The organism is Halobacillus sp. 12SKB, assembly GCF_052941655.1.
Window position 1 is genome coordinate 1 of record NZ_JBRFWR010000001.1, and the last position, 57,671, is coordinate 57,671.

At 43.1% G+C, this 57,671-nt stretch carries 45 protein-coding genes, 1 tRNA gene and 1 riboswitch (1 of these 47 running past the window's edge); of the genes, 7 read left to right on the top strand and 39 right to left on the bottom strand.

The window, feature by feature from the left end; translation table 11 throughout:
* Positions 1-542 precede the first annotated feature (542 nt).
* Together ACQ4XT_RS00005 and ACQ4XT_RS00010 are read right to left on the bottom strand one after the other, a co-directional pair.
* A complete protein-coding gene (locus ACQ4XT_RS00005) occupies positions 543-1,655 on the bottom strand; it encodes an IS110 family RNA-guided transposase (protein ID WP_446851960.1) in 1,113 nt (370 codons plus the stop codon).
* A 574-nt stretch (positions 1,656-2,229) separates the two neighbouring features.
* Positions 2,230-3,249, bottom strand: a complete 1,020-nt coding sequence (locus ACQ4XT_RS00010; RefSeq protein WP_446851961.1) for a TIGR00341 family protein — start codon at positions 3,247-3,249, stop codon at positions 2,230-2,232.
* A 190-nt stretch (positions 3,250-3,439) separates the two neighbouring features.
* Between ACQ4XT_RS00010 and ACQ4XT_RS00015 the strand changes: the two genes are divergently transcribed.
* The 3 genes from ACQ4XT_RS00015 to ACQ4XT_RS00025 are packed head-to-tail and all read left to right on the top strand — an operon-like array spanning position 3,440 to position 7,151.
* Entirely contained in the window at positions 3,440-4,921 is a 1,482-nt protein-coding gene (locus ACQ4XT_RS00015; RefSeq protein ID WP_446851962.1) for a spore germination protein, read from the top strand.
* Positions 4,918-6,024 carry a GerAB/ArcD/ProY family transporter gene (locus ACQ4XT_RS00020; RefSeq protein ID WP_446851963.1) on the top strand — a complete coding sequence of 369 codons (1,107 nt, stop codon included), beginning with the start codon at positions 4,918-4,920 and terminating at the stop codon, positions 6,022-6,024. Before ACQ4XT_RS00015 ends, ACQ4XT_RS00020 begins: the two co-directional genes overlap by 4 nt.
* Positions 6,021-7,151 (top strand): Ger(x)C family spore germination protein, encoded by a 1,131-nt coding sequence (locus tag ACQ4XT_RS00025; protein ID WP_446851964.1) that lies wholly within the window; start codon positions 6,021-6,023, stop codon positions 7,149-7,151. Before ACQ4XT_RS00020 ends, ACQ4XT_RS00025 begins: the two co-directional genes overlap by 4 nt.
* A gap of 116 nt (positions 7,152-7,267) precedes the next feature.
* Here the strand turns inward: ACQ4XT_RS00025 and helD are convergent, their stop codons facing one another.
* The 4 genes from helD to murG form a co-directional block, all read right to left on the bottom strand.
* A complete protein-coding gene (gene helD / locus ACQ4XT_RS00030; RefSeq protein ID WP_446851965.1) occupies positions 7,268-9,547 on the bottom strand; it encodes an RNA polymerase recycling motor HelD in 2,280 nt (759 codons plus the stop codon).
* 262 nt (positions 9,548-9,809) lie between these two features.
* On the bottom strand, positions 9,810-10,163 hold the full coding sequence (locus tag ACQ4XT_RS00035; protein ID WP_446851966.1) for a hypothetical protein: 354 nt from the start codon (positions 10,161-10,163) through the stop codon (positions 9,810-9,812).
* Positions 10,164-10,168: 5 nt separating this feature from the next.
* On the bottom strand, positions 10,169-10,591 hold the full coding sequence (locus ACQ4XT_RS00040) for an ATP-binding protein (protein ID WP_446851967.1): 423 nt from the start codon (positions 10,589-10,591) through the stop codon (positions 10,169-10,171).
* A gap of 208 nt (positions 10,592-10,799) precedes the next feature.
* Complete coding sequence (gene murG, locus ACQ4XT_RS00045) at positions 10,800-11,876, bottom strand: undecaprenyldiphospho-muramoylpentapeptide beta-N-acetylglucosaminyltransferase (protein ID WP_446851968.1); 1,077 nt, start codon at positions 11,874-11,876, stop codon at positions 10,800-10,802.
* A gap of 110 nt (positions 11,877-11,986) precedes the next feature.
* Here murG and ACQ4XT_RS00050 point away from each other — a divergent pair, with 110 nt between their 5' ends.
* Positions 11,987-13,348: an MATE family efflux transporter gene (locus tag ACQ4XT_RS00050; protein WP_446851969.1), complete on the top strand. Its 1,362-nt coding sequence runs from the start codon at positions 11,987-11,989 to the stop codon at positions 13,346-13,348.
* 213 nt (positions 13,349-13,561) lie between these two features.
* Here the strand turns inward: ACQ4XT_RS00050 and ACQ4XT_RS00055 are convergent, their stop codons facing one another.
* From ACQ4XT_RS00055 to ACQ4XT_RS00160, 22 genes are all read right to left on the bottom strand, one after another.
* Entirely contained in the window at positions 13,562-14,986 is a 1,425-nt protein-coding gene (locus ACQ4XT_RS00055; protein ID WP_446851970.1) for an aldehyde dehydrogenase family protein, read from the bottom strand.
* A 130-nt stretch (positions 14,987-15,116) separates the two neighbouring features.
* Entirely contained in the window at positions 15,117-16,304 is a 1,188-nt protein-coding gene (locus ACQ4XT_RS00060) for a NupC/NupG family nucleoside CNT transporter (protein WP_160915352.1), read from the bottom strand.
* A gap of 267 nt (positions 16,305-16,571) precedes the next feature.
* On the bottom strand, positions 16,572-17,564 hold the full coding sequence (locus ACQ4XT_RS00065) for a FecCD family ABC transporter permease (RefSeq protein ID WP_446851971.1): 993 nt from the start codon (positions 17,562-17,564) through the stop codon (positions 16,572-16,574).
* Entirely contained in the window at positions 17,561-18,538 is a 978-nt protein-coding gene (locus ACQ4XT_RS00070; RefSeq protein ID WP_446855525.1) for a FecCD family ABC transporter permease, read from the bottom strand. The genes ACQ4XT_RS00065 and ACQ4XT_RS00070 overlap by 4 nt, the downstream gene beginning before the upstream one ends.
* A 148-nt stretch (positions 18,539-18,686) precedes the next feature.
* Entirely contained in the window at positions 18,687-19,643 is a 957-nt protein-coding gene (locus ACQ4XT_RS00075; protein ID WP_446851972.1) for an ABC transporter substrate-binding protein, read from the bottom strand.
* 126 nt (positions 19,644-19,769) lie between these two features.
* Complete coding sequence (safA, locus tag ACQ4XT_RS00080) at positions 19,770-20,393, bottom strand: SafA/ExsA family spore coat assembly protein (protein ID WP_446851973.1); 624 nt, start codon at positions 20,391-20,393, stop codon at positions 19,770-19,772.
* A 143-nt stretch (positions 20,394-20,536) separates the two neighbouring features.
* Positions 20,537-21,034, bottom strand: a complete 498-nt coding sequence (locus ACQ4XT_RS00085; RefSeq protein ID WP_446851974.1) for a hypothetical protein — start codon at positions 21,032-21,034, stop codon at positions 20,537-20,539.
* Between the two features lie 80 nt (positions 21,035-21,114).
* Positions 21,115-22,236: a Ger(x)C family spore germination protein gene (locus tag ACQ4XT_RS00090; RefSeq protein ID WP_446851975.1), complete on the bottom strand. Its 1,122-nt coding sequence runs from the start codon at positions 22,234-22,236 to the stop codon at positions 21,115-21,117.
* Entirely contained in the window at positions 22,233-23,393 is a 1,161-nt protein-coding gene (locus ACQ4XT_RS00095; protein ID WP_446851976.1) for a GerAB/ArcD/ProY family transporter, read from the bottom strand. Before ACQ4XT_RS00095 ends, ACQ4XT_RS00090 begins: the two co-directional genes overlap by 4 nt.
* Entirely contained in the window at positions 23,323-24,852 is a 1,530-nt protein-coding gene (locus ACQ4XT_RS00100; protein WP_446855527.1) for a spore germination protein, read from the bottom strand. The genes ACQ4XT_RS00095 and ACQ4XT_RS00100 overlap by 71 nt, the downstream gene beginning before the upstream one ends.
* Positions 24,853-25,599: 747 nt before the next feature.
* Positions 25,600-26,895 (bottom strand): NCS2 family permease, encoded by a 1,296-nt coding sequence (locus tag ACQ4XT_RS00105; RefSeq protein WP_446851977.1) that lies wholly within the window; start codon positions 26,893-26,895, stop codon positions 25,600-25,602.
* A 128-nt stretch (positions 26,896-27,023) separates the two neighbouring features.
* The gene (locus ACQ4XT_RS00110) at positions 27,024-28,520 is read right to left on the bottom strand and encodes a PH domain-containing protein (RefSeq protein ID WP_446851978.1); all 1,497 of its coding nucleotides are present in this window, start codon (positions 28,518-28,520) and stop codon (positions 27,024-27,026) included.
* Positions 28,513-28,992 (bottom strand): PH domain-containing protein, encoded by a 480-nt coding sequence (locus ACQ4XT_RS00115; protein ID WP_446851979.1) that lies wholly within the window; start codon positions 28,990-28,992, stop codon positions 28,513-28,515. Before ACQ4XT_RS00115 ends, ACQ4XT_RS00110 begins: the two co-directional genes overlap by 8 nt.
* Positions 28,993-29,081: 89 nt before the next feature.
* Positions 29,082-29,897 (bottom strand): pyrroline-5-carboxylate reductase, encoded by an 816-nt coding sequence (gene proC / locus ACQ4XT_RS00120; RefSeq protein ID WP_446851980.1) that lies wholly within the window; start codon positions 29,895-29,897, stop codon positions 29,082-29,084.
* A gap of 214 nt (positions 29,898-30,111) precedes the next feature.
* Entirely contained in the window at positions 30,112-31,617 is a 1,506-nt protein-coding gene (locus ACQ4XT_RS00125) for a potassium/proton antiporter (RefSeq protein WP_446851981.1), read from the bottom strand.
* Positions 31,618-31,754: 137 nt separating this feature from the next.
* Entirely contained in the window at positions 31,755-32,918 is a 1,164-nt protein-coding gene (yhbH, locus tag ACQ4XT_RS00130; protein ID WP_089653080.1) for a sporulation protein YhbH, read from the bottom strand.
* Between the two features lie 637 nt (positions 32,919-33,555).
* Positions 33,556-34,878, bottom strand: coding sequence for a 2-oxoglutarate dehydrogenase complex dihydrolipoyllysine-residue succinyltransferase (gene odhB / locus ACQ4XT_RS00135; RefSeq protein WP_446851982.1), 1,323 nt, complete (start codon positions 34,876-34,878; stop codon positions 33,556-33,558).
* A complete protein-coding gene (locus ACQ4XT_RS00140; RefSeq protein ID WP_446851983.1) occupies positions 34,865-37,732 on the bottom strand; it encodes a 2-oxoglutarate dehydrogenase E1 component in 2,868 nt (955 codons plus the stop codon). Before ACQ4XT_RS00140 ends, odhB begins: the two co-directional genes overlap by 14 nt.
* 206 nt (positions 37,733-37,938) lie before the next feature.
* Positions 37,939-40,038, bottom strand: coding sequence for an RNA degradosome polyphosphate kinase (locus ACQ4XT_RS00145; protein WP_446851984.1), 2,100 nt, complete (start codon positions 40,036-40,038; stop codon positions 37,939-37,941).
* Between the two features lie 155 nt (positions 40,039-40,193).
* On the bottom strand, positions 40,194-41,729 hold the full coding sequence (gene ppx, locus ACQ4XT_RS00150) for an exopolyphosphatase (protein WP_446855529.1): 1,536 nt from the start codon (positions 41,727-41,729) through the stop codon (positions 40,194-40,196).
* A 78-nt stretch (positions 41,730-41,807) separates the two neighbouring features.
* Positions 41,808-43,703, bottom strand: coding sequence for an ATP-dependent protease PrkA (gene prkA / locus ACQ4XT_RS00155; RefSeq protein ID WP_446851985.1), 1,896 nt, complete (start codon positions 43,701-43,703; stop codon positions 41,808-41,810).
* A gap of 363 nt (positions 43,704-44,066) precedes the next feature.
* Positions 44,067-44,246, bottom strand: a complete 180-nt coding sequence (locus ACQ4XT_RS00160; RefSeq protein WP_446851986.1) for a hypothetical protein — start codon at positions 44,244-44,246, stop codon at positions 44,067-44,069.
* 192 nt (positions 44,247-44,438) lie between these two features.
* Between ACQ4XT_RS00160 and lipM the strand changes: the two genes are divergently transcribed.
* Positions 44,439-45,254, top strand: a complete 816-nt coding sequence (gene lipM / locus ACQ4XT_RS00165; RefSeq protein WP_446851987.1) for an octanoyltransferase LipM — start codon at positions 44,439-44,441, stop codon at positions 45,252-45,254.
* A 19-nt stretch (positions 45,255-45,273) separates the two neighbouring features.
* Positions 45,274-46,218, top strand: a complete 945-nt coding sequence (gene lipA / locus ACQ4XT_RS00170) for a lipoyl synthase (RefSeq protein WP_446851988.1) — start codon at positions 45,274-45,276, stop codon at positions 46,216-46,218.
* Positions 46,219-46,259: 41 nt separating this feature from the next.
* Here the strand turns inward: lipA and ACQ4XT_RS00175 are convergent, their stop codons facing one another.
* The 10 genes from ACQ4XT_RS00175 to ACQ4XT_RS00220 all read right to left on the bottom strand — a co-directional run bounded on the left by ACQ4XT_RS00175 (position 46,260) and on the right by ACQ4XT_RS00220 (position 55,387).
* Positions 46,260-46,514, bottom strand: coding sequence for a hypothetical protein (locus ACQ4XT_RS00175; protein WP_146818585.1), 255 nt, complete (start codon positions 46,512-46,514; stop codon positions 46,260-46,262).
* A 405-nt stretch (positions 46,515-46,919) separates the two neighbouring features.
* Positions 46,920-47,396 (bottom strand): tRNA (uridine(34)/cytosine(34)/5-carboxymethylaminomethyluridine(34)-2'-O)-methyltransferase TrmL, encoded by a 477-nt coding sequence (trmL, locus tag ACQ4XT_RS00180; RefSeq protein ID WP_446851989.1) that lies wholly within the window; start codon positions 47,394-47,396, stop codon positions 46,920-46,922.
* A gap of 51 nt (positions 47,397-47,447) precedes the next feature.
* Positions 47,448-48,317, bottom strand: coding sequence for an amidase domain-containing protein (locus ACQ4XT_RS00185; RefSeq protein ID WP_446851990.1), 870 nt, complete (start codon positions 48,315-48,317; stop codon positions 47,448-47,450).
* Positions 48,318-48,401: 84 nt separating this feature from the next.
* Positions 48,402-48,950, bottom strand: coding sequence for a methylated-DNA--[protein]-cysteine S-methyltransferase (locus ACQ4XT_RS00190; protein ID WP_446851991.1), 549 nt, complete (start codon positions 48,948-48,950; stop codon positions 48,402-48,404).
* A 71-nt stretch (positions 48,951-49,021) separates the two neighbouring features.
* Entirely contained in the window at positions 49,022-50,155 is a 1,134-nt protein-coding gene (gene queG / locus ACQ4XT_RS00195; protein WP_446851992.1) for a tRNA epoxyqueuosine(34) reductase QueG, read from the bottom strand.
* 17 nt (positions 50,156-50,172) lie between these two features.
* Positions 50,173-51,882 (bottom strand): ABC-ATPase domain-containing protein, encoded by a 1,710-nt coding sequence (locus tag ACQ4XT_RS00200; RefSeq protein WP_446851993.1) that lies wholly within the window; start codon positions 51,880-51,882, stop codon positions 50,173-50,175.
* A 131-nt stretch (positions 51,883-52,013) separates the two neighbouring features.
* Positions 52,014-52,087, bottom strand: a tRNA-Gly gene (locus ACQ4XT_RS00205).
* Positions 52,088-52,870: 783 nt separating this feature from the next.
* Entirely contained in the window at positions 52,871-53,323 is a 453-nt protein-coding gene (locus ACQ4XT_RS00210) for a hypothetical protein (protein ID WP_446851994.1), read from the bottom strand.
* A gap of 227 nt (positions 53,324-53,550) precedes the next feature.
* A complete protein-coding gene (locus ACQ4XT_RS00215; RefSeq protein ID WP_446851995.1) occupies positions 53,551-54,075 on the bottom strand; it encodes a hypothetical protein in 525 nt (174 codons plus the stop codon).
* Between the two features lie 139 nt (positions 54,076-54,214).
* Complete coding sequence (locus ACQ4XT_RS00220) at positions 54,215-55,387, bottom strand: TraB/GumN family protein (protein WP_226594711.1); 1,173 nt, start codon at positions 55,385-55,387, stop codon at positions 54,215-54,217.
* Between the two features lie 136 nt (positions 55,388-55,523).
* A riboswitch (purine riboswitch) is annotated at positions 55,524-55,625 on the top strand.
* A 52-nt stretch (positions 55,626-55,677) separates the two neighbouring features.
* Between ACQ4XT_RS00220 and ade the strand changes: the two genes are divergently transcribed.
* Positions 55,678-57,411, top strand: a complete 1,734-nt coding sequence (gene ade / locus ACQ4XT_RS00225) for an adenine deaminase (RefSeq protein ID WP_446851996.1) — start codon at positions 55,678-55,680, stop codon at positions 57,409-57,411.
* Positions 57,412-57,455: 44 nt separating this feature from the next.
* Here ade and ACQ4XT_RS00230 read toward each other — a convergent pair whose 3' ends face one another.
* On the bottom strand, positions 57,456-57,671 hold the 3' end of the coding sequence (locus tag ACQ4XT_RS00230) for a DUF559 domain-containing protein (protein WP_446851997.1). Its footprint extends 219 nt past the window's final position; 216 of the gene's 435 nt are visible here — the last part of the coding sequence; the start codon falls outside the window, past its right edge; the stop codon is at positions 57,456-57,458.

The window sequence follows — 57,671 nt, forward strand, 5'->3', positions numbered from 1 at the left end:
ATAGCTCGCTTTCCGCGGGAGTGCGGTGAGCCTCCTGATATGAACGAAACTGTCAAGATACCCCTACTACATTTATCGTTGGATTAAAATAAGACGCTTTAAAGAAGAGAAGCTGTTTTTAGCTTCTTTATCAATGGTGGATTTTTGTCTTGATAAGACACAGTGGGTCCTTCTTTAGCTTACTGATTCCTTCTCATCCCTTGGAGTGGCTGTCAAGTGCTTTCCTTGACTGTCACTCCAAGGGATGAGACTCTATTTTCAAGCTTAAGAAGATACTTTCCTCCTTTTCGTTAGACGATGAGGGCACGGCACGAAGGCAAAAACTCAGCTGCGGTTAGCATTCTGATATTCGTGGGTTTTCACATTTTATCTTTCCGTATAAAGGACGTTTCCACTAACTCGGAACGTGCGTTAATCTGAGTAGATATAGCACAAAGGAGGCACGTGGGTTTTCCTTTCCGGTGTTCTTCTTTGCCTTCGAGCCCTAATCTCATAAATCTATGGGTAAGAGACTTACGTTTCATCTTTTTATATCTCAGTGCTTAATGGCAGATTTCTTCATCTAATTCTTGAGTCACAGCCCAAATAAATCCTGCCAATTCTCTGGCTACGGCGGTGATTGTTTTCCCCTGTTCTTTTCCTCTAGATAATAAACGAAAGTATTTATTGTGAAGTCTGTGTTGGGCTTTCCAAGAGATCGACAGAATATTGGCCGGCTGTCCTTTTTGTCGTTTTTTCAAATCTCCTTTTACAGCCGGTTGGTGTCGATAACTCCAAGAAGACTCAATCAATAAACGCCTCACATGACGATTTCCTGTTTTCGTGATACTTCCTTGTTTACGATTTTCCCCACTCGACGATTCGCTCGGAATCAACCCTACATACCCCATGAAATGTTTAGCGGTTGAAAAGCGTTTAAAGGAACCAATCTCAGCGACAAGACTTACAGCCGTAATCTGAGCTATTCCCCTTAAGGATTGGAGAGCTTGAATCGTAGGTGCATGAATGCCTTCCGCCGCTTGGATATGAATTTCTTCTTCAAAGCGTTTAATACGCTGTTCAATTTCTTGAAGATGGTGGTAATATTCTTGAAAGACGCAACGTAATAAAGAATTTTCAAGCTTAAGCGCATTTAGCCATTCCCGATATTTCTTTGTCCATGCGTTTACTCCGCTAGGTGGTTGAATGGAATGGCGAAGTAAGAACTTGGTCAAACGGTGTTTAGCCCTTAACTCGTCTTCTTTCGCATCTTCGCGAGCTCTCACAAGATCACGAAGAGCTTCGTCTTCGTGGGTAGGAACATAAATCGAAGTTAACTCACCAGCTCGGTATAATTGAGCGAGGCGGATGGAATCTCGTCGATCGGTTTTAATACGTTCCCCTGGCCTTTGGGGTATTAGAGACGGAGCAATAACCTCACAATGAAGTCCTAAGGCAAGAAACTGCCTGTACAATGGGTATCCAGTAGGTCCAGCCTCATAGCAGAAACGCAAGGTGGAGGGATCTCCGAGTTTTTTCACTAAGTTTCTTATTCCTACTGGGGTGTGAGGAATAACTCCAAAATACCTCGGATTCTCTCTACCTTCCTCCGCAATAGCAACAGCAATTTTTTCTTTTGATACGTCTAAACCTACGTATTTAATGGTATCCTTCATAGTAACTAGCTCCTTCCGTAATGTAGCTCTGATTTAGGTAGTGTTTTTAACAGTAAACAGTCTACCCAACTCAACCTACGATTTTACGAGTAAGGGGCTAGTTTCGTTCATGATAACTCGGACTGCGTCCTGTGGGGTCTCACCCTGCACTTTTTCCCGCAGGAGTCTCGCCATTCCCCTCCGCCCCTTTACCAAGGAAGATTCTCGAAACCACCTATAAAATGTTAGGTCATATGACTGAGGGAAGTGGATCATATAAACTTCTCTACTATGGACAGCCAGAACTTAACGATTGAAATAGAGCGCTTTATGCCTACTTAGGAGAGAAAAGTAAGAGACAATCATTCTCAGTATAGGGGTTCGTTTCTCTCTTAAACAAATGGGGTGGTTGGGAAGCTGTGAGACTCCCGCGGGAATGGATTGGCTGGAGAGACCCCGCAGAGCTTTAGCTCGAGGAGGCTCTCCGTCATCCCCGCAGGAAAGCGAGTAGCTTCCCAGCCACCCCTGGCGCTCACCTCAAGCAACGAACCCTGTAACATCTCGATACTGAGTCTTCAACTATAGGGAGCGATGGTTAGATAATGTTCTGGCCTTCCAGGATAACGATAGTTAGGATGAGGACAATGATGATGACGAATACGATGGAGAGGGGGCGGGAGACATTTGCTCGTTGAACCTCATCCCAGCGGACAGGGCGGATTCCGCTAAGCGAAAAGATGGATACAGCAGCCAGCAGGATGGACATGATGTTCACCGTAACTAATAAGAATGCCCCGTACGCCGCTGCCATCGATCCATCTCCGATTGACATCCCCATCGCGACCGATGGCGGAAGCAAAGCTACAGCTACCATAACCCCCACCAAGTTCCCTGACAAACGATTTAAAAAAGCAAGCGCTCCAGCAGCTCCAGACGCCACTCCTAATGGAATGTCTATCAAGGTAACCTTTGTCCGATCCAGGTATTGAGCGTTCTCCATTCCGACATCAGTAAAATACCCAAAGGCTATGGATATCAACAAAACGATTGCTACTCCATACAAAGAACTAACAGCTGATTGTCCAAGCCCTTTGTAATCACCAAGAATCGCAAAAAAAGCAACCGATATCACCGGACCAATCATGGGAGCAATAACCATAGCCCCTATGACAACCGCTTCACTATCTTTTATGATACCAACAGTAGCTACAATCGCTGATAATAAGATAAGTAAGGAATAATTCATTGTAATGTGGCCGTTTTTTTCAGCAGCATTCATCAATTCATGCCGACTCGCCCGAAGAAGGCGGGATTTTTCCTCTTCGTTGTCTTCCTTTTCTTCTTGTTCTTTGGTTTCTTCATGTATGGTCTCCTTGGAAATGTAGGTTTGCACAGGGATAAGCAATGTCTCAAACCCTTCAACTACATTGGAAACTTCCTCTAAATAGTTGAGAATCTCTTCTACTTCATTTTTCTGGACGAGGATTCGTACGAGCATCCGCTCTTCTGATTCACTTGAAACCCAATACGAACGATGGTCATACTTTTGTAACTTCTCATTGATCGAATCGAAGTGTTGATCAGGAATGTACACTTCAATCAATTGCAAATTCATACTCTTCACCTCTATTTAACCGTTCTGTAAAAAGTTGATGCTTCCTAAGTTATTAGCATTCTCGGGATATCAAGGTCTCTTTCATCCTACTGCTCTGTTCCAAATACAGAAGTATCGAACCTCCTTCATAATGTCTCCTATTTTCCACATACTAATTCTACTTAGAGAAGAAGAGAAAGGGGGTTCTTATATGTCTCTCCAACTACCGATGAAGAAAGAAGAATATTTGTCGTCGTCCAAGGATTTGCTTAATCAAAGTCCGGACCTCGTCCAGAAAGTGTTTAATCATGAAGGCCAATGGATCAGTGTCCAATTCATTCACTATCAAGTAAATAAAGAACAACTGGAAGACGAAATTTTAGAAGTCATCACAAAGTCCTCCCGCCCCTGGACAAATGATGACTTGATAAATAAAATCCCTATGGCTTCGACGAAACAAGAGAAAAAGATGGATGCAATTATTGAGCAGATGATTCATGGAAGTGTCTGCATTTATATAGAAGGTGAAAAGGAAGCGACACTCTTCGCACTGCCTCAGCAAGAGCACCGTTCCTTAAACCAAGCAGAAACAGAGTCACTGGTCTTCGGCCCTCAGGTTTCGTTTACTGAATCCCTTATGACAAACCTAAATGTCATACGTTGGCGTTTAGATACCCCAGATCTTGTTACAGAAAAATTAATTGTTGGTGAACGAATCCAATCTGAAATACGAATCGTGTACTTGAAATCTCTCGCCAATACAGAAAATGTCGATACCATGAGGCAACGGATTAAAGATCTACAAGTCTCTGAAGTAGAAGACACGAGCGTTCTTGGACAATTGATTGAAGACTCATCCAGTACGGTTTTCCCTCAGTTGATTTTCACGGAACTGCCGGATCGCTTTTGCAACGCCATTTCTAAAGGGCGTGTAGGGGTGATGGTCGATAAAAGCCCAACCATGTTGATTGGCCCCATGAATCTTTTCAGCTTTTTTGAGTCGACGGAAGATTTGTATATGCGTTGGAATATGGGGAGTTTTATAAGGTTGCTTCGTTTCATATCTATGGCTCTGTCCATCATTTTGACACCTATGTATGTAGCTGCACTGACGTTTCACTATGAAATCATCCCAAGCACACTGCTAGTATCGTTAGGACAATCCAGGTCGACGGTTCCCTTCCCTCCTGTTTTAGAAGCGCTTTTACTTGAGATTTTGATTGAATTGCTGCGGGAAGCAGGAGCCCGCTTACCTACGAAGGTCGGTCAGACAATGGGTATCGTTGGCGGTATCGTTCTCGGTCAGGCGGCTGTAGAAGCTGGATTCACAAGCAACATCCTCATTATAATTATTGCTCTTAGTGCCTTGGCCTCTTTCACCGCCCCAAGTTATTTAATGGGAACAGCCATCCGGATCATCCGCTTTCCCATGATCCTTCTGGCGGGTGCCTGGGGAATCATCGGCATTGTATTTGCCTTATCTTTTCTGGTCATCCACTTATTAAAGCAAAAATCATTGGGACGTCCATACTTGTCCCCTATTTACCCTTTACAGTGGAGTGACTTCAATGAATCCATTTTCCGAGTACCTTTTCAAAAAAATGCAGAACGTCCGAAATCCCTGATGACCAAAGACGAATCCAGATACAGTGAATCAAAAGCGACGGAACGAAATGATGTGGACCGTCTATGAAGACGAATATTCCTTTCCATCCTGATCATACCGTTCAAGCTTTCTATCTTTTCTTTATCATTCACACCTCTCAAATTGGAGCGGGATTAATGGGAGTGCCCAGAATCCTTGTGCGTGAAGCGGGGGTGGATGCCTGGGTTTCCGTATTAGTCGCGGGTCTTTACCTTCATTTCATTGTTTTCATCATGCTGCAAATTTTAAAGTCTTATGAGAATGCCGACATCCTCGGAATTCAACAAGACTTGTTTGGCGTATGGCTTGGGAAAGCACTGGGAACCGTTTATGTGCTCTATATTTTTCTTCTCCTTTTGACGGTGATCAAAAATTACATTGAAGTGGTACAAGTGTTTGTCTTTCCAGAGATGCCGATCTGGCTTATGGCTCTCTTTTTACTCTCTCTCATGGTTTATAGTATTCTAGGCGGATTTAGAGTAGTGGTAGGTACGAGCGTCGTCTTTTTCTTTCTTACCATCTGGCTTGTCTTTACGATCTATAAACCGATCACCTACATGGATTGGGAACATTTTTTACCAGTGTTTCAGACGCCTGCCCCAGATTTACTAAAAGGGGTGCAGCAAGTCACCTTTACCGTGCTTGGACTTGAGATTCTCCTTTTCGTTTATCCATTTATCCAAGATAAAAAAAGAGCGGCATTACCTGCACACGCGGGCGTCTTTTTTACGACATTCCTAATTCTTTTAGTGACTGTTGTTTCTATCGGTTATTTCAGCCCTGATCAGTTAAAATCGACCGTATGGGCAACTTTATCCTTGTTCAAAATCATTAGTTTCTCCGTTTTGGAACGGTTTGATTTTATTGCCGTTGCTTTATGGATGATGGTGATCATCCCGAATATCGTATTATTTGGATGGATGATTGTCCATTCCTTGAAGCGATTGTTCAATGCTCCTAAGAAACCAACGCTCTATGGATTGGCCTTTCTCTTATTTCTTACTTCCATAACGGCTGAAAGAAGGGTCTCCCTCAACGAGCTAACCAACTGGACGGGGCAGATTGGATTTTGGATTGTTTTTGTCTATCCATTGTTGATTTACGTGGTGGTTCTATTAAAAAAATTAATGAAAAAGAGGAATGCTTCATGAAATGGTCCTCCATTCTTATCATCGTTTTCCTACTTGTTGGGTGTATCCCGAAGTCTTACATTGAAACATTAGGAATTATTACAGCTGTTGGATATGATTTGACTGAAGACCAACGAATCCGGGGCACCCTCGTCATGTACCAGTTCGACACGGATCAAGCGAGCACATCACAGGTCGTTACAGGGGTAGCAGATACATCGAAGGGGATCCGTTTTGCCACAAGCCGGCTTACAAGTCATCAACTCGTATCCGGTCAAGTGAGACTTGAAATATTCGAAGATGAGCTTGCTAAACGAGGAATGATGAAGTACATGGACACCCTTCAAAGAGATGCGGCCATATCGGACATGGGTTATTTAGCTACAAGTGCCGTCCCCTCAGAAGAACTGTTAAAATCAGAAAATGACGAAGATCGGCCCAATACGGGGAATTACATTCAGGAACTTATTAAAAAAAGCATTAGCGAAGAAGCCATCCCCAATGCTGTACTGACCAGCTTCCTGCATGACTATTATGATACCGGCAAAGATCCCATCCTCCCATCTCTTACACTTGAAGATAATAAAGCAGTGATAAATGGGATCAGTTTATTCCAGGATGACCGCTACGTCCATACAACTTCTCATGAAAATACATTCTATATCATGTTGATGAAACAACAGTTCGACCATGGGCAATTTCAAGTCCAACTGGCAGATGATGCACTAAAGAAATACCACAAGAAGGAAAGCATCGACAAGCCAGGCGAAGGCGCCCTGCATGTTTCGATACATGAGCTAAGTTCAGAACATGACATCCATCCATCAAAAGGAGATCCGACCAAACAATCATTCACACTGAAGATGGAAGGTCGTTTGTTGGAAATCACGCAGGATATCGACTTGAATAATAGAGAAGCTGTAGAAGCGTTGGAAAAACAAATTGAGAATGAAGTAAAAGAACACCTTCAAGAAACGTTGCAGATTCTGATTGAACATCAAGTGGACCCGGTCGGTTTTGGGGCTAAATATAACACCCAAAACCGAACAAATCGAGTGACAAAAGAAAATTGGCGCCAACAAATCCCAAGCCTTGAAGTTGATTTTGACGTATCCTTTAAACTTCTGCGCTATGGGATTTCCGAATAAAGATAAAAAACCCATGTGAAAAAGGTTCGCCTTTATCACATGGGGTTCCTTTCATGTACTTTTTTTGTCCTTCTACGGGTATCAATCGCTACCTGCGCCTTAGTATGGAAACATCATCAAGTCCAAAGTCCATCCTTGTCAGTTAGGAGAAAATCATCAGGCTGCCTGCCTAACATATAAAGACGATGGAGGGGTCTCGTCATAGCTACATAGAGCATTTTCAGATCCAGTTCATTTTTTTCATAAGCGTGTTTGTCACAATAGAGAAAAACAACATCAAACTCCAGTCCTTTGGCAAGGTAGGCAGGGAGAATGACCCGGTCCCCCAATTCGTCCGTGTTCTCTTCCATAATCTCGAAGGAAGGAAGTTCATGGGCCAGCTTCTCCGCCTCCTGTTTTGTTTTTGTGACAAAAGCGAAGCTGTTCATACCTTTTCTGACCAAGTCATGGATCAGATCATGAAGGCGTTCCTTCCGATACTCCTCTCTGGAAAGAAAAGTAGGCATATCCCCATGTCGGACCACAGGTTCTGCTTTCGGAAGTGCATCTGGCATATCGTCCAAAAGCCGATTAGCTAAGTTCATAATTTCAATTGTCGTCCGGTACGTCTTTTGCAAAGTGAGGTAGTTGGCTGTCGGAAAAATATCGTTTTGCAGTGTTTCCCAATTCTCTACTCCACGGTAATGATAAATGCCTTGCGCTAAGTCTCCTACTATGGTGAACAAATCCGTTTGAAAAGCCTTTCTCAAACTGAAAATTTCCATAAAACTATAATCCTGTGCTTCGTCAATGACCACTTTCTTTGCACGATCGTCAGGATCAAGCCCTGTGATAAAGGTCTTCAAATACAACAGAGGCGCTAAATCCTCTGCACAAAGCTTCCCGGATAGGTGCACCTCTCTCGTATTCTTTCTCATTTGCTCCCATTCCGTACATTCTTCCGCATAAATGGTTGGAAAGGTCTCCTCTTCAAAAAGCTGCTGATAGATTGACCATACATCCACTTCCGGATACTTCTTCATATAACGATTGACCGATGTCCTGGCTGCTTTCTTTATTTCATCCAGTCTTTCCTCTTTCCTTGTAATCAAAAAACTGACACGGATTTTTCTTTTCTCCGCATCCTTCATCCCATAGAGTGCATCGTCAAGGGCTTCATCATATTTGGCAGCCATTTTTTCCAGGATCCGCTTCTTTTTTCGTTTCAATTCACTTTGCAATACAGACTTAATTTTCTGAACACGTACCTCGTAAGGAAAATAGCTGTATTCTTCAAAGAACAAACGGTTGATGGCTTTTGCACTTTTAATCTTAAACCCTGCGAGCGTGAAATCATTTTTTACTTTATAGGACTTCTTCCATTTTTGCAGATAGCGATCCAGGATTTCTTTGAATCTTTTCGATCCTTTCAGCCGTGCTCCTTCAATAGAACTGCGCTCCCCGGATTTTTCCACCGCATTCATAAGCACCTCATGCTGAGTGACGACAGGCAGACGAATCCCAGTAGCCTGTTGAACAAAATCGGTAAAGGTCGTCTGTCTCGCCCGATCCACCCCAAGTTCCGGCAAAACTTCAGAGATGTACTGAATAAACAAGCGGTTGGGAGCAAGAATGAGCATCTCTTCTGGACGGAAGATTTCTTTCATTGTGTATAGAAAATAAGAGATTCTATGAAGAGCAATCGTTGTTTTTCCACTCCCTGCGGCCCCTTGCACAATAATCGGCTTCCGTAAGTCTGCACGAATGATTCTATTTTGCTCTTCTTGAATGGTGGATACAATTTCCGTCAAACGCTTATCTGCATTCTGAGCTAACGAATCCTGAAGCAATTCATCCTTTGTGGTAAGGTCGATATCGCGGTAATCCAACAGCTCCCCATCTTCAATCTGATACTGTCTTTTTAAGGAAACATCTCCTTCGTATCTTTCTCCAAGCGCTTCGTAACTCACTTTCCCCAGACGGCCTTCGTAATAGATATTCGCTAGAGGGGAACGCCAATCCAAAATGATAGGGTACTGAGTTTCCCGGTCAAATAATGACGTCTTACCAATATAAAAAATTTCTCGATCGGGCTTTTCTTCTTGATGAAAATCGATGCGGGCAAAATACGGTTTGTTTCGTAGATGTTTGAGGTTCTCCAGTTGTTCTTTGGACATTTTCATGAAATTCGCATGAGAAAGCATTTCCTGATACCTAAGACTGCTGTCTTTGAAGCTGAGGTTCTCAAGGGTGTCTTCCTGACGCTTCTTCAGTGATTCCTGCCCCGTTTCCTGTGAGGTGATCAGTCTGTCCATATACGTTCTTGTAAAGGACAGCCGGTTTCGTTCTTTTTCAAATTCCGGATGCCGTTCCGTCATTTGAGTCATTCCTCCTTCTTTTTGTTCTGCACGGTTCACAGAACATTCTTCTAATGGAATGACGTGTGAGCGCTGGCCCTCATGCAGTATTTCAAAGCAACGAATCAATAAGATACCATAACCACGTTGGAAGCGCAATCATTAATGATATCGTTTTATGTAATGTAGGTTCCGTCACAAAAGTCGTCGCATGTAAGGGCTCGGACTAGCATGATGTAAGAAAAAATAAAAAGCAGTTTAGTTTAAGGATGCGCTTTGTTTTGCGCTTACACCTAAACTAAACTGCTATTAAAAAAGCACCCTAGGGTCTGTTTTTGTTCTCCACATATTTCGGCAGATGCATCTCAAATATGAAGAAAGAAAGAATACGCAAAAGTACAGGGTATAAGGCCAGAAACCCTACCAAATCCCCGATTCTCCCAAGAAGGTTGGTAAAAAGAAGAACGATGGCCAGAACAAGCATGAGAAAAACAGTCACAAGTCCAACTCTTCCATTAATAGGAGTCCATGCTCCTGCAATGGTCCTCGTGTCCTGCTCTAACAGTTCAAAGCAACGGTAATGATAAGGGCGTATTCTGAACCAGTTGGATGCTGTGACAAGCTCGTCACGGTCCTGAATTTTTTTGAAACAATACCGACAGATGTTTGTGTTCACGAAATCTACTCCTGATTGAGATATTTTTTCATTAGCAAACACTCGTTGCCCTTTTCATTATATCTTAAAACATCCATAACTCTAAGCATTAACGTAATTCCACGTCCACTCTCATCCAAGTCTTCCACACTTGGGAACCAGTGCTTCATATCACCTGTGACCTGATAAGGCCTCCAGTCAAATCCCTCTCCATGATCGTAGACCCTGACGAGTAACCGTGAATGAAGAAAGTGGATTTTCAATAAGACGGGATAATCTGTTCTCTCCTGATGGCCATGGGCCCATGCATTCCATACAGCTTCGGTAATCGATGCATCCACAAGAAGTTGATCGTTCCCGTAGTATTTGGCAAGATATGGTGAATATTTACGTCGGACATCTCTCAGTTCTCTCGGATGTCTGATATTGGCTTCTATAGATGCCTTCATCATTCAGCCTCTCCTCTTCTAAGTCTATGATTTGGAACCATTGGACTTAGTAAATGGATTTGTTCACTTTTCTATTCCCTTTATACAAATCACTTAAAAGGGGAAGCGTTAACTTTTTCATAAAAATGGAAAAATGATGATGAATGAAAGAGCAACTATTCTTGTGTGACATTCACTTCTACGTCACTTGTTCTATAAGAAGAATCCCTTACTTTTTCCTTTCATGACTTTGGATGATGTCCATCACTTTTTCCTTCGTTTGTTCACTTTGATAACTTTGCATGGATTCAAGAATCTGCTCGCGATTGTCTATGAGTTGACGGAGGTCCTCTAATAATGTTTCATTTGTGAGTTCTTCTTCCTCCCGTTTCATCGCATAGCCCTGTTTAACAAAAGAGTCTGCATTCAAAATTTGGTCTCCTCGGCTTGCTTTTCTTGATAATGGGATGAGAAGCATCGGTTTTTTTAAAGCTAAAAACTCAAATATAGCGTTTGATCCTGCTCTGGAGACGATATAGTCCGTAGCAGCAAACAAATCCTTCAGCTCATCTTGGACATATTCGAACTGAGCGTATCCACGTCTGTTAATGGACGTGTCTTTGTGCCCTTGCCCGCAGATGTGAACAATCTGAACTTCCTGGAGCAATTCATCTAAATTATCGCGGATCGCATCATTGATTCTCTTCGACCCTGTACTGCCTCCCATCACCATAACCACAGGTTTCTGCTTGTGGAATTCACACAGTGCTAAACCTTTAGAGCGGTCTCCTTCAAACAGTTCTTCGCGGACTACGGCCCCGATATATTCACCTTTTCCTTCCGGCAGATGTTTCATTGTTTCAGGAAAAGTAGCCAGGATTTTTTTTGCAAACGGGAAGGATAGTTTATTGGCCAGACCCGGCGTATAATCCGATTCATGAATAACGGTCGGAACGCTCTTCAATCGTGCCGCCATGACGACAGGTACGGAGACAAATCCCCCTTTTGAAAAAATGACCTGTGGCTTCCGTTTCTGGATAATGCGGAGAGATTGAGCTAATCCTTTCAACACCTTAAAAGGATCCTTGAAGTTTTCCTTCGACATGTACCTTCTCAGTTTTCCTGTTGAGATGCCGTGGTAGGTGACTCCATCTAACGGCTCAATCAAATTTCTTTCAATCCCACTATAGGATCCAATGTAATCGACAGTATATCCTTGTTTCTGAAATTCTGGAATAAGCGCCAGGTTCACGATGACGTGTCCCGCTGTCCCTCCACCTGTAAATAAAATCCTTTTTTGACTCATATGTTAATCAACGTCCTTTCAGAGGGCTTCTTAAGTAATTCTGGATGTGTTACTATGCTATAATCCTCGTATTCCTCTAAAGAGAATTGTACCAGAAAAGAGTGTGGCCTATGTATGAAACAAAAACTTTAAAAGAAAAAATCAAACTGTTCATCGTCATCCTCATTCCGATCCTGATCACACAAATTGGGATGTACCTGATGAACTTTTTCGATACGATCATGGCAGGTCAATCCGGCCCTGATCAACTGGCAGGAGTAGCGATAGGGTCAAGCATATGGATGCCTGTTTTCACAGGATTGAATGGCATCCTCATGGCTATTTCCCCAATTGTCGCTCAATTAAAAGGGGCTAAGAAAGAAAATGAAATCACTTATTCCGTTAAACAAGGGATTTATTTATCCATTTGTTTGGCAGGAGGAATAGGAACACTCGGGTTCTTTTTATTGGATCCGATCTTGTCTTTATTAGATATCACTCCAGAAGTCCGGCATGTAGCAAAATATTACTTAATAACACTGGGAATCGGGATTGTCCCCTTGTTTGTCTTCAACATCCTTCGGTCATTTGTAGATGCCCTAGGTCAAACCAAAGTTTCAATGGCCGTTATACTGATGACACTCCCAATCAATGTCCTTTTCAATTATATGTTCATCTTTGGTCGGCTGGGTGCTCCTGAACTGGGAGGGATCGGGGCAGGAGTAGCTTCTGCTCTTACCTATTGGGTATCATTAGTCATCCTTACAAGCATCATTCACAAACTCCGCCCACTAAAAGCTTATAATATTTTCCAGTCGTGGATTTCTCCTGATTGGAAAGAGTGGTGGGCACAATTAAAAATTGGCATTCCCATCGGTTTTGCCATCTTTTTTGAAACGAGCATTTTTGCAGCCGTCACCTTTTTTATGACGGCTTACGACACGAGTACGATCGCTGCTCATCAGGCAGCCATCAACTTTGCATCCCTTCTTTATATGATCCCTTTGAGTATCGCCTTTGCATTAACCATTGCTGTTGGCTTTGAAGTCGGGGCAGAAAGACACAAAGAAGCGAGAACTTATTCTTATTTAGGAATTGCATCAGCTGTAATGATGAGCGTCTTTGCAGGTCTGATTTTATTTTTGTTCGATGATGCGATCGCAAGACTCTACAGCACAGATAAAAGGGTTATTGAATTGACTAAGAATTTTATCATCTATGCTATATTCTTCCAGCTGTCGGATGGATTCGGAGCACCTCTGCAAGGGATTCTCCGCGGATATAAGGATGTGAACATTACGCTTGTTATGGCGTTCATTTCTTATTGGGGCATTGGTTTACCGAGTGGGTACTGGCTTGCGAATTATACGGCCCTTGGGCCTTACGGATACTGGTTAAGCTTGACCATCGGTCTGACCGCAGGAGCCATCACCCTCCTCATCCGTATGCTGTACATCCAAAAAAGAAACACCCAAATCAGTACCACTTCCTAGAAAAGATCATTAAACAAACGGGCAAGATTGTTGAAGACTCAGTTTCAAAACTTTTGGTGAGTGGATGGGGCTGCGGGGAATGAATCGTTTCCCGGAGCCCATAGAACCATCCAATTGTCTCGAAACTGAGTCTTCCACAAAAAGGGAGGGTATCTTGAATATGAAAAGAAGCGTCCTGGGTGAGGACGCTTCTTTCTGGTTTATGGTTAATAATTATTGTTTTAAGTTAAGAACGATTAAACGTTCTTCTGTCATATCTTCGATCGTGTACTTCGGGCCTTCTTTGCCCCATCCGCTGTCTTTCACACCACCATAAGGCATGAGATCAACCCGGTATTGGGAGGAGTCATTAACCATCAAACCGCCCACTTCAACATTTTTCGCTGCGTAAAAAGCGGTATCAAGGTTCTGGGTGAATATACCACCTTGAAGGCCATAGGGGGAGTCATTGACTTCTTCGATACAAGATGAAAGGTCGGAAAATGGAATGATGCTCACGACGGGAGCAAATATTTCTTCGCAGACGACTTTCATATCTGGTTTTACATTTGTTAAAACCGTAGGGTGAAATAAAGCGGACTCACGACTGCCACCGTGGATGACTTTTGCCCCTGCTGCCTTTGCTTCCTCCACCCATTGTTCTGCACGCTTGGCTTCTTCCTCGCTTATCATAGGACCGACATCAGTTTTAGGATCGTTCGGGTCACCTACATTCAACTTTTCAATGGCTTGGATGAACTTGTCCTGAAATACTTCACGAACCTCTTCATGTACATACAATCGTTGGACAGAAATACAAACTTGCCCGGCAAAAGCATAACTTTTAGCAGCTACGTTTTCTGCAGCTGCATCAAGGTCTGCTTCTTTATCGATAATGACTGGTGAGTTATTTCCAAGCTCCAGAACGAGTTTGTTCAGACCTGTATTTTGTTTTAACTTCAGCCCGACTTCTGCACTTCCTGTAAACGTGTAAAGGTTGATTCGCTCATCTTTGATCATTTGATTTCCGACCGTGGACCCTGAACCAACCACCACATTAAGAAAACCTTTAGGAAATCCGGCTTTTTCAAACAACTCGGCCAATTTCAATGCGGAAATTGGTGTCTTACTTGCAGGCTTCAAAACCACCGCATTCCCTGCCGCTATAGCAGGTGCTATTTTATGTGCGACAAGGTTAACAGGAAAATTGAAAGGGCTGATGGCTCCGACAACTCCCACTGGGACCTTGATCGTAAAAGCCATACGGTTTTCAGACCCTGGCGCTGCCTCTACCGGAACACCTTCTCCATGGATCCGCTTCGCTTCTTCTGCTGCCAATTCAAAAGTCTGAGCTGCCCGGTCCAATTCGGTTAACGCTTGTTTGATCGGCTTCCCGGCTTCCATAGTGATGACTTTTGCCATGTCCTCCTGGTTCTCTTTCAATAATTCACTCACACGTTTTAATCGTTCAAAGCGTTCGTAAGGAGACATGGCATGATGTTTATACGCATGTGTCGCTGCTTCAATGGCTGCATCAACTTCTTTCTCAGACGCTTTAGCCACCTGCGCAAAGGTTTCCTGTGTGTATTTGTTCCATACGTCCAGTTGATCATTGGTGTCTATCCATTCTCCATTAATATAGAGCTTATGACGATCCATGAACCTCTCTCCTTTGAAATAGAGTCTACGACTTTTCCTGTTCCTTATTCAAGGTTGGATAAACCGGCGAATGCTTAAAAACAAAAAAAGCCTGAATGGAGGAAACCCTCCATTCAGACTTTTCGGCACTTTATAGGAATAATCCTGCAATTGTTGCAGAAAGCATAGAACCTAGCGTGGCACCGATAAGAAGTTTCATACCGAAACCAGATACTCGTCCACCTTTTTCCGCATCAATACCTTGAACAGTACCAGCAATGATACCGATCGAGGAGAAGTTAGCGAAACTTGTAAGGAAGACTGTTACAATACCGACTGTTTTCTCAGATACGCTATCAAGCATATTAGAGAACTCAAGCATCGCTACGAATTCGTTCGTTACGATTTTCGTACCCATGATTGCACCAGCGTCGACGACTTCAGCAGCTGGAATACCCATTAGCAATCCAATAGGAGCAATGATATAACCAAGCAGTTCTTGAAGTGTAAAGCCGTTGAATACTGCTCCGAACACCCAGTTCACAAGTTCAAGTGAAGCGATGAAAGCAATCAGCATAGATGCAACGATCAAAGCGATTTTACCACCATCAAGGGCCCCATTACCCATGGCTTCAAAGAAACTTTTCGCATTGGAAACGTCTTGAATATCAACTTTGTCCTCTTCTTTAGAAACTTTAACCGGTGCGATGATGGATGAAACAATCAAGGCACTGAACATGTTTAACGGAAGAGCAACAAGGATATATTGACTTGGCAGCATTCCAAGGTACGCACCCACAATCGATGCAGATACAGATCCCATAGCGGAAGCACTGACAATATATAAACGGTTATCATTCAAGTTGTGGAACTGTGACTTAATCGCAATCAAAGCTTCGGACTGACCGAAGAAAATACTGTTTACTGCGTTAAAAGATTCAACCTTCGGCAAGCCAGTAATCTTAGATAGTCCCCAACCAAGATATTTAATAATAAATGGCAAGATCTTCAGATAGGTCAATACAGAAAGAATGGTTGCGAAGAAAATGATGATAAGTAGAACGTTGAAGAAGAACACGCCGTTTTCTCCTACTTCTACGCCACCTAGTACGAAGTTAACACCGACCGTTCCAAATTCAATGAGCTTGTTGAATCCGGCGGAAATCCCGTCAATAATGAGTTTTCCGATAGTCGTGTTGAACATGAATGCCGTAATCAGCAACTGAACGACAATCATAACCCCTATACCTTTGTAGTTAATGTTCTTACGATCGTTGGACATCAGAAAAGCGATTCCAAGAATGATCGCAACAGCAAGAATTCCTAAAAGAATACCCACAATAAGTCCTCCCCTAATTGTAAAATAAAGTATTTATGAAAATGCTTACATCAAGTAATTCCACTATGGATTTTATCAGGTTGTCAGACGTCATGCAAGGTTTATTTGTATGTAATAAATAACAAATCATGACATGCTAGTCATCCTATGCATTAATATGCCTTTATTTATAAGGGTTTATCCTCTTTTAAGGATCTTAATAAAATTTTGTCAGATGGGTATACACTTGTACACATAAAAAAAGAAACGCGAAAAGCGTTTCTTTTTCTATGACTTCTGCATTTTTCTCAATAAGAATAAAAAGTACGGGGCTCCAATCACAGCAGTAAAAATTCCTGCAGGGACTTCTGTAGGCGGAAACAAACCTCGCCCTAAATTATCAGCAACCATTAAGAGGAACGTTCCTGTTAGCGCTGAAACAGGAAGCAGATAGATATGCTTGTTCCCTACCAATTGGCGGGCAATATGCGGAGCAATTAACCCGACGAATCCGAGTGTACCGACCACTGCTACGGAGGCACCTGCAAGAATCACTGCTACGATCAATAATAGCAGTCTTGCTTTTCGAACAGGTTCGCCTAGCCCTTCTGCGACATCGTCTCCAAGACTAAGAACATCAAGCTTTGGTGCTAGAAAAAGCGTAATCGGACCAACAATCACAATCCAAGGCAGCAGCAGCCATACATCTGTCCAATCCTTCCCCCATAAGCTTCCGGTCAACCAGACTAGTGCTGCATTCGTCTCCAACGGAAATTTAACCGTCAGAAACTGAATTCCCGCCTGACAAATCGCTCCTAACGCAATACCGATAAGAGCAAGGGTCGCTGGCTGGACGCCTCTTTTAAAAGCGAAAAGATAAAGGCCGAATGTGACTACCCCCGCTCCTGCAAATGCGGCAATCGGAAGGCCGATCACAGGTAAGGAAGGAAACAGGATAATCACAGCGGCGGCTGCAAATCCGGCACCTTTGGTAATCCCAATGACATCCGGAGAAGCAAGAGGGTTCCGGATAATCCCCTGTAGTATGGCGCCGGATATCCCTAGCCCTGTTCCTACCAACAGGCTCATAATGATCCGGGGCAAACGAAAATTCTCAATGATGTACCCGCTGCCTCCTGCATCCGTTCCAACAAAATAGTTGTAAATGGAATCAGGCGGAATCCAAACAGCACCGACACCAATGGAAAGAAAGGCTCCTAACAAGACGAGTATGGAAAGGGAAATAATAATCGTTATCGGGTGCATTTTTTTTAAGCTCATGCTGCTCTCCCTCCCTTACTAGCCAGGTATAAGAAAAATGGAGCTCCGAGTAGTGCTGTTACAATACCCACCGGCGACTCTGCGGGAAATGAAATGAACCTGGACAGCACATCCGAGATGGTCAATAATGCGGCGCCAAAAACGGCTGACACAGGGAGAACCACACGGTAATCTGATCCTATAAGTTTTCGTACAATATTTGGTATGATCAAGCCTACAAAACCGATGGGACCAGCTACAGCCACCGAAATGCCGGCTAATAGGATGACTAAGATGGCTGATGAAACCCGGATCCACCCAATTCTCTGTCCCAACCCTCTTGCTACATCGTCACCTAATCCAAGAATCGTCAAACCTTTGCCTAGAAATAGTGCTCCGATGAGCCCGGTCAATGACCAGGGAATCATCAAGCGGACATCAGCCCAGTTGCGACCATCAATGCCCCCGGCAAGCCAAAAGAGAACATCCTCCGTTGATGTTTCATGAAAAAGGACGATGCCTTCAATTAAAGAGGAAAGAAACAAGTGGACAGTAATCCCTGCCAATGCTAATTTAACCGGCGTCATCCCTCCACCTGTAGAAGAGAGCGAATAGACAATCGCTCCCCCGACGGCTGCCCCCAAGAATGCGAAATATACGAGCGTGGAAGAACCAAGCCCTGGAAAGAGAACCACTCCGGCAACCACCATTAACGACGCTCCTGCATTGACACCGAACACTTGAGGGGAAGCTAAAGGGTTATTTGTAATGGCCTGCATGATCCCTCCCGCAATAGCTAAACAGGCACCGACAATAATTCCTACAAGAGCCCTTGGTAAACGAATGGTATGAATAATGGAAGCGGCTTTCCCATCATCAGGGGAAAACAGAAGTTTCAATACATCAGCAAAGGGAATGGCATAGGCACCAATACTTAAGCTCGCAATAAAACTTGCTATGAGGATGAGGATTCCTAACAGAAAAAAAAGGACCATTTTATATTTAACTACAGATGATTGCTCAGATAAGTGCTGCACTTGAATTCTCCTATCTACATACTCTTTTCACCATACCACAAACGATAGGAAAGCGTCTTCTGGTAAAAAGGAAAGAGCGAAGGGACTCCCTCCGCTCTTTGAACAGTTATTCTTCATATAAATAGTTGATGGCGTCCTCTAGAATCTTCTCAGATGAAATTAATCCTCGGAAACGGGACCACATGTTACGGTCGACCTCGTGGACCTCTCCATTTTCCACAGCTGAAATACCCTGATACAATTCATTGCTTTCCCACTCATCAACAACCGTTTGATCACCAGCGACCATATGGAACATTACATCTGGATTGAACTCAACCACTTGTTCCAAGTTGATTTTATTGTAACGTTCGTCCCCACTTTGGATCGCGTTTTTCAAACCAATAGATTCCAATAAAGAACCTGTGTAAGATTCCATGTTGTGTGCGAAGTAACCACTGTCCGCTACTACTGCAGGAAGGACGGTACGCTCCTCGTCCTCAGGTACCTGCGCTCGAAGCTCTTCCATTTTCGCCTCATGATCGGCTAGAACTTCTTCACCTTTCTCTTCCATACCCATCGCTGTTGATACGGTTTCAAAACTTGAAATAATGCCTTCATAATCAGCTGCTAGAGAAGGAAGTATAATCGTCGGAGCAATATCAGACAACTGATCATAGATATCTTTGTGTCTTTTCATATCCGCGATGATCAAGTCAGGTTGAAGGGAACTGATGACTTCTAAGGAAGGCTGCTTTCTTGTACCTACAGATGTATAGTCACCGATTTTTTCACGAATCGGTTCGATGATGCGTTCTGAATCATCATCGTCTGCGATGCCGACAGGAGAAACTCCCAAGGAAGCAAGGTTGTCAACGAATGAAAACTCAAGAGCAACGACCTTCTCAGGCTGACCTGTAATTTCGGTCTCTCCCATTTCATGTTCAATGACGCGTGTATCTTCCGTGGATTCACTGCTTTCATCCTTTGAATCTTCTGAAGTTTGATCATCAGAAGAACTTCCACATGCACTAACAAAAAGGATAAGAGCAAGCATAATTAACGAGAGTGAGCTTTTCTTCATATGTAATACCTCCATTGTTATTGATAATCATTATCAAATGCTTCATTCATCATACTTAAATTTTAGATAATTGTAAAGGGCACAACAAAAGGACTGTCGCATTCACCAGAACGACAGCCCCTCCTTTTATTGCGATATAAACATCTGGGTCCAATAATGACCGTAGCTTCCGCCTTCTGCGTATCCTACGCCGATTTGTCTTAAATTCGGATCTAAAATGTTCTTCCTATGCCCCGGGCTATTCATCCATCCATTGACCACTTCCTGTGGCGTTCTTTGACCTGCAGCAATGTTTTCTGCTGCACGATTGTAAGAGATATTGAAGTCTCTCATCATATCGAATGGTGAACCGTAGGTAGGAGATGTGTGGGAGAAATAATTTTTATTCGCCATGTCTCTGGACTTGTAACGGGCCACACGTGATAACTGCCAGTTGGCTTTCAAAGCAGGGAGACCGTTTTTCGCTCTTTCCTGGTTCGTCAAGTCAATGACTTGGCTTTCGACTGATTTGATGTCCCCTTTCAGAGGAATCGTTACCCTGTCTCCCGGATAAATCAGATCAGGATTGTTGAACTGTGGGTTTGCATTGATGATTTCACTCAAACCGATTTTGTATTTTTTTGAGATCTTCCATAATGTGTCCCCACTCTTAACTGTGTAAGTATCCGTTGCTGCTTGGGTCATTTGAGGGGTTTGAACAAACAACACCGCAGCAAAAATGATAGCGCCAAACCACATCCATACTTTCAAGTGCTCTCACTCCTTTTTTAGTGTCAGATGTAGTGTGGCTCTTACAGATAAAATTATGTATATAAAGGAAAAGTTTAGAAATTAAAACGCACCCACCGGTGGTCAATCGGTGGGTGCTATACCATAGGGGAGGTATAATCATTTTATGAATGAAACGAGCGGGCCACTTCAACCAATTGTTGTCGTGTCACACTCTGTTCATTACCTTCTTCAGACGCCACACTGGCGCGGTAAGTCATTAAATACGTCACACCATCTTTTGTCCAAGTTAGTTTCTTGGAAAAGCGGTTATTTTCGTATAAGCCGTCTAGATCTTCAAGGATGGAAAGCTCTTCCGGATCTATCCACGGAGTATTAATTTCCCCTTGAGAAAATTGTATGGTCAGCAGATCATTATCAGGCGTATAAAAACTCAAGTCCATCAACTTTGAACCTCCATCCTGATAAATGTCTGTCACAACACTGATCATAGGTATAGGAATGTACTCAGGAAGCTCAGGTTGAAAGTCTAATTGTTCCACAGCCGAAGACACCTTTTCTACATTGTAAGAATGGTATCCACTAGGCACCGCATGAGTTTTATTATTACAAGCACTGATTGCCACCAAACAGAAAATTAACACACCAAATCTTTTCCACACACTGCTTTCCCCCGTCATTACTTGTTTCTAATATAGAGACGAGATGACTCCCAAAAAGGTTTCACATAGATGAAAAAAATTTAATTAATGATTCCATGCTGGATGACTTCCACCTTCACGCTCGGTTCAATGGATATTTCCGGGTATTCTTCCTCCCATTTCAATTCTCTCCAAGCATCTGGGTGATAGGCTTTTACTCTTCTTCCAATACCAAAAACATCACTGTTCGCATCTTGAAGCTGAGCGATAATATCTAGAGACTCCTCTGTTAGTCTTTCTGATAGCTTTTTACCGATTTCCTCAACTCTCCCTTTTACGTACAAGTGATCAGAAGGATATTCTACAATCTTTACTTTCATATCCAGGTCAATAGTTACTGAGATTTCTCCATCTTTATTTTCGATTTTCATTTTACGGTCGTTTTGTGCCACATTCACAGTAACATAATCCAAAATTTCTTCTTTTTTGTTATCATCAATTTTTTCCGTCAAACGGGCGACCCTTCCCTTAACTCCCTGCAACAGCATATACATCGTCGTTTGTTCTGCATCAATTTTTTCGCCTGTGTACGCTTTATCATGAAACAACCCCATACCACTAAAAGTAAGCAAGTTCCCTTCATCTTCTATTTTCAGCATAGGGACAGAGAAATCAATTCCAGGTTCTAACAATTCAGCACATAGCAGCTGAAGATTTTCACCAGTTGCATGAGTGGATGAAATAGCAGCTTCCAACATGCCTCCGACATAGTTGCTGATTCTTGTTGCTCCCGTATGATTCATACTTATCACATCTTTGGCTGTCCCTTCTTCGACAACAGCGAGATAGGCATTCAAGTTGCTGCGAGAGTTTCGATACATGTCATCAAGGATCGGGTAGATGTTCTTCATCGCAAGGTCTTCCCCTAATACGACTACTTTCACTTTAGATGGATCATAGGACTCCGATATCATGCGGTCAATTTTGTTTCTTGCTTGCAAAGGGGTATTGGCAGAAGTTGATATTACTTGCAGAATCTCACTACCCGGTCCCTCAGAAGCTCTGTTGACCGTAGGGATAGAAACGGTCTGTACAATTTGTCCCTCTTCTCCTTGGTCGAATCCTAGTGAGAGCACAAGTTTAACATTTTTAAACTGTTTTTCATCCCAGCAACCCGTGAGGAATATGAGACTTGCCATAACGACAATCCAATACTTTTTCATGATGCTCCCGCCCTCTTATCTTTATCCCTCCTCCAAAAACTTAAAGGAACCATAATTAATGGAAGAGTTACAGAAAATACGTAACCAGAATAGGTCACCACTTTGTTGAAGTTTTCCATTTTTTTGATATCCAAACCGATATACATACTAATGGTAAATATAACGAAACCGATCACCACAATAAATTTTGTTGATAACTGTTTATTGAACAAATCCGATAAGCCGATACTCGACAAGTAAAGATATGTCGCAAATGTGGTGGCCACATTAATCACCCATATCGTAATAAAAAACAAGTCGATTCGGGCTACAACCGGGAGAGAGAACGATTTCAACATATACAAAACAGGTTCAGGAACTAGTGGAAGTTCACTGGTACTGAAAAAGGTAAAACTTGCAAGAACCGTAAACAAATAAAAGAGTGTCACAAACCAGTGAGCAAAAACTATGGTTTTCAACTTCTGTTTGTTCGTTCCTTCCACCTTCGAAAAAATAACCAACGTCACAATAAAACCAAAATAGGAAAAAATGGCTTGGTTGATGCCGGAAAATACCTTCCCCCATCCAGTTTCTAAGATAGGAAATAGGTACATAATACTCATCTCTTTTGCTCCGAAGGCTACAAGAATGAGCAAAAACACGATCAATATAGAAAGCATGGTGTACATCCGCCCAAGCACGATCAACCCACCGTGAACCATATACATACAAACAGTTATCATTAAAGAAGCCGTGACCCATAAAGGGGTATTCGGTAAAACCCATATATTGATCATCCGGCAGAATAACAAGATGATAAGTGTCCCTACACCGACAAAGTACAGGATGAACAAAATGGAGATTGGTCTTCCAATCCATTTTGTAAACAACTTATCATTCATAGTAAATAATGTATCTTGTGGGAAGTTCTTTGCAACAATCCAAATTCCTATAAGCAACACTTGGATGGCTATTGCTCCTAACAAAAGAGAAATCCAGCCATCCTGCTTAGCTACACTGTGCAGTTCAAATGGAACGGACAGAACGCCCACTCCAATTTGGGTTTGGATAATAATGAAAAAATATTGTCTGCGCGATAGCTTCCGTTCATTTTTTTGTGTCGGTTGTTGTGGAGGCTTGACTTCCTCCTTTTCCTTGTTTTGATTGGTTTTGTTCATCACGGTTTCTCCACTCCCTTGAAGGGTCCAAAGCTATGGGTTTAACTGCATGAGCATCCTTCGGCCTAAGCTTCATCATATACATGGGCAAACGGACAAACGTATCTTTCAAGTCAACCAGACTTAACGGTGCAAGAGGCGCAAAATAAGGAACACCGAAAGACTGAAGACGTGTCAGGTGTGTCAGTATGAATAACATTCCAAATACAATCCCAATAAAGCCGATCGTTCCTGCGAGTAGGATCAGCGGGAAAGTTAACAACCTGAGAGCTGTACTCAATTCATTGGAAGGGACCACGAAAGAAGCAATAGCGGTCAATGCCACAACTATAACCATCAAGTTAGATACAAGTCCCGCACGTACCACCGCGTCTCCGATGACAAGACCACCAACAATACCAATGGTCTGGCCAATGGGAGCAGGCAATCGTATCCCGGCTTCCCTGATTAGTTCAATGATAATAACCATTACAAGGGCTTCTAATATGGGTGGATAGGCTATTTCATTTATGGATGCTTTGACCGGAATAATTAGTTCATCAGGAATGACCTCGAAGTGGAAACTCACTACTGCAATATAAAAGGCTGGTAAACTCACAGCGATCACGAAACTGAAGAGTCGTATCAGACGGACAAACGTGCCTGTGAACCATCGCATATTATAATCATCCGGCGCCTGATAAAACATAAAAAAAGTGGCGGGGGCAATAAGAGTTGTAGGGCTCCCCTCCGACAAAATGGCGACTCTCCCCTCAACTAAATTAGCTGCCACACGATCAGGCCTTTCTGTATTCAACATTTGAGGAAACGGAGAGTTCGACTGATCTTCAATAAATTCTTCCACATGTCCAGGACTATGAATCATATCTGAATCAACGGAATGTAATCGGGTCTCTACCTCCTGAACAAGCGTAGGATCCGCGATTCCATCCATATACATGACAGCCACATTCGTGTTCGTCTTCCTACCCAACTTAAAGTATTTAATGGTTAAATCTCTGTGTTCTACCCTTTTGCGGATGAGGTTGATGTTTGTCATCATGTTTTCCACAAAACCATCATGGGCGCCTCGAACCACCTTTTCATTTTGTGGTTCCTCAGGTGTCCGACCAAATGAAGAGGTCACACTGAACTGTGCGATTTCCCTCTTCCCTTCTTCTATATAAAGGGCATGACCTCGTAACAGCGTTCGTACAGCTTCTTCTAAGTCAATGGTCTGCTTTGCATTCGGCAGATGGAAAACATTATCGGTATGTCCCATTTCAATGGGTGCAAAAATCTTTTCATGGATTTTTTCGTGTTCAGCTAAAGATTCAAAATATAAAAGAGCCGCATTACCTTTTTTCAAAACGCGTATTTTCAAATCATTCGTGTTATGAAAAGCATCCAAAATATACTTGACGTTCTCAGACAACTTTCTTGAGCTGGGTATTTCTTTCTCACCTGATGGTTCGGACATATGACGATCTATTACCTTATCGCGGTTATTCTTAAAAAATCGCGTAAAGATTCCCATTTTCGCATCACCTAACCTTAATTTGCCACGGATAAAATGGAATATACCAAACAAATCCTCTCCACAAAAAAATCCCCTCCCACTAAAGCTCCCGATTGTGGAAGACTCAGTTTCGAGATGCTTTCGGGTTTCGTTTGCCAAAATGGGAATCAGGGGTGGCTGGGAAGCAACTCGCTTTCCTGTGGGGGAGCGCCGAGCTTCCTCGGACTGCGTCCTGCGGGATCTCGCCTATCTCCTTCTCCCACGGGAGTCTCGCAGCTTCCCAACCACCCCATTCGATATGTGTGAAACGAACCCCTTTACCAAGTTGGATTGTCTCCTGCTATCCCGATTGGAAAAGCATAAAACGCTCTGTATTAAGCTCTCAGAGTCCAAATACCTGGGCATGGGGATTTTATCCTTATGCTCCCAATTTAATTGACTAGCTGATTATTCGGGGAGTGGTTTCGAGAATCTTTCTTGTAAAAGGGGCGGAGGGGAATGGCGAGACTCCTGCGGGAAAAAAGTGCAGGGTGAGACCCCACAGGACGCAGTCCGAGGAGGCTCACCGCGCTCCCGCGGAAAGCGAGCTATTCCCCGCAGCCCCCATGCTCTCTACAAAAGTCTCGAAACTGAGTCTTCAAGAAACCTGCCATTTACTTTAATAACAAAAGAAGCCCTATGGCTGGATTGCCATAGGGCTTGATGGGGTTAGTGGCCTGGGAAAAAGACCATTTGTAAGATGAAAATAATCGCGAACATATATAACATCCAATGCACTTCTTTCCCTTTTCCGGTAACAAGTTTTAACAATGGATACGTAATAAAGCCAAAAGAGATCCCTGTTGCAATACTGGATGTGAGTGGCATGGAAAGGATGATGATAAAGGCTGGGAAAGCATCATCGAAAGACCCCCAGTTCACCTTTGCAAGTCCACCCATCATAAAGCAACCGACGATAATTAGTACAGGAGCTGTAATCGCTGGTAAGCCGGATACTGCTCCAACGATAGGGGCGAAAAACATGGATAAAATAAACAATACTGCAACGACCATTGTCGTTAAGCCTGTTCGCCCTCCTGCTGCTACCCCTGAAGAAGATTCAATATATGCGGATGAAGGACTCGTTCCGAACATAGCCCCAACGGTTGTAGCTGACGCATCTGCCATTAAAGCAGCACGCGCCCTTGGAAGGCTTCCATCTTTGCGGATGAAACCAGCTTGTTCCGCCACACCGATCATCGTTCCTGTCGTGTCAAAAATCGTGACAAGAAGGAAAGCGAAAATAACCGTATATAAGCCATTGCTGAATACCGCTCCAATATCCATATCCCAGAAAACAGGAGCTGGCGGTGCTTCGATGAAGCCTTCAAGCTGAAGCTGGCCTGTAAAAAAGCCGATAATGCCTGTTACAAACATGCCGATGAACAATCCACCCGTCACGTTTCTTGCGATGAGGATCAACGTGAAGAAAAGTCCGAATACAGTCAACAGCGGCCCTTGTGCCGTCAAGTCACCAAGCGTTACCAGCGTCTCTTCACTAGGAACGATGATGCCTGACATTCTTAACCCAAGGAAGGCAATAAATAAACCGATTCCTGAGGTGATTCCATATTTCAATGAAGGAGGAATCGCTGTAATCAACGTTTTACGTAAGCTTGTCAGACTAAGGAGTACAAATAATATACCAGAAACAAAAACAGCTCCAAGAATAACAGAATAACTGACATCCTGTTGAACAACTTCTGTAACGAAATAAGCATTCAATCCCATACCAGGAGCAATAGCAATAGGGTAATTGGCAGCAAAGGCCATGATTAACGTACCAACGACGGCCGCGATGATCGTCGCCATGAACACTTGTTCAAATGGCACCCCTGCACTTGAAAGAATCGCCGGGTTAACGACAACGATATAGACCATCGTCAAAAAAGTCGTTAATCCTGCAAGCAGCTCTGTTTTGACATCTGTATGATTTTCATTTAATCGGAACCATTTGTTTAACATTTGGAAACACCAAACTTTCAATAAGAATTACAACGTGTATTATAATATTATTTTTACGAACAAAAATCAATAGAAACAATAAAAATGTTCGCTTTTATTGTTGATGGATAAAAAAACCGTCAGAGGAATCATCCCTCTGACGGTTTTTCACTTACTCGCTTAACTCTATACCACTCCATCATTTCTTCTGTATCCGCTTTTTCTAGGTAGTAGCAGGAAGCGAGTGACCTGCCTCCTCCCGATGTCAACATGACCTCTATGCTAGAGAGGTATTTCCTTTTTTGAAAATACGTCTGTTTTTCGTAAGATGCTTGGATACGGTACTTTTTCATAAAGTAGGTTTGTTTGATGATTCCTCTCGATCGTAAGGTCAGCTGATCTTCAAGAATATTCCACCCCGCGTCAAGATAGGCAAGCCAACCCAGCACAGCCAAGAAGCACCCCGCCACAATGGAAAGCAGACCATAAGGAAAAAAGAAGATGCTGATGGGAATCGCCGCTAAAAAGCCGAACCATGAATGTCGCACAATGTAACGGACCAACGATCGCCTGGGTGGTCGATGAAAATTATCCACCACATCATAATCTGGAAGCACTTTTGTCAGGATTTCCCCCACTTCTGCTTTTTTAATCATTGGCAGCAGGCGTAACTGATGCTCATCATTTTTTAAGACCGATCCCCCTGCACTGATTAACGTGACAGAAGCGTACCCCAAAGGCTGTCGAATTAAGTTTTCTTCCATTCGAACGCCTTGAATACGATTCAAAGGTATGGTCATCTGCTTTTTCTCCAGCCATCCGCGCGTAATAATCAAATCATCTTCGTCAATAAAAACAGAAAAGTTGGCATACCTTACAATCGTCATCACAATCGATATCCCATAAGCCACTAATAAGATGACCAGAGCGGTAAAGGCAATGACCAGCACGCCAATTTGAATCCAATCAAGGAGTTCATTGTAGATCGTACCTACGGGCAAAAGGTCCATAAATTGAGAGAAAAAGACAGCTACCCCGGAAATCACTACCCCAGCCCCTCCGGAAGTGACAGCCATCATCACAATCTCCTTCATTGACATGGCATAAACCTTATCACGCTTCTGTTCTTCTATTTCTGTTTGGGGTTCTTCGGTATCCCAAGTGTCGTCCTCCGGTCTTACGTTTCTACGTTTCTTCTCTTGAAAAATGGCTTCTTCCAAGGAATCTGCTTCTTCTTTCCGGATTGCTGTCAATTCGGCCTCTGCTTTTTCATTCCCCGTTGAGCCTGCTGTCTCAACCGAAACTTTCACAAGATTTAAAGGCCGATGAAAAATGCCCTCTGAGAAATCAAGGCTTTGAATTCGGTCGATAGGGATGTACCTCTTTTTACGGAAAATAAGACCATATTCTATTCGCAGCTCTCCCTCTTCCATACGGTATGTAAAGCGCAGCCAGCGAATAATCCCTGCCCCCAAAACAAGGAGCAGCACACCACCCCATATAAGTAGTGGAATCCAATCCACTTCTCCACTAAATATGTTCCCATTTAACACGAGTACAATAATCAATGGCAGAGCGGCATCTTTTAACGTCTTCACAAAGTTAATGATAGCTGAGATCGGGTGAAGTCTTTTTGGTTCAAACATCATCTTCCGCCACCCTTGCTAAGGAAGAGATGGACTGACGTAGACGCTCGGCTTCCTGCTCATCCAATGCCGGAATTTTATGTACCGTCGCAGCCGTAGAAATACTGATCGTGGATAAACGGAATTTCCTAAGTAAAGGTCCTTGTTCTGTATCCACATGTTGAACTCTGACCATAGGGACCAGCGTACGTGTCACAATAAATAATCCGTACTGCAAATCGATCTCTGTTTCAGTGACATCATACCTCCACCTTTTCCATCGTAAGCTTGGCACGAGCCAGACAAATGAAAGGACTTCCAGCAAAGCGATGCCGAGTCCAATTAAAATAATCCACCACGGCCAATCCCATAAGAAAACGGTGACGGTCAAACCGATGGTCAACAAAAGAATGATCCCTACTTGAATCCAACCATAAATGCGCCATACCGTTAGTGCCCGCTGTGATATTCTTTGTGTCGGTTGCTGTTCCATTCTTCCACCCCCTGTGTATGAATACGATTGATTGATCGAAATGTTTCACAATTTTAAAAGAAGCCGGACGTAACAGCCCGGCCATCCCTTTATTTTCTTCCTTCTGATAATGCTTTGGATTTTTCTGTGCAAGCGGTCATCCCCTGAATGATCGCATTTCTGAAACCCGCTTCTTCAAGCTTCGTTACACCCGCAATGGTTGTACCGCCCGGAGTGCAGACGGCATCCTTCAGCTCGCCAGGGTGTCTTCCGGTCTCTTTGACCATTTGAGCCGCCCCTTGGACAGTCTGGGAAACCATTTTATAGGCTTTGTCTCGTGGGAAGCCTTGTTGAACAGCTGCATCTGCCATAGCCTCAATGAGCATGTAAACAAAAGCCGGTGAAGAGCCACTAACGGCCGGAACCGCATCCATCAATTTTTCTTCTACGATTTCAGCTTCTCCAAAGCTTTCAAACACTTCCATCACGTCCGCTAATTCTTCTTTGGTCACGAAATCGTTCGGGCACAAAACGCTCATACCTGCTCCGACAAGCGAAGGGGTGTTCGGCATGGAACGAATCACTTTCACATTGCGACCAAAGGCTTCTTTCATCGCCTCAAGTGTAATACCGGCAGCGATGGTGACAACCACTGTATCCTCAGGTACTTCATCTTTAATTTCCTGGACGACTCCCTGATACACGTAAGGTTTCACAGCTAAGAAAAGCAGATCACTCTCTCCTGCCACTCGTTTATTTTCATTGGAAATATTTATCCCGTATTCATCAGTCACAAAGTCAATCGTTTCATCGGATAAAGCCGTCGCAGCGATATCCCGCGCCTTCACAAGGCCTGCATCGATCATGCCTTGAATCATCGCCTGCCCCATTTGACCACAACCGATAAAACCTATACGTTTGTTCACCGTACATCCCTCCTTGGTGATTCTTATTGTATAGGAAGATTGTCGAACGTACAATTCCATATTCGATTTCCCTTGTTTCTCTAGTAAAAATTACATGTTTTTTCTAGAAAAGGTTTACAAAGCCTTATATCTTACCTATAATAATAACTGTATTCTTCATATCATAGTGAAACGCCCAAAATATCATAGCTGCTACGAAAAAAGCCGAGCTGCCTTAAGCTCGGCTTTTTTCGTGGTCTCCTTCATCTTCTCTGATTGCTTCAAGAAGCTTCTTCACTTCTCTTTTATTTTTTCTTGCTACAAGGATATATAAAGTATCTCCAGCTTTGATTTCTGTTTGACCATATGGGGTGATCACATCCCCGTCACGGATTATTGCATTAATTAAGGCTCGGTCAGGCAATTCCATATTCTCTAATGTTTGACCAACAACGATGTTTCTTTCCGTTACATCAAACTCAATCATCTCTACGTTCGCTTTGCCTATGGAAATCAACTCGAGCGAATGAATCGGATTTCCAAGCTTATCGGAAACAAGTTTGAAACGTTCGGCGATTCTTGTGATGGACGAGCCTTGGACAAGAGCTGAGGTGAGGACAGTAAAGAAAACAACGTTAAAGATGAGCGGGCTATTTTGAATTCCTGCAAGCATTGGGAAAATGGCAAGCACGATGGGTACGGCACCACGCAGCCCAGCCCAGGATAGAAAGTATTTTTCCTTCATCGTAAAGGAAAAACCGGCCAGGCTTAAGAAAGTGGCTACAGGCCTCGCGATAAAAATAAGCACAAGCGCTATTAACAAGCCATCCATCATCACAGGCCATGTGAAGACCTCTGTGGGAGAAACGAATAATCCCAGGATAATGAACATTAGGATTTGCGCCATCCAGCCAAATCCCTCATGGAAACGCAAGATGGAATAACGGTATGCAAGTTCTGCATTTCCAATGACGACCGCTGTTACATATACAGCTAAAAGACCACTCGCTTGGAGAAGTGAACTCGAACTGTATGATAAAAAGGCGAAACCTAAAGCGAACAAAGGATAAAGTCCACTGGAATCAAGATTGATCCGGTTAAGTGATAAGCTCGCTAAGTAACCGATCCCCGCTCCGACAGCGAGTCCAGCCCCCATCTGCCAAAAGAATGAACCGACCATCCCGAATATATTAACTTGATCGACCGTGAGCAATTGGATAAAAGAAATGGTTAGAAACACAGCCATAGGATCGTTCGTACCAGACTCTGCCTCTAGTGTCGCTTCAAGTTTAGGGCGGACATTTTTACCTTTTAAAACGGCAAAAACGGCAGCAGCATCCGTTGATCCTACAATGGACCCTACAAGAAAAGCCTCAATCCAACCGATATGTAAGATGAACTTGGCAGCTAAGGCTACGATGGATGTCGTAAGTACGACACCTGCTGTAGCTAAAGAAATGGAAGGAGCCACTACCGGCCGTATGTCTTTCCACTTCGTCAGCATACCACCTTCAAACAAAATAACAATCAAGGCGATGACACCAATCAACTGAGCAATTTCCGGGTTGTCGAAGTAAATGAATCCAAGTCCATCATTCCCCACGAGCATTCCAACAGCAATAAACAAAACAAGAGAAGGAACCCCGAGCCGGGAAGAGAACTTTGTAACGATGATACTGACAATAAGCAATAGAGCCATCAGCATAATGAATTGATTGGACTCTAAAATTTCCTGAATCATAAACGATACTCCTTTTATTTTCTATATAGGAACATTATAACAAGGAAATCTTAGGTGCAAGTAATATACCACTCGTCCAAATTATGAAAATACAAAAAAGGCCAAGCAACAAGATGTTACTTGGCTTCTTTGCAACATCAGCTTAGCATCTCTTCTACTTGTTCACTGAAGAATTGTTTCATAGCATGAAACACATCTGCTTTTCTTCTCAAAATGTAATAGCGGAACTTAGGGTGGTCGATTGATTTATAGGCCTGCATCAAACTCGAGGAACGATTGTATTGGTTGACTTCTCCATAACCAAACATTTGTGAAACTTCAATAAGTTGTTCAATCAATCCCAGGCAGCGTTTATTATCGGATGTTAAATTGTCCCCGTCGGAGAAGTGGAACGGATAAATATTGTAACGCTCCGGCGAATACTTCGTCTCAATCAATTCTAATGCCTTACGATAAGCCGAGGAGCAGATCGTCCCTCCACTCTCTCCTTTGGAAAAGAAATCATCCTCACTGACGACTTTTGCTTGTGTGTGGTGCGCAACAAATTCAATCTCCACGGTTTCATAATTTCGGTTCAGGAACCTGGTCATCCAGAAAAAGAAACTTCTGGCCATATATTTCTCCCATTGTCCCATGGAACCACTTGTATCCATCATTGCAATAACGACAGCTTTTGACTCCGGTTTGGTTTTCTCATTCCACGTTTTAAAGCGAATATCTTCTGGATATATCGGTGCAAATGAAGCTTCTCCACCTAAAGCGTTTCGTTTGTACGCTTCAAGCATCGTCCTCTTCTTGTCAATGTTTCCAGTCAACCCTGTTTTCCTGATATCACTGAACTCGATATCTGTGTGAATGATATTGTCTTTTTCCTTTTCATCCAAATTCGGTAAGGTCAATTCCTTAAACAAGGCTTCCTCTAACTCTGCTAATGAAATCTCTGCCTCATAATAATCTTCGCCAGCTTGATCACCGGCTCCATCTCCATCGCCAGGCTTACCTTTCGATTGTTGCGGCGCTTGAGCAACGACATCTCCGACTTCACTATCCCCTTCACCTTGTCCTGCATGTTTATTCTTCTCGTGATTATAACGGATCTTATATTCATCAAGTGAACGTATTGGAATCTTAACGACACGCTTTCCATTCGACATCACAATATTTTCTTCAGTAATGAGATCAGGTAACTGCTTGCTCATGGCATCCTTCACTTTTTCTTGATGTCGCCGCTGATCGTCGTAGCCTTTCCGATGGAGGGACCAGTCGTCTTCGGCGATTACGAAACTCATCTCTTCATCCATGTAATTCCCTCCTAATCGAGTATTACTCTATCGTATGCAGGTCCACGGTAATGGATGAAACATATTGAGATATACATGGATTATTTGTTTCTTTCGCCTAAATTGTCTATCTTTTCACAATCCGTTTGATAGTCCATGCTGGTAAATATGTTATTCAAGTATATGGCAGGATTGTGGAAGACTCAGTTACGAGATGTTTCCGGGGTTCGTTGCCTTGTTGGGCGTCAGGGGTGGTCGGGAGAAACGAACCCTTGTACCAAATTGGATGGTTCTTCCACTATCCAACTGTTAGAGGTGTAAAGCGCTGTGGATCATGCTTTAACGTACTGTTGAGGTGTTCTAGTCATCCACTTCTCATAATCATACAAGCTGCCTTTTTAGGAGTGGTTTCGATAATCTTCCTTGGCAAAGGGGCGGAGGGAAACGGTGAGACTCCTATGGGACGTGTGGGACAGGTGAGACCCCGGAAGGCGGAGCTTGAGGAGGCTCACCGCCCGCCCCATGGAAAGCGAACCTTTTCCCTCCGCCCCTAGAATCACACAAACGTCTCGAAACTGAGTCTTCAAGTATAGGGAGCGTTTGTGGGTTTGAAGCAAAGAAAATCCCCTTCCACAGAAATTGTGGAAGGGGATTGGTTTTAGCCTTCGAGCAGTAGGTCGAAAGGATCTTCAATCATTTCTTTAATTCTGCGCAGGAACTGTACCGCATCTTTTCCATCTACGATTCTGTGGTCATAGGAAAGAGCGATGTACATCATCGGACGAGCTTCGATTGTGTCATCCGGCATGACTTTTGCGCGTTTTTCAATGTTGTGCAAACCAAGGATTCCTACTTGAGGTGCATTCAAAATCGGTGTGGAAAGCATAGATCCGAATATTCCACCGTTCGTGATTGTAAAGGATCCACCCTGTAAGTCCTCAAGACCCAGCTCTTTGTTACGTGCTTTGGTCGCAAGGTCAGCTATGCCTTTTTCAATACCGGCAAAGTCCAGACGATCTGCATCACGGACAACAGGAACGACGAGACCTTCGTCTGTTGATACAGCCATACCGATATCATAGAACTGTTTCTTGATAATTTCGTTGCCTTGAATTTCTGCATTGAGTAATGGGAATTCCTTCAATGCTCCAACCGCTGCTTTTGTGAAGAAGGACATGAAACCTAATTTGATGTCATGTTTCTTAAGGAAGGATTCTTTACGTTCACTTCTAAGCTTCATAACATTGGTCATGTCTACTTCATTAAAGGTTGTGAGCATCGCAGATTCCTGCTGGGCTTCAACGAGTCTCTTAGCAATTGTCTGGCGTCTGCGGGACATTTTCACTCGTTCGACTGGTTTATCAAACTCTGTTTTCTTCGTTTCTTCTTTTTTCTTCTCCTGCTTCTTAGGTTTGTCCTCAGAAGAAGACTTGGAAGAACCTTTAGATTCATGCTTACTTTCTCCTTTAGCAGCTGCATCGACATCTTCCGGACGGATACGGCCAAGTGGATCGCGAGCGGAAATCTCACTCAAGTCAATCCCTAGTTCACGCGCACGTTTACGAGCGGCAGGAGTAGCAATCACGTCTTTAGAATCCTTACTGGAAGACTCTTTTTTCTCATCAGAAGACTGTTGCTGCTCTTCTTTCTCAGATTCTTTCTCTTTGTTGGATTCTTCTGCTTTTTCTTCTTGTTCAGATTCTTCTTCATCAGAAGAAGTGTCTTCATCTGAACCTCCGCCCTCGCCGTTTTCATCGACTTTAGCTATGACATCGCCGACTTCTACGTCGTCTCCTGCTTCTCTTAACAACTCAGCAATAACTCCACTAGCATCGGCATTCACTTCAACGTTTACTTTATCTGTCTCAAGCTCGAGAATCGGATCGCCTTTTTCCACTTGATCCCCTTTTTTGACGAGCCATTCTGATATTGTACCTTCTGTTATGGATTCAGCTAATTCAGGAACCTTAATTTCCTTCATTTGTTTCTCCTCCTTTAGACATCTGTAGCGCTTCATGAATGATTCGATTCTGCTCCGTTTTATGGATGTTCGGCTCACCGACGGAAGGTGATGCACGGTGCGGACGACCCACGAAGCGGTGAATCTGTCCTTCTTTCAACAGTTTGTGCAAAATCCCTTCGACGAAGTACCAGCTACCCATGTTCTGCGGTTCTTCTTGGACCCATACTAATTCTTCTAAATTCGGATAAGACTCTAACATCTCAGCTAATCGTTGCTCTGGGAACGGATAGATTTGTTCGATTCTTACGGCATCGATCGTCTCGAAGGTTTGATCGGTACCGTCTACCGTATCTTCAATGTCGACCATGATCTTCCCACTTCCGAGAAGGAGCGTTTTTACTTTTTCTTTATCCTTGTTTTCAGATAAAATTGGTTGTTTCATAATCGGTTGGAATCGTCCATTGCTGAACTGCTCCCCTGAAACCGCCACCCGTTGATTTCTTAAGAGACTCTTCGGAGTCATCAACACAAGAGGACGTGCTTCTTCCTGATTACTAATGGCAGCTTGTCTTCTTAGCAAGTGGAAATATTGAGCAGAAGACGTGACATTTGCAACCGTCCAGTTGTTTTCAGCAGCTAGCTGCAAGAAACGCTCCAGGCGTGCACTGGAGTGCTCCGGCCCTTGCCCTTCGTATCCGTGAGGTAGCAGGAAGACCATATTGGATTTTTCTCCCCATTTGGCACGTCCAGCAGACACGAACTGGTCAAAGATGACTTGTCCAGCATTAGCAAAATCACCGAATTGCGCTTCCCAAAGGACAAGAGATTCTGGTGCCTGGACACTATATCCATACTCAAACCCGATGACCCCTGCCTCAGATAATGGACTGTTATGAATATCAAAGGACGCATTCGCCTGTTCTAAACCATGCATTGGACAGTATGTCTCCCCTGTTTCCACATCATGAAGAACGAGATGACGGTGGGCGAATGTTCCACGTTCCGTATCCTGTCCTGTGATTCGAATAGGACGACCATCTTCAAGAATGGAAGCAAATGCTAAGGCTTCAGCTGTTGCCCAGTCAACCTTCTGTCCTTCATCAAGCATTTTACTGCGTCTTTGAAGAATTTTCTCAAGCTTTTTGAAACCATTAAATCCTTCCGGACGTTTCAGCAATCCTTCGTTTAAACCTTTAAGACGATCAAGATCGATGGCCGTATCAATTTCATCAAGGTTTCGTTCCACTCCACTCGGACGTTCTTTCACATCAGGAGAAGACGTTTCATGCTCGTTCATATTGTTATATATGTCGCGGAGTTTTTTCTCTACTTCTGCTTTCATATCATCAAGAGCACCATCACCTACCACAGATGCTTCCTGAAGCTGCTTTTCAAACACAGCAGCAGCCGTCGGGTGTTCATCGATTTCCTTATAAAGTTTCGGTTGTGTAGAGCGTGGTTCATCCATTTCATTGTGACCAAAACGGCGATAACCGACTAGATCAATTAAGAAATCTTTATGGAATTTTTGGCGGTATTCATAAGCAAGTGCCATGGCTGATAAACAAGCAAGCGGATCATCGGCATTCACATGAACGACAGGAATTTCAAAGCCTTTAGCCAGGTCACTCGCATAACGAGTTGAGCGTCCGTCTTTCCGGTTCGTTGTGAATCCGACAAGGTTGTTAGCGATAATGTGGACCGTTCCTCCGGTACGATAGCCAGGGAGGTCACTCATATTCAAGGTTTCTGCTACAACACCTTCTCCGATGAAAGCAGCGTCACCGTGAATTAACAAACCGAAAGCCTCGTCTTCATCCATCTTTGCATAGCCTGGCTCTGAACGGTCATCTTGAGCCGCACGTGCGAAGCCTTCGACTACCGGATTGACGTATTCCAAGTGTGAAGGGTTATGGCTGAGAGTCACGCGTGTAGCTGACTGTTCACCGTTCTCAATTTCTCTTCTCGCACCAAAGTGATATTTCACATCTCCTGTCCAACCGTAGTTGATTCCCATTGAACCCTCGGATGGCACGAGCTCCTTATCTGGAGAAAGGTGGAATTCAGAAAAAATGCGATCATAGGGCTTGCCAAGAATATGTGCAAGTACATTTAAACGCCCACGGTGAGCCATACCCATCATGATATGTTTAATTCTGTCACCAGAAGCCGATTGGATGATGTGATCAAGCATCGGCACCATAATATCTAAGCCTTCAATAGAAAACCGCTTCTGCGCAACGAATGTTTTCGCAAGGAAGTTTTCAAAACCTTCTACTTCGGCCAGACGGTAAAGCAGTTGTTTCTTTTCTTCATCTGTCAGTGACACCGTATAGGAACCTGTGTCCACTTTATCCTGGAGCCATTTTCTTTCATCTTCGTTATTTACATGACCGAATTCAAAAGAGATGGTTCCTGCATAACGTTCTTTTAACGTTCTGACTACTTGAAGTGCGTTATCCAGTTTCATTGGGGCATCAGGCCACACCCAATCCGCCGGCATTTCTTTTAAATCCTTTTCTTGTAGTCCGTATGTTTCTAATTCAAGCAAATTTGTTTTAGGTCGCTCATCACTACCTACCGCGTAAATATTCGCTTGCAGGTGACCATGACGACGAATAGCCTCAACAAGTTTCAACGCTGAGGTAATTTTAGCTATGTCCTTCTCAGAAGGTGAAGCAGATCCATTGGTTACAGTAACCGTTTCGCTTCCCATCCATTCAGGAGCCCCGTGCTCATCAAAAATCTCCTTCAAGGAAGGATCGACAGCACTAGGATCGTTTTCATATTGTTCGAATTGTTCTTCGATGTACCCCATGTTGGGGCCATGGAAATTTTCCCAAAAGTTTTGAGTGGAGCCTTGTTTAGACACGTAGAATACCCCCAAGTAGTTGTTGGCTAATGTTTCCTCGAAAACGTTTCCAAGTCCATGTACTATTATAGAATTGAAACGCTTCCGTATTCAACAAATTTCGCTTAATTTTTTAATGAATGACCAAATCCATTCCATTATAACAAGAAAGACGCACCGATGGGTACGCCTTTTTCACTTTTCGCCTCTAAAGTGATATATCGTTGTTATTCTTCATCCTCTAAGACACGGTAAGCCATATCATAAAGTTTCATCTGACTATTGATGGGCTGCGCGTTTTGAGGGCGTTTAACATGTTCATAGGACCCGTCATTCTTTTGTTCCCTGGCTTTGACATTGTCATTCAGCATGACAGATAAAATCTTTTGCAAACGATTTTTTATCACTGGTTCATAAATCGGGAATAAAAGTTCGACACGCTTGACCATGTTTCTTGTCATCATATCAGCAGAGGATAAAAAGACACGATCATCTCCATTATGATGGAAATAATAAATTCGGCTGTGCTCCAGGAAGCGACCGACAATACTAATGACACGGATGTTATCGCTAAAACCCTGGATCCCTGGACGCAGACAGCAGATTCCACGCACGATCAAATCAATCTGCACACCTGCTTGAGAGGCTTCGTAAAGCTTCATAATTAAATTTTTATCCGTCAAAGAATTCATTTTTAAGATGATGCGCCCATTGCCATGTTGTTTTTGGAAACGGATTTCATTGTTAATATAACGAATAAAGTCATTTCGTATATCAAACGGAGCCATCGACAGATGATGGAATTGCGGTTTCTCGGTAAACCCGCTTAAATAATTGAAAAAATCTGTGGCATCAATTCCAAACTTCCGCTTGGCTGTAATGATTCCCATATCTGTATAAAGAGATGCTGTCTGGTCATTATAATTCCCTGTTCCCAGGTGAACGAAACGTTCAATTTTCTCATTCTTCTTTCTGACCACGAGCGTAATTTTGCTGTGGGTTTTCAAGTAAGTCATTCCATAAATGACATGACAACCTGCTTTCTCCAATTCTTTTGCCCATTGTACGTTGTTCTCTTCATCAAACCGTGCTTTCAGTTCAACAAGTACGGTGACCTGCTTCCCTTTCTCCGCCGCACGCTTCAGAGCTTCTATAATCGGTGAATCTCCACTAACCCGGTATAACGTCTGTTTAATAGCCAACACATGGGGATCATCCGCTGCTTCCGCTACGAAGTCTACTACTGGTTCAAAAGATTCGAACGGATGGTGTAGGAAAACATCTCGATCCATCACTTGTTCAAAAATATTTTCATCACTACTTAAATCCCGTGGAGGCTGAGGCATCAACGTTTCGTAATAAAGGTGATCCTTAATGTCTTCAAACGTTTTATGGAATTTAAATAAGAAAGTTAAGTCCAGCGGTCCATTTGTAATGTATAAGTCATCTTTATGAATTTCCAGGACACTCAATAAAAAGCTGACCAATTTCTCATCATACTTTCCATCTCGCACTTCCAGACGGACAGCCGCTCCCCACTTCCGTTTCTTCAATTCTTTCTCTATTTCTTTTAATAAATCACGGGCGCCTTCTTCATGAATGGTCATATCAGCATTTCTTGTAATTCTGAACTCTGTGATCGACTCAACTTTATACCCTTTGAAGAGCTTACTCATAAAATGACCGATGATTTCTTCTAATAGAACATATTGATATTTATCATCATGATTCACAGTTACGAAACGATCCAGTACGGATGGTACTTGAACAATCGCCGTTTTCGTTGCTCCTTCTCGATCAAGTTCGTCGCGAATGACGACAGCCAGATTGATGGACTTATTCAAAAGCATTGGAAAAGGACGATAGGCATCCACTGCCATAGGGGTTAACACGGGAAAAATCTCTTCATCGAAATAGGTTTCAAAGCGCTGGATTTCCTCTTTGGTGAGGTCGTCAATAGACAAGATCGTAATTCCCTCTTTTTCCAATTCCGGTTTCATTGCCTGATAGGCCGCATACTGCTTTTCCACATTTTTGTGGTTAATCTCAGCAATTTTGTTCAGTTGCTGCTTCGGTGTCAATCCGGCCTTGTTTTCCGGTTTATTAAAACCGGCTTTGACCTGATCCTTCAATCCTGCGACACGTACCATAAAAAATTCATCAAGATTGGAAGAGGCAATCGCTAAAAATTTCAACCGTTCGAGCAAAGGGTTGTCCATATCAAGAGCTTCATCCAAAACCCGTTCATTGAAGCCAAGCCAGCTGAGCTCTCGATTATTATAAAAAAGTGGATTATCCAGTTCTTTCGTCTTCATTTCTGTTGACATAAAGCACACCCTTTACACATGTATTCACATTCAGGTTAATACATCCATATGTTCCACATATGAATGTAAAGTTAACTTTTTGTAAAAATTTGATTGAAAATGTCGAACAATAAGACAAAAAAATAGAATGACAAAAAAAGCAGCCCGGGAACGGACTACTTTTTATTTTCCACAAAAGAGAGCTCGATACTCTTCTTCAATGACTTTTCCAAATGTTTTTTCTGCTTCTCTGCTTGATATTCTTCAGGCATGTAAGCACCGGTGCAATAGAGAGTGACACGAAGGTCGTCCCCATTATTGGATAGTTCCAGCTTTTCCACCGTCTGTCTTCGAGTGCTGTCCAGACTGTAACAAAACTTCAACATCGATCCGAGAAGGCGGATCTTTTTCCGTTCGTCTTTCAAGAACCACTGTTTGAATGGGGCAAGGAATTGCTTGAATACGGTTTTGTTTTTAAAGGAAGCCATTAAAGCCATCCGCAGTCTTTCCATATGCATAAGCCCATCAATGGTACGGTTTGCAAGCAGATAAAAAGTATGCTGGGAGCTTGATTCATTGTCAATATATTCACCGAGATTGAACACGTAGCTCGCTCTCTTCACTTCCTGCCAGTCTTTTTTCCTCAAGGAGCCGATTCCATAATCGTGAAGCTGATGGAACAAGTCATGAGCCAGGTGCTGGACATGCTGAATGTGTTTTACATTCAACTCATAATCACTGATCAGTTCCTGAATGCTCTCCTCTAACACGTTCGGAAATAGAGCTGTCCCCATATCACTAGTCAGCTGCTCGAAGAAAATGCCGTCGCGCAATCCTTTCCTGCTTAAGATGAATCCTGACGCATGGACAGTATCATACAAAGAATGAAAGACTTCTGTTGCAGGAAGGATGATGTCCGCTCGGTCCTTCGATAACCCTTCAACCTTCTGTAACTTCTTCATATTCAAGGTGAAAAGGTAGTTCTTGATAAATGCCAGGTCACTATCTTTCATTTTATATTGATGCAGGCCAGCGAGCGGATATTCTTTCAAGTTTTGATCGATTTGAACGAGGTTACGCGCCCCTCCCCCAATTCCGATCAACGGGACGTTTTTTTTCTTCAGCCAAGGGAGAGATTGAAACTGTTCAATCAAATAATGCCGAAGGTCCGACATCTCTTCCTCTGTAGGAAGATCTTTTTTAAAGAAATCTTGTTTAAGCGTCAGCGCTCCGAATGGGAAGCTATGGGATTCAATCAATTTCCTGTCCTTGAAATATGTAACTTCAGTACTGCCTCCACCGATGTCTACCGTAATTCCTTCAGTCACAGGCGTTGAATTCACCACAGCCAGATAACCATAATAAGCTTCTTCCTGATCCGAAAGAATACGCATATCAAACCCTGTATGTTCAGATACTTGATGAATGATTTCCGCTTGGTTTTGTGCTTGTCTGATAGTGGCGGTCGCTACACAAACCATTTCCTCTAAAGGGTAAGACTCTGCGACTTGCTTGAAGCTTTTCAATGTGGTCAGAAGGATCTGAATGCCTTCTGTTGATAAGAGGCCGTCGTCCATGAGGTGATTCCTCAACCTGGCAACAGCTTTCACATTTTCCACTTCCCGAAGACGTCCACCTTTCTCCCTCAAATAAATAACTAGACGCATTGTGTTCGATCCGACATCAATAATTGCATAATAATTTTTGGCCATCGTCCCACCACACTTCATTTTTTGCCATTATACCACAAGAAACCGCCCTCTTAATAAGAGGACGGCTGTGGATTGCTATTATCTATTCAGCAAGCTGCCGACATACTTCAATAATTCATTGGCAGAGCTGGAATTGTAACCATGCTCATCGACGAGAGTCGCGACAACTTCATTGATTTTCTTAAGCTGCTGCTCATCCGGCGTTTTTGTGGACGTCGTAATTTTCACTACATCTTTCAGGTCTGCAAACAATTTCTTCTGAATCGCTTCACGTAACCGCTCATGAGACTGATAATCGAACTTCTTGCCTTTTCTGGCATAAGCAGAAATGCGGATCAAGATCTCTTCACGGAACGCTTTCTTCGCGTTTTCCGATACACCGATCTGTTCTTCAATGGAACGCATGAGGCGCTCATCCGGGTTCAGTTCTTCCCCTGTCAGCGGATCTCTAAGCTTCGCTTTGTTGCAATATGCCTCTACATTATCCAAATAGTTATCCATCAATGTAACTGCAGACTCTTCATAAGAGTAGACAAAGGCTTTCTGCACTTCTTTCTTCGCAATTTCATCGTATTCTTTCCTAGCGAGCGAAATGAAGTCAAGATAACGGTCTTTATCTTCACTGGAAATGGAAGCGTGACTTCCGAGTCCATCTTTCAACGAACGCAGAACATCCAGTGCGTTGATCGACGTCAACTCTTTCTTAATAATGGTAGAGGAAATGCGGTTGATCACATAACGAGGGTCAATGCCGCTCATCCCTTCATCCGCATGCTCTTTCTTCAACTCTTCCACATCTACATCGCTGAATCCTTCTAAAATTTCACCGTCATACAAACGCATTTTCTTCAGTACATCGACAGAAGCTTTTTTCGACTCTTTCAGTCGGGTCAGAATCGTAAACATCGCAGCGACCCTCAGTGTATGCGGAGCGATGTGCACATCCCTGATGTCACTCTCTCTAATCATCTTTTCATAGATCCGCTCTTCCTGACTAACCTTCAAGTTATAAGGGACAGGCATAACAATCATACGTGAATGCAAGGCCTCATTCTTCTTGTTAGCAATGAAAGAACGATATTCCGCTTCGTTCGTGTGGGCAATGATTAATTCATCTGCAGAAATAAGGGCAAAACGTCCAGCCTTGAAGTTTCCTTCCTGCGTCAAGCTGAGCAAGTGCCACAAAAACTTTTCATCACACTTCAGCATTTCCTGAAACTCCATGATTCCACGGTTCGCTTTGTTCAATTCTCCATCGAAACGGTAAGCCCTGGGATCTGATTCAGAACCATACTGGGCAATCGTAGAGAAGTCAATAGAACCGGTCAAGTCAGCTATATCCTGGGACTTTGGATCGGAGGGACTAAACGTACCAATGCCTGTACGCTTATCCTCTGAGAAGAAGATACGTTCAACTAAAACATCTTCAATCCTTCCGTCATACTCTGTTTCGACTCTCATCGTATTTAATGGAGATAGACTTCCCTCAACACGGATGCCGTACTCTTCCTGGAAATCCTTACGCAGATGGCTCGGAACAAGGTGTAAAGGGTCCTCATGCATCGGACAACCCTTAATGGCAAAGACAGCCCCTTCATCGGTATGCGTGTACTTCTCCATCCCCCGTTTAAGTAAATTAACGAGTGTTGACTTACCACCACTGACAGGTCCCATCAGTAATAGGATACGCTTTCTAACATCCAGCCTTCTTGCTGCAGGGTGGAAATATTCTTCTACAAGCTTCTCCATAGCCTCATCCAAGCCATAGATGTCCTCGTCGAAAAACTTGTAACGCTTATGATCGTGCTCTTCTGCTACCCCCGCACTTTTAATCATATTGTAAACGCGGGAATGGGCGGATTGAGCTAAATACGGACGCTCTTTCAGCAATTCCAAATATTCTGAGAATGTACCTTCCCATTTCAGTTCTTCTTCTTGTTCCCGGTGGTCTTGTATTTTCTTTAAAATGTCCACTTCGCGACCTCCCCCGTCGTAAGAGACGAATTTTAATACATCCTATGCCTGGCTACTGTAAAACATGTGTAATTTAGAAATGTGGAAGCGGCCTGCTTAGACACGACTAGCATAAGACAAACGGCGCAGTGGTGTGTTCTTCCACCACGGAGGCGGTTGACTTATGTCTCGAGTGTCCGGCCGCTAAAAAAAGAATAAGTAGGGCAAAAACCCTGTTCTGGTTTCGGCTACCACAACCCTTTAAAAGAAACAAACTCAAAACCCTGCTTTAAGAGACAACTAAAAAGTGAGGGAAAAGCCCTCTTATCCACCCTATGCCTTCCTGGTCCATTCATGACAGAAAAAAGAGGACCAACATAAAAGTCAGTCCTCTTCGTAATCTTTTTCCTCGATATACCTACGCCTTTTGGACAATCCCATGACCAAAAAGGCAACAAATAGAAACAAATTAAGCCACCTGAGATCATCGTAAAATATAGCTAATAATGCCCAAATTGCCGCACTGATTAAGAAAAGAATGCTGGAAATCAACGTTTGGCTCACGATCATCCCTCCTTCCTTTATTATAAATCAACAGAACCATATTGTATGTCCATTTTTTCGCAATGAGCAACTAGTCCTAAAGGTTGAATGAACCCCTTTTAGTAAATTTTGACACGATGATAGACCCTTGTTAGAATTGTTACGAATATTTTAATAAGATAAAGTGCTACACAATAGAAAGAAGGACTGCAAATGGAAACATGGTACTTTGTCGATTCAGGTCATTGCACCCCTGCGATGAACATGGCATTGGATGAAGCCTTGATGAATTGGCACCGCAATGGAGACATTCCTCCTGTACTCCGCTTTTATGGATGGGAGCCTGCTGGATTATCTGTAGGATATTTTCAAAAAGTCAAAGGAAAGATTGATTTGGAAGGCGTCCAAAAGCATGGGTATGAACTTGTTCGCCGTCAGACTGGAGGACGAGCTGTCCTACATGACAATGAGCTCACATATAGTGTAATAGTTTCAGAAAATCATCCGGATATGCCGGACTCTGTAAAAGAAGCGTATCTTGTTCTATCCAAAGGGTTGCTTGAAGGGTTCACAAACCTTGGCATACAAGCAGAATTCGCTGTTCCTGAAGGAAAATTAGATGTTGCAGGGTCAGCTGTATGCTTTGAAGAACCTTCGTGGTATGAATTGATTGTCGAAGGTAAAAAAGCAGCTGGAAGTGCACAGACAAGGAAGAAAGGGATTATCCTTCAACATGGATCCATCCCGATTGATGTCGATGATGTTAAACTATTCGATATGTTTATCTATAAAAATGAACGAATTAAAGAACGCGCTCGAAAAGCCTTCGGAGACAAAGCTGTGGCGATCAACCAAATCGTCGATAAACCCGTAACTTTCGAAGATACGAAAACAGCTTTTAAAAATGGGTTTGAAAAAGGTCTGGGGATTAACCTGGAGCCTCTTAAATTAACTGAAGCACAATGGGACGAAGTTAAAAAAATTGCAAAAGAACGTTATGAGACCGACGAGTGGAACTATGCTCGTTAACAAATAAGGAGTGAACATATTGGCCAAAAATCAAGAGTACATAAGAAAACCAGAATGGCTGAAAATCAAAATTAATACGAATAAGTCGTACACTGGCTTGAAAAAGCTGATGCGTGATAAAAAACTCAACACCGTATGCGAAGAAGCGCGTTGTCCAAACATTCACGAATGCTGGAGTGAACGCAAAACGGCTACATTCATGATTCTTGGCGATACTTGTACACGAGGATGCCGTTTCTGTGCGGTTAAAACAGGTCTCCCTAACGAATTAGATTGGGGCGAACCAGAACGTGTCGCTGATTCAGTAGAAATCATGGGACTTAAACACGTCGTTGTGACCGCTGTAGCACGTGATGATTTAAATGATGGTGGTGCAGCTGTTTTCGCTGAAACGGTGAAAGCGATCCGTCGTCGTGTCCCAGGATGTACCGTTGAAATCCTCCCTTCTGACATGAAAGGGGATTATGAAAGTCTACACACATTAATGGACGGAGAGCCGGATATTTTCAACCATAACATTGAAACCGTCCGCCGCCTGACGAAAAAAGTTCGTGCACGAGCAATGTATGATCGTTCTCTGGAATTGTTGAAACGAGTAAAAGAAATCCGTCCGAATACTCCAACAAAATCAAGCATCATGGTCGGTTTGGGTGAAACGAAAGAAGAAATCATGGAAGCCATGGACGACCTTCTTGCCCATAACGTGGACATCATGACAATCGGGCAATATCTTCAGCCGACGAAAAAGCATTTGAACGTCGAGCGTTACTATCATCCGGATGAATTTGAAGAGCTCAAGGAAATTGCTCTAGAAAAAGGATTTAAACACTGTGAAGCAGGTCCTATGGTTCGTTCCTCTTACCATGCAGATGAACAGGTGAATGCCACTTCTGCCCAGCGTCGTATCAAGTACATGAAAGGATACGAATCCCAAGGGGAAGAACTGGATACTACGAACTTCTAAAAAAACTGCCCCTCATGATCTGTTCATGAGGGGCATCTATTTTACCATGGCCCTCCGTAATAAGGAGGGCGGTTATATCCATATCCTGGTCCACCGTATCCGGGTCCTCCACCGTAGTAAGGTGGTGGCGGAGGCGGGGGTCCAAATCCTCCATAAAAACCTGGCGCAAGAGCTCCACCCAGGAAACCACCGAGCAACCCGCCAGCAAAAGGCCCTAAAAAGAAGAAACGTTCATCTTCATCACGGAAATCCTCTTCGATTTGGTACGGATTATAATAATATTGGTAATGGTTCATTCATGCTCCTCCAATCCATCCTTGGTTATTCACCTACCCTTCACTCTATGTAAACGCCCGCCTTGCCGTATAGGCATGTGTCATCAGGCAAAGGATAAATTTAACTGGACAAACAATTCACATCCACCCATAATTAGGGTATAATATGAATCAAATATGCTTGTCTGGCTACATAAAGGAGGACCACTCATGAATCTTACATTGATCATTCTTGTCTGTGTCGCATTTCTTGCTGCTATCTTCAGTGCCGGATATGACACAAAACCAGGTACGCCAAAAAAATAAGCGCAAAAACGCATCCATAGGGGATGCGTTTTTTTGTGTTGTTTATTGGTATCATCAACATTGGCCACGTAAAAGCAGAATGCAGAAAAAAAGACGGCCCATTCCGGCCGCCTTTCCGCTTCATTTGATTAAATTCGGATGACCTTGTTGTCTCAGAGCTTCAAAAAGAATGATGGAAGCCGTATTAGACAAGTTCAATGATCTCACCTGGTCAGTCATGGGTATTCTCAAACAACGGTCCTCCAACCCTTCTAACAGGTCTTTAGGAATCCCGTCACTTTCACGTCCGAACACGAACAGCAAATCCTGCTCCACATCACTGAAGTCAAAATCCACATAAGATTTCGTACCGAAATTCTCAATATAGTAAAATTCCCCTTCAGGAAATGCGTCATAAAGTTCTTGGATGGAATCATAATAATTCACATTGACCTTATGCCAATAATCCAACCCTGCACGGCGGACCATTTTGTCGTCTGTAGAGAAACCGAGGGGACGAATCAGGTGCAGTTCCGAATTTGTAGCAAGACATGTGCGGGCGATATTGCCCGTATTTGCCGGGATTTCCGGTTGAAAGAGTACAATATGGTTAGGCATGCGTTTCACCTCAGTCTAATCTTAGTCAACTAGGCTATTATACCATACTCTTCACCCGTCGATTTTATAAAATTTGTACTGAATATCAGGGGTGTAGGCTGTAGAATCTTCATACGCCCAATAGCGGTGCCGGCTGTTGGATGTGTGAGCATTCACAAGCGGCATGCCATTGGCGTCTTTTTTGACGACGAAGGTGTTGTGATCAAACCTTCCATCTCCCTGAAAGTCATAGCAGATGATATCACCTGGTGAAAGTTGATCAGCAGAGGAAACTTCTGTTGCTGTCAGACCTTTCCTTGCTCCTCCTAAATACCACCGGAGCGCATGCGCGACCGTCCAGCTATAGCTCCAATTTCCACTTCCATACCACCAGCCCCTTGTACGGTTCGGTGCTCCCCATGGTGTCGCTCCACCTGCTCTTATACACTGGGACACATAATTTGTACAATCCACATCGAAACTTCTATAGGCTGGATTGTAGCTGTCCCACCAACGATCAGCGTAGCGAACAGCTTCTCTGCGATTGTAAGTGAATCGCGCTAGTTCCCGATCCTGTCCCGCCGTAAAATCCATAGGCAAGGGCTTGGAAATTTGGTTTCCTCCAAACATCTCTGTCCTTACTTTGTGGTTTATTAGCTCTTCTTTCAGAAACCGCGCATCTCCATGATAGTGACCTTCTTCTAAGAAAGCATATCGTCCTGACTTGATAAGCAGGGATAAGGTTAATAGATACTGTATGTGCGTTTGGTCTTCATAAGCGACTCGGTGGTAAGGATGTATGTTAAAGGTCAGGCGCTGAAGGCGCTGACCACGACTTTCAATGCCGTCTACTTTTTTTCTTAACCAATGATGGTCCTCCTGTTCGAACAGCCGATCCATGACTCTTTCCCAATACACTTGCAGTTGATATGTATGACTCATGCCACTCCCCTCCTTTTACATCTTATGAAAAGTAAAGAAGGACATGAACATCAAAAAAGCAGCCTCCATTTGATGGAGCCTGCTTTATTGGTTTTGTTTAATGGTTTGGTGCACTTTTTCAAATTCCAATAGTTTCTGTTTTTTATCTAAACCGCCGGCATAACCGACCAACTTGCCGTTACTTCCGATAATCCGATGGCAGGGGACAATGATGGAAAAGGGGTTTTGGTTTACCGCTCCTCCTACAGCTCTGATTGCTTTTGGAGCATGCATGGAAGAGGCAATATCCTTATAGGATCTGGTCTCCCCGTAAGGGACATGGTGGAGAAGCGTTCTCCATACTTGACGTTGAAAGTCTGTGCCGTAGCAGTTTAATGGCACATGAAATTCGTTCCTATGTCCTTCAAAGTAGTCCGAAAGTTCTTGTTTCGTTTGTGCTACATATTTGTGATCAGGGTCATACACCAGTTCACCTTTGAGAAAATGCTTTTTTTTCCAAGATTGATAGGTAGCGAGCCGGTCTTCATAATGACCATAGTCAATTCGGCAGACGCCTTCATCATTCGCTAGTACAGTCATTGGGCCCAAAGGAGTTTCGAAAGTGTCATAGTATAAGAACGATTGATGGTTCATATTCAACCCCTTCTTCTTTACAGTTTTTTCTATTATACAAAAGCTTTCTTGTATTGAAAAGGTACATTTGGTTACTGTTCTTGAAATTGAATGCCCTTTTCCATTTCGAAAAGCACTTGTTCGTCCTTTTCTCTTTCCATGGCTGCTTCGATGGCTGCGTAGCATTCGGGTTTTCCAATCTTTCCAAGTCCCCAGGCAGCCGTTCCACGAATGACAGGACGTGGGTCTTCCTTCATCAAACGAATGAGCTCATCAATCGCCGTCTCATCACGGTAATGCGCTAGCGCAAGAATGGCGTTTCGTTGAATTGGCTTTTTCCCTCGCCATGAACCTGAAATGAAACCGAATTTATCTTTGAATTGCCGGTTCGAAATGGAAAGCAATGGGGTCAATTTTGGTTTGACGATTTCCGGATCAGGTTCGAATTCTTCATGATTATGAAAATCCTTCTTCCGGTTTTTCGGGCAAACGGTCTGGCACGTATCACAGCCATAAAGACGGTTACCGATTTTCGTCCGGAATTCATCCGGCAAAAAATCCTTCGTCTGTGTTAAAAATGCGATGCAGCGATTGGCATTCAATTGACCGCCCTGGACAAGAGCATCTGTTGGGCACGCATCGACACAGATGTTACAGTCTCCGCAACTGTCATCGACCGGTTCATCCGGAGCAAACGGAATGTTCGTGACCAGCTCTCCAAGATATACATATGAACCAAATTCAGGAGTGATCACGGCACAATTTTTTCCACTAAAACCAATGCCCGCCCGTTCAGCTACCGCGCGGTCTGAAAGCTCTCCTGTGTCGACCATGGACTTCAATTCCACCTCTGGGAATTTTTCTTGTATATATGCTCCCAAACGGTGAAGGCGATCACGAACAACATCATGATAATCCTGTCCCCAGGAAGCGCGGCAGAAGATTCCCCGCCGCTCGCCTTTTTTACTTTTAGGAGCATCATGCATCTTTGAAGGATAAGCCAGGGCGATGGAGATGATGGATTGAGCACCGGGAAGCAGCCGGCCGGGCTCCGTCCGCTCTTGAACAGACCCTTTTTCAAAGCCGGACTGATAACCAAGTTCCTGCTGACGTTTCAGTCGCGCTTTCAACTCACCAAAAACGTCAGCAGAAGCAAACCCGATTTTATCAATTCCAATTTCTTTACTATATGCAATGACTTCCTCTTTGAATTGATGAAAATCCACCCTGACGCACCTCCTTTCTATCTTAAATCTTTCACTTTCGCTGTCCGAATCCGGTTAAGCGTAGCTGCCATTTCAAAACGTCTCGGTCTAGCCAACTCACCTGGGTGCTGGTCTTTGAACGGAGCAAAGGAATCGAGCCCTTCTTGATCCAGTTGTTGTTCAATTTTATCAAGTAGTTCATGAAGAGAATCCCCTTGCTTCAGCACACCTTTTTTATCTAAATGTAGCAGCAAATCAGCAATCAACCTTGTTTGAGATGCATCCACGAGCTGTTCTACATGATCTAACGTGACGTCTTCACGTCCCATCAAAATCTTGTGCATTCCTTTGGCCTGAACCTTTTCTTTCTTTCCTTTACGAGTTTGTAAGCTTTGAGGTAAGAAGGAACGTTTCGGTACAGCTCCAAAAGCATCATCATTCGATTCCATGCGGCCATTTGGGTACTTACTTGCGATTTGTTTCGCTTTTTCCGTAACATTATGAGGAATATACTGATCCATCATGATGACATCATCAGCAACTTGAAAGTAATCCCCAGAACCGCCCATAACAAGAATTGTAGAAACTTCTAATTCATCGCGCATCTGTTTAATTTTATCGATGAACGGGGTGATTGGTTCTTTCTCTTTCACAACAAGCTCCTGCATACGCTCATCCCTGATCATGAAGTTTGTGGCACTCGTATCTTCATCAATCAGCAAGCTCGAGGCACCAGCCTCAAGAGCTTCAATGACATTCGCAGCTTGTGACGTACTACCACTGGCATTCTCCGTTGAAAACCTTGTCGTATCTGTTCCATGTGGAAGGTTTTTAATGAAGGGAGAGATGTCGACTGTGGATACTTGACGGCCATCTTCCGCTCTCACTTTCACAGCAGAAGGATCTGTCAGCACATACTCCCGGCCATCCCCTTCAATATGAGGATACACGCCACGCTCCATGGCATTCAACAGGGTACTTTTACCATGATAACCGCCTCCGACGATTAATACAATTCCCCGCTTCAAGGCCATTCCTGTAATCGGCTCACCCCTGTGAGGAAGGTCAATCGTCACTCGATTTGATTCGGGGCTTTCAAAAGGGACAGCGTCTTGCATAGGTCTTTGACTAATGCCGCTCTCACGAGGAAGAACCGCTCCGTCAGCAACAAACGAAATCCAATCATTCTTCTTCATCTCATCAAGGATCGTTTGATGCTGATCGGCAAGTTGGCAGACCGATTCAATTTCTTTATCTTTTATAGCAAAAACAGATTGAGTCATAATCTCCGGAAGAATGGAAAAGAAAAGCTTTTCTGCTTGTTTCCCATTGATCCGCCTCCCATTAGCCGGAAGGCCAACCGTTAGACAGACCGTCAGATCCTCGGCTTCTAAGGAAACGGACGTTCGTTCCAGAATTTCCTGTCCGGGTTGATCGATGGCAATCATACCACTTTTCCCGGAACCTTTTACACTGGTTTGAGTCTTATTTATGGTTTTCGCAACTGCTCTCGTAATCCTGTCCTCTGCATAGTATTTCCTGCGAGGATCTTTTTTCCACTCAAGAGAAATTTTCCGTTCGGAATTTGGAATACGGATACGGATTTTAGAGGGAGCCGCAAAAGGGTCTCCCTGCACGTAATCAATCATCAAATCATATCTCTCGAATGAATACGTCCCTTGAATTTGTTTGTAGGCTTTATAGCTTTTTCCATCGATTTGTTTCAAATGCTGTTGTAACTTTTTCATCCTGGATTCCTCCCTCAAACGAATAGGTCTATTATAGGGTTTATCCAATTTTCATCAATAAAAAACGCAATGCTTCGTTACCCATTTAACGAAACACTGCGTTGGTTCACATAAGTATAAAATAATAGCATTGGAGCGGGTGAAGGGAATCGAACCCTCGTCATCAGCTTGGAAGGCTGAGGTTTTACCATTAAACTACACCCGCGTAAATTAAAATCATTATTCTTGTTTTGCTCAGGTCCAAGTTGTTCGGACAACTCTTATCGATTACATTTGTAATCATAACATTCGAAATCTAGCGACGCAACATGAAATTTACGATTTTTTGTCGAAAATTTACTTCCCCTTAACTTTAACAGTTTAATATAGATGTTTCCATATATTATTCCAATTTAAGGCTGTCTCTAAACCCTCTCTTGTTCTTCACGGTACTATTCCTTTGACCTGAAGTCTTGGTATGTTGATGGGGTCGGGGAGGAATAAGTAGTTCTTACTCCCCCTCCCACTCTCCTCCAAGCCTAAAGTTTACGAATATACTTTCCAGAAAAGTTAACCATTAAAGATTCATACCTCTCCAAAAACCGGATCAACGATTTTTAGTGTTTCAACTTTTCTTAGACTGATACACATAGATCATGGAGAACACTAGAAAAGCAATCAAGTGAATAGAGTCGATGAACAATTTGAAGAGATCAACTAACGTAGTAGAATCCATAGGTTTCACCCCCAACAAGCATTTAGCTGTGGTTCTGCTAAACATGTTGCTGTAAACAATAGAGCAGTTTGAGTGAGTGGACTAGTTTTAAGAGATAGTGAGAAGAAGCTTTCCCTTATGGTCCCTCGTAATCTCATTTTTATACGATGCAGACATCAACATTTAAAAATAAGAAAATACTACTAATGTCACCCATCCTTATCTTTTTATCAACTTAAAAAGAAACCGAGATGAAGCACCTCGGTTTCCTGAATATTTACATGTATTTTCCTTTTATAAAATCACCGTACTCTTCAATGCAGCGATTAAATGTTCAAAGTCTTCATCAACTTGCCTTCGAACATCATCCCGTTTGTAATCTTTGTTTTGTTCTTTAGAGTTTTCTGGTTCAATCAAAAGTGTACGTCCCTCCATAAAGGTAATTTCGATCTTACGTGGAGGGGTGTTTTCAGACAAACTGTAGTCTTCAAAGTATTCCTTCATAGAAATAATACGATCTGTAAACAAGGTTTCTTTTTTCAATGCCATGTCCTGGGATAGGCTGAGCACCGTTAACGTCCTGTCGTTACGATTCACAATAAACAGTTGTTGTTGATCAGAATCGATGACCTCTAATAAACGATAGTGGTCTGATTCGAATAACTCTTCCGTAAACTCAAGAATTGCCGCCGTTTTCAAATGACTTAACTCTTCCGTACCCAATCTTTCTTTAAGATGGATGGACATGTATTTGTAACCTCCTTAATAATTTGTTCATTGTACTCATCCCCCTTACCTTGCAGGTGAAAACATGTAATGAGAAAAATAAACAAATTTTACCATAACAAAAAGGGGGGTGGGGTTCCGAATGGATGATTCATTCGACAAACCCTCCTTTTTCTACATATGTAGATAGAGGTTACAAATATAAAGACACTTTAAAAATGGGTGTGGAAATCCTTCTTCCATATTTATTACAGCTGCTCAGAAAGAACTTTAAAGGACTCAACCGCTTCTTTGTAATAGGTAAACTGACGACTTTGAATCGTTTGCTCCAGTTTCTTGAGAGCTGTGGAGGCTAGTTGCTTTAAATCTTCATGACTGGTCATCTTCATCAGCTTTTTGATCATTACTTGCTTTTCCTTCGTGTCTTCCTCTAATTCCTTCCATTCTTCATCTGTATCGATGTGATGTTCTCCTAAGTCTGCCTCTACTCCTCGACCAAGACCATCAATCAATTGTTTCATTTCTTCATTGTCATCCATACTTTCCTGAATAGATCGGATTGTTCTGGTATCAACAAGTTCTTCTTCCACTACCGCTTCCATTTCTTCAGGCTCTGCTTTATCTATAATCACCGTTTCGTAGGATTGCCGATCATCACTGGGCAGGGCTTGAACGTTCACACTCTCTTGCTGCTCTACTTCCGTTAGTTGCCACACTCCAAACCCTAGTGCTAGGACACCAAGAATGGAAGTTCCTTTTACAAACTTACTCATTTTCCATCCCTTTCTCTTCTGATTTTCTATAATTTTATATTTTCCGACACTTTGTTGTAACGTAATTGTAACATTCCATGAAATAACAGTAAATATAAAAAAAAGAGAAGCTATGTTTAAGCTTCTCCTCTTGAACCATTTATAAGTTTTCTAAAAATAATCGAATGACATCTGCACCGCCTATGAACGTTCCCAATGAACTTCCGATATTCGCAAGAACGACCACAAGAAGAATACGAGTCACTTTATTGTTCCAGAACCCTTTGACACTTGTTACATCATCAGACAACGTTTCAAAGTCCGCTACATTCGGGCGTCTGAAATAGGCTTGTACTATTCCGGCGAACCAGCCTGCTGCAATTAATGGATTCAATGAAGTAATCGGTGCCATGATGAATGCTGACACAATAGCTAGCGGATGGGCAAGGGCTGCAGCTGCTCCAATGGCCGAAAAAGACCCGTTCCATAACACCCAGCTAATGGTTTGTTGAGTGCCCGCTGCAGGATTTGAAAAGAAGGTATAGAGAATGATGGATACAATCAATACCGGAATACTCCATCCAATGATTTTCGGTACCTTCGATTTTGGCGGACGTTGTTTCAGCTTTTTCAAATCGTGTTCTTTATGAATTTCTTCCTTGATTCCAGGTACGTGGGCCGCTCCGAGTATCGCGACTACTTTCTCACCTGGTGCATCTTTAATTTTTTGAGCCAGGTATTGGTCCCGCTCATCAATTAGTGGTTTCTTCAGCTTTGGGAAGTTATCCGTCAAATCCTGCAGCATCCCATCAAGCATATCCTGGGATTTCATTTTTTCCAACTCTTCTTCAGAGATTTTATCATTACTGAAGATGCCGTAAAATATAGACAACAACAGCTTCATTTTCCCTCCAAAGCCGATGTTGCCCCATATCCTTGAAAAAGTGATCTGGATATTTCGGTCAGCTAACACAAGCTCTGCGCCGACTTCTTCCGCTGATTCTATTCCCTGGATCATTTCCTGACCCGCTTGAATACCAAACTGCTTGGCCATACGTCGTTGGAATGAGGAAATGGCTAAGTTGACGAGTAACAAGGTCGCTTTTTTATTCTTAATGACTTCAAAAATATCTGTATTTTTCCAGCGATCACCATCCTGGATGGATTGAAACCTTTGCTCATCAAGTTCAACACAAACCGAATCCGGTTGCTCTTCTTCAATAACAGTTTTGACCTGTTCAGCACTGGCCTTCGAAACGTGAGCAGTGCCCACAAGAACGTATTCCTTATCGTCTATATGAATTCTCGTAATGTTTTCTTCCAATGCAGACATCTGAACCTTCCTTTTTCACTTTCCGTTTATTTACTTTCCCCTCTCATATTAAACTAGATGAGCCCAAATGAGAATGCTTTCGACTAAAAACATGTCATTGACAAGCACCTTGAGGAAGGATAGAATCTCCTATAATTATATAAACCATTCAACCTTGCGTATAAATTTGGAAATAAGGTCCAAGTGTCTCTACCGAACCACCGTAAATGGTTTGACTACGAGAGGGATATCCTTATCCTTCTCTTCAGTTCTGCACACGTAAAGGCTTAAAAAAGAGGAGGAACAAGAGGATGAAGATTGAAACACTAAAGAAAAGAATAAAGGTAGCAAATAAAGAACGTCCAGCTGACACCGTCATTAAGAATGCACAAATTGTCGACGTTTTTAATGGGGAGATCATTCTTAAAGATGTAGCGATTGTCGATGGATTCATTGCAGGTTTAGGGGAATATGAAGGAAAAGAAGTGATTGATGCTCAAGGACAGTACATGGCACCTTCTTTCATTGATTCTCATGTCCACATTGAATCATCCATGGTTCCGCCTTCGGAGTTCGCTAAAGTCGTCCTCCCGCACGGTGTGACTACAGTTATTACAGACCCTCATGAAATCGGAAACGTTCTTGGATCAGATGGCATCCAATTTATGCTCGATGATGCCAAAGATCTTCCTTTGGACTTCCATTTTATGCTTCCATCCAGTGTTCCCGCCACCCCTTTTGAAACGTCCGGGGCTGAATTACACGCCGCTGACCTTCAACCCTTTCTTAATGACTCACAAGTGCTGGGGCTCGGAGAAGTGATGGATTATTCTTCACTTCGAGACGCTGATCCCCGCTTGTTGAAAAAAATTGCACAGACGATACAAGCAGGTGGTTATGTCGATGGACACCTTGCTGGTTTGAATGACGATGCGGTCAATATATACGCGAGTTCAGGTGTTCAAACCGATCATGAATGTAATGCAACAGAAGAAGCACTCGCACGCCTTCAGCGGGGCATGTACGTAAGCATTCGTGAAGGTTCCGCTGCCAAAGACCTGCTCGCTCTTTTGCCTGTAGTGAACGAAAAGAACGCAAGACGGTGTCTTTTCTGTACAGATGATAAACACATTGATGACCTTTTAGATGAAGGGAGCATCGATCATCACATCCGTTTAGCTACAGCCGAGGGTTTCGACCCTATTACCGCAATTCAAATGGCGACAATAAATTCGGCCGAGTGCTATGGACTTCATCATAAGGGAGCAATTGCGCCGGGCTACATGGCCGACTTCCTGTTTTTTAAAGACTTACGTGCACTGGAAGTGACTCAAGTGTTTAAGGAAGGAAAGAAAGTGGCTGATCAAGGAACAATGGTAAAGAAACCATCCCCTTCGTCTTCAAGCTCTCAAAACATCACAAACAGTGTTCATATTCCAAACCTTTCAAAGGAGCAATTGAGAATACCTATAAATGAATCAAAAAAAGGAAACATCATAAAAATAAACAAAAATCAAATTCGAACGGATCATCTTATTGAAGAGGTGGAAGTCGAGTCAGGAGACTTTCAACCTTCTGTCAGCAAAGACCAATTAAAATTGGTCGTCGTAGAAAGACACCATCACACGGGAAATATTGGACTTGGTATTGTAAAAGGGATGGGACTTCTAAAAGGAGCCATAGCCACAACCATTGCCCATGATTCCCACAATATCGTAGCCGTAGGCACAAACGATGAAGACCTCTTAAAAGCCATCCAACACTTGGGCGGAATCGGTGGAGGGATGACCTTGTTTCATGAAGGGAATCCCCTTTCCTCTTTGCCCCTACCAATTGCTGGCTTGATGTCAGACCAAGGGTATGAGAAGGTAGCTCATCAATTAGTAGGCATTCACAAAGATCTGTCTACCCTTGGCTTTACCAATGACTTCAATCCATTTCTCACCCTATCGTTCCTGACGTTACCAGTTATCCCAAGCCTCAAGCTTACAGATAAAGGACTTTATAGCACCAAAGAAGCGAAACACATCTCTGTATCTATTTAAAAAAAGGAAGAAGCCAGGCGGTCGCCTGACTTCTTCCTTTTTGGTCAACTGGAGTTGGATTTACCCGTCATCTCTCTGCTTACTTTTTCGACAATTCGGGAAAGGTCTTCATCGATTCTCGCACCACTGAACCTCATGACAGTCCAGCCATGATTTTTAAGATAAGACTCTTTTTCCCACTCATCTTCCCACACATCGGAAGTAATGAGAAAGTCATGTTCTACAGCTTCTACGGCAATTTTCAATTCTGGAAAAGCGAC

Coding starts and splice junctions, on each gene's coding strand:
- ACQ4XT_RS00005 (WP_446851960.1), bottom strand. CDS start 1,655: ATGAAGGATACCATTAAATACGTAGGTTTAGACGTATCAAAAGAAAAA.
- ACQ4XT_RS00010 (WP_446851961.1), bottom strand. CDS start 3,249: ATGAATTTGCAATTGATTGAAGTGTACATTCCTGATCAACACTTCGAT.
- ACQ4XT_RS00015 (WP_446851962.1), top strand. CDS start 3,440: ATGTCTCTCCAACTACCGATGAAGAAAGAAGAATATTTGTCGTCGTCC.
- ACQ4XT_RS00020 (WP_446851963.1), top strand. CDS start 4,918: ATGAAGACGAATATTCCTTTCCATCCTGATCATACCGTTCAAGCTTTC.
- ACQ4XT_RS00025 (WP_446851964.1), top strand. CDS start 6,021: ATGAAATGGTCCTCCATTCTTATCATCGTTTTCCTACTTGTTGGGTGT.
- ACQ4XT_RS00040 (WP_446851967.1), bottom strand. CDS start 10,591: ATGAAGGCATCTATAGAAGCCAATATCAGACATCCGAGAGAACTGAGA.
- murG (WP_446851968.1), bottom strand. CDS start 11,876: ATGAGTCAAAAAAGGATTTTATTTACAGGTGGAGGGACAGCGGGACAC.
- ACQ4XT_RS00050 (WP_446851969.1), top strand. CDS start 11,987: ATGTATGAAACAAAAACTTTAAAAGAAAAAATCAAACTGTTCATCGTC.
- ACQ4XT_RS00055 (WP_446851970.1), bottom strand. CDS start 14,986: ATGGATCGTCATAAGCTCTATATTAATGGAGAATGGATAGACACCAAT.
- ACQ4XT_RS00065 (WP_446851971.1), bottom strand. CDS start 17,564: ATGAGCTTAAAAAAAATGCACCCGATAACGATTATTATTTCCCTTTCC.
- ACQ4XT_RS00070 (WP_446855525.1), bottom strand. CDS start 18,538: ATGGTCCTTTTTTTTCTGTTAGGAATCCTCATCCTCATAGCAAGTTTT.
- ACQ4XT_RS00075 (WP_446851972.1), bottom strand. CDS start 19,643: ATGAAGAAAAGCTCACTCTCGTTAATTATGCTTGCTCTTATCCTTTTT.
- ACQ4XT_RS00090 (WP_446851975.1), bottom strand. CDS start 22,236: ATGAAAAAGTATTGGATTGTCGTTATGGCAAGTCTCATATTCCTCACG.
- ACQ4XT_RS00095 (WP_446851976.1), bottom strand. CDS start 23,393: ATGAACAAAACCAATCAAAACAAGGAAAAGGAGGAAGTCAAGCCTCCA.
- ACQ4XT_RS00100 (WP_446855527.1), bottom strand. CDS start 24,852: ATGTCCGAACCATCAGGTGAGAAAGAAATACCCAGCTCAAGAAAGTTG.
- ACQ4XT_RS00105 (WP_446851977.1), bottom strand. CDS start 26,895: ATGTTAAACAAATGGTTCCGATTAAATGAAAATCATACAGATGTCAAA.
- ACQ4XT_RS00110 (WP_446851978.1), bottom strand. CDS start 28,520: ATGTTTGAACCAAAAAGACTTCACCCGATCTCAGCTATCATTAACTTT.
- ACQ4XT_RS00115 (WP_446851979.1), bottom strand. CDS start 28,992: ATGGAACAGCAACCGACACAAAGAATATCACAGCGGGCACTAACGGTA.
- ACQ4XT_RS00125 (WP_446851981.1), bottom strand. CDS start 31,617: ATGATTCAGGAAATTTTAGAGTCCAATCAATTCATTATGCTGATGGCT.
- yhbH (WP_089653080.1), bottom strand. CDS start 32,918: ATGGATGAAGAGATGAGTTTCGTAATCGCCGAAGACGACTGGTCCCTC.
- odhB (WP_446851982.1), bottom strand. CDS start 34,878: ATGAAGGAAATTAAGGTTCCTGAATTAGCTGAATCCATAACAGAAGGT.
- ACQ4XT_RS00145 (WP_446851984.1), bottom strand. CDS start 40,038: ATGTCAACAGAAATGAAGACGAAAGAACTGGATAATCCACTTTTTTAT.
- ppx (WP_446855529.1), bottom strand. CDS start 41,729: ATGGCCAAAAATTATTATGCAATTATTGATGTCGGATCGAACACAATG.
- lipM (WP_446851987.1), top strand. CDS start 44,439: ATGGAAACATGGTACTTTGTCGATTCAGGTCATTGCACCCCTGCGATG.
- ACQ4XT_RS00175 (WP_146818585.1), bottom strand. CDS start 46,514: ATGAACCATTACCAATATTATTATAATCCGTACCAAATCGAAGAGGAT.
- trmL (WP_446851989.1), bottom strand. CDS start 47,396: ATGCCTAACCATATTGTACTCTTTCAACCGGAAATCCCGGCAAATACG.
- ACQ4XT_RS00185 (WP_446851990.1), bottom strand. CDS start 48,317: ATGAGTCATACATATCAACTGCAAGTGTATTGGGAAAGAGTCATGGAT.
- ACQ4XT_RS00190 (WP_446851991.1), bottom strand. CDS start 48,950: ATGAACCATCAATCGTTCTTATACTATGACACTTTCGAAACTCCTTTG.
- ACQ4XT_RS00200 (WP_446851993.1), bottom strand. CDS start 51,882: ATGAAAAAGTTACAACAGCATTTGAAACAAATCGATGGAAAAAGCTAT.
- ACQ4XT_RS00210 (WP_446851994.1), bottom strand. CDS start 53,323: ATGTCCATCCATCTTAAAGAAAGATTGGGTACGGAAGAGTTAAGTCAT.
- ACQ4XT_RS00215 (WP_446851995.1), bottom strand. CDS start 54,075: ATGAGTAAGTTTGTAAAAGGAACTTCCATTCTTGGTGTCCTAGCACTA.
- ACQ4XT_RS00220 (WP_226594711.1), bottom strand. CDS start 55,387: ATGTCTGCATTGGAAGAAAACATTACGAGAATTCATATAGACGATAAG.
- ade (WP_446851996.1), top strand. CDS start 55,678: ATGAAGATTGAAACACTAAAGAAAAGAATAAAGGTAGCAAATAAAGAA.